Source organism: Verrucosispora sp. WMMD573, from assembly GCF_027497175.1.
Classification (GTDB): domain Bacteria; phylum Actinomycetota; class Actinomycetes; order Mycobacteriales; family Micromonosporaceae; genus Micromonospora.
The window spans coordinates 5,112,218-5,169,888 of record NZ_CP114901.1 but is presented as its reverse complement, the minus strand read 5'-3'; the positions used below and the strand labels follow the sequence as shown (position 1 = coordinate 5,169,888).

General features: G+C 71.3%; 47 protein-coding genes and 1 pseudogene (2 of these 48 running past the window's edge). 27 read left to right on the top strand and 21 right to left on the bottom strand.

Annotated elements, in window-relative coordinates; genetic code table 11:
- From O7601_RS23525 to O7601_RS23500, 6 genes are all read left to right on the top strand, one after another.
- Positions 1-335 carry the end of a cellulose binding domain-containing protein gene (locus O7601_RS23525; protein WP_281563260.1) on the top strand. Its footprint begins 451 nt before the window's first position, so the window shows 335 of its 786 coding nt (coding positions 452-786); its start codon lies off the left edge, out of view; the stop codon is at positions 333-335.
- Between the two features lie 114 nt (positions 336-449).
- Positions 450-1,088, top strand: a complete 639-nt coding sequence (locus O7601_RS23520) for a transporter (RefSeq protein WP_281563259.1) — start codon at positions 450-452, stop codon at positions 1,086-1,088.
- Positions 1,085-1,396 carry a transcriptional regulator gene (locus O7601_RS23515; RefSeq protein ID WP_281563258.1) on the top strand — a complete coding sequence of 104 codons (312 nt, stop codon included), beginning with the start codon at positions 1,085-1,087 and terminating at the stop codon, positions 1,394-1,396. Before O7601_RS23520 ends, O7601_RS23515 begins: the two co-directional genes overlap by 4 nt.
- Positions 1,393-2,292 carry an ABC transporter ATP-binding protein gene (locus tag O7601_RS23510; RefSeq protein WP_281563257.1) on the top strand — a complete coding sequence of 300 codons (900 nt, stop codon included), beginning with the start codon at positions 1,393-1,395 and terminating at the stop codon, positions 2,290-2,292. The genes O7601_RS23515 and O7601_RS23510 overlap by 4 nt, the downstream gene beginning before the upstream one ends.
- Before the next feature lie 9 nt (positions 2,293-2,301).
- Entirely contained in the window at positions 2,302-3,039 is a 738-nt protein-coding gene (locus O7601_RS23505) for an ABC transporter permease (RefSeq protein ID WP_281563256.1), read from the top strand.
- Positions 3,040-3,070: 31 nt separating this feature from the next.
- On the top strand, positions 3,071-3,562 hold the full coding sequence (locus O7601_RS23500) for a molybdenum cofactor biosysynthesis protein (protein WP_281563255.1): 492 nt from the start codon (positions 3,071-3,073) through the stop codon (positions 3,560-3,562).
- Between the two features lie 47 nt (positions 3,563-3,609).
- Here O7601_RS23500 and O7601_RS23495 read toward each other — a convergent pair whose 3' ends face one another.
- On the bottom strand, positions 3,610-6,939 hold the full coding sequence (locus O7601_RS23495) for a BTAD domain-containing putative transcriptional regulator (protein WP_281563254.1): 3,330 nt from the start codon (positions 6,937-6,939) through the stop codon (positions 3,610-3,612).
- Between the two features lie 146 nt (positions 6,940-7,085).
- On the opposite strand from O7601_RS23495, the gene O7601_RS23490 reads away from it, so the two are divergent.
- Positions 7,086-7,982 (top strand): alpha/beta hydrolase, encoded by an 897-nt coding sequence (locus O7601_RS23490; protein WP_281563253.1) that lies wholly within the window; start codon positions 7,086-7,088, stop codon positions 7,980-7,982.
- A gap of 42 nt (positions 7,983-8,024) precedes the next feature.
- Here the strand turns inward: O7601_RS23490 and O7601_RS23485 are convergent, their stop codons facing one another.
- Positions 8,025-10,250 carry a discoidin domain-containing protein gene (locus O7601_RS23485; protein ID WP_281563252.1) on the bottom strand — a complete coding sequence of 742 codons (2,226 nt, stop codon included), beginning with the start codon at positions 10,248-10,250 and terminating at the stop codon, positions 8,025-8,027.
- A gap of 432 nt (positions 10,251-10,682) precedes the next feature.
- Positions 10,683-11,882 (bottom strand): ROK family transcriptional regulator, encoded by a 1,200-nt coding sequence (locus tag O7601_RS23480; RefSeq protein WP_281563251.1) that lies wholly within the window; start codon positions 11,880-11,882, stop codon positions 10,683-10,685.
- Between the two features lie 151 nt (positions 11,883-12,033).
- On the opposite strand from O7601_RS23480, the gene O7601_RS23475 reads away from it, so the two are divergent.
- The 6 genes from O7601_RS23475 to O7601_RS23450 all read left to right on the top strand — a co-directional run bounded on the left by O7601_RS23475 (position 12,034) and on the right by O7601_RS23450 (position 18,372).
- Positions 12,034-13,329, top strand: a complete 1,296-nt coding sequence (locus tag O7601_RS23475; protein ID WP_281563250.1) for a sugar ABC transporter substrate-binding protein — start codon at positions 12,034-12,036, stop codon at positions 13,327-13,329.
- Between the two features lie 65 nt (positions 13,330-13,394).
- Positions 13,395-14,372, top strand: a complete 978-nt coding sequence (locus O7601_RS23470; RefSeq protein ID WP_281563249.1) for a sugar ABC transporter permease — start codon at positions 13,395-13,397, stop codon at positions 14,370-14,372.
- Positions 14,365-15,204, top strand: coding sequence for a carbohydrate ABC transporter permease (locus tag O7601_RS23465; protein WP_281563248.1), 840 nt, complete (start codon positions 14,365-14,367; stop codon positions 15,202-15,204). Before O7601_RS23470 ends, O7601_RS23465 begins: the two co-directional genes overlap by 8 nt.
- Positions 15,201-16,616, top strand: coding sequence for a GH1 family beta-glucosidase (locus O7601_RS23460; protein WP_281563247.1), 1,416 nt, complete (start codon positions 15,201-15,203; stop codon positions 16,614-16,616). Before O7601_RS23465 ends, O7601_RS23460 begins: the two co-directional genes overlap by 4 nt.
- A 261-nt stretch (positions 16,617-16,877) precedes the next feature.
- Positions 16,878-17,504, top strand: a complete 627-nt coding sequence (locus O7601_RS23455) for a TetR/AcrR family transcriptional regulator (protein ID WP_281563246.1) — start codon at positions 16,878-16,880, stop codon at positions 17,502-17,504.
- 103 nt (positions 17,505-17,607) lie between these two features.
- Entirely contained in the window at positions 17,608-18,372 is a 765-nt protein-coding gene (locus tag O7601_RS23450; protein ID WP_281563245.1) for an SDR family oxidoreductase, read from the top strand.
- A 128-nt stretch (positions 18,373-18,500) separates the two neighbouring features.
- Here the strand turns inward: O7601_RS23450 and rph are convergent.
- Positions 18,501-21,207 (bottom strand): annotated as a pseudogene (rph, locus tag O7601_RS23445) (rifamycin-inactivating phosphotransferase).
- Between the two features lie 126 nt (positions 21,208-21,333).
- Here rph and O7601_RS23440 point away from each other — a divergent pair.
- A complete protein-coding gene (locus O7601_RS23440; RefSeq protein WP_281563244.1) occupies positions 21,334-21,999 on the top strand; it encodes a TOPRIM nucleotidyl transferase/hydrolase domain-containing protein in 666 nt (221 codons plus the stop codon).
- Positions 22,000-22,064: 65 nt separating this feature from the next.
- Here O7601_RS23440 and O7601_RS23435 read toward each other — a convergent pair whose 3' ends face one another.
- Together O7601_RS23435 and O7601_RS23430 are read right to left on the bottom strand one after the other, a co-directional pair.
- Positions 22,065-23,144 (bottom strand): tartrate dehydrogenase, encoded by a 1,080-nt coding sequence (locus tag O7601_RS23435; RefSeq protein WP_281563243.1) that lies wholly within the window; start codon positions 23,142-23,144, stop codon positions 22,065-22,067.
- Positions 23,141-23,830: a GntR family transcriptional regulator gene (locus tag O7601_RS23430; protein ID WP_281563242.1), complete on the bottom strand. Its 690-nt coding sequence runs from the start codon at positions 23,828-23,830 to the stop codon at positions 23,141-23,143. The genes O7601_RS23435 and O7601_RS23430 overlap by 4 nt, the downstream gene beginning before the upstream one ends.
- A 101-nt stretch (positions 23,831-23,931) precedes the next feature.
- On the opposite strand from O7601_RS23430, the gene O7601_RS23425 reads away from it, so the two are divergent.
- From O7601_RS23425 to O7601_RS23400, 6 genes are all read left to right on the top strand, one after another.
- Positions 23,932-25,206, top strand: coding sequence for an MFS transporter (locus O7601_RS23425; RefSeq protein WP_281563241.1), 1,275 nt, complete (start codon positions 23,932-23,934; stop codon positions 25,204-25,206).
- 10 nt (positions 25,207-25,216) lie between these two features.
- Positions 25,217-26,149: an NAD(P)-dependent oxidoreductase gene (locus tag O7601_RS23420; protein ID WP_281563240.1), complete on the top strand. Its 933-nt coding sequence runs from the start codon at positions 25,217-25,219 to the stop codon at positions 26,147-26,149.
- Entirely contained in the window at positions 26,146-27,756 is a 1,611-nt protein-coding gene (locus O7601_RS23415; protein WP_281563239.1) for an FAD-binding dehydrogenase, read from the top strand. The genes O7601_RS23420 and O7601_RS23415 overlap by 4 nt, the downstream gene beginning before the upstream one ends.
- Before the next feature lie 6 nt (positions 27,757-27,762).
- Positions 27,763-29,124, top strand: coding sequence for an acyclic terpene utilization AtuA family protein (locus tag O7601_RS23410; protein ID WP_281563238.1), 1,362 nt, complete (start codon positions 27,763-27,765; stop codon positions 29,122-29,124).
- Positions 29,121-29,438, top strand: coding sequence for a DUF4387 domain-containing protein (locus tag O7601_RS23405; RefSeq protein ID WP_281563237.1), 318 nt, complete (start codon positions 29,121-29,123; stop codon positions 29,436-29,438). The genes O7601_RS23410 and O7601_RS23405 overlap by 4 nt, the downstream gene beginning before the upstream one ends.
- A gap of 130 nt (positions 29,439-29,568) precedes the next feature.
- The gene (locus O7601_RS23400) at positions 29,569-30,096 is read left to right on the top strand and encodes a hypothetical protein (protein ID WP_281563236.1); all 528 of its coding nucleotides are present in this window, start codon (positions 29,569-29,571) and stop codon (positions 30,094-30,096) included.
- A gap of 133 nt (positions 30,097-30,229) precedes the next feature.
- Here O7601_RS23400 and O7601_RS23395 read toward each other — a convergent pair whose 3' ends face one another.
- Together O7601_RS23395 and O7601_RS23390 are read right to left on the bottom strand one after the other, a co-directional pair.
- Positions 30,230-30,964: a hypothetical protein gene (locus O7601_RS23395; RefSeq protein ID WP_281563235.1), complete on the bottom strand. Its 735-nt coding sequence runs from the start codon at positions 30,962-30,964 to the stop codon at positions 30,230-30,232.
- The gene (locus tag O7601_RS23390; RefSeq protein WP_281567013.1) at positions 30,957-31,529 is read right to left on the bottom strand and encodes an RNA polymerase sigma factor; all 573 of its coding nucleotides are present in this window, start codon (positions 31,527-31,529) and stop codon (positions 30,957-30,959) included. Before O7601_RS23390 ends, O7601_RS23395 begins: the two co-directional genes overlap by 8 nt.
- Before the next feature lie 83 nt (positions 31,530-31,612).
- Between O7601_RS23390 and O7601_RS23385 the strand changes: the two genes are divergently transcribed.
- A complete protein-coding gene (locus O7601_RS23385; RefSeq protein ID WP_281563234.1) occupies positions 31,613-32,860 on the top strand; it encodes a hypothetical protein in 1,248 nt (415 codons plus the stop codon).
- A gap of 64 nt (positions 32,861-32,924) precedes the next feature.
- On the opposite strand, the gene O7601_RS23380 is transcribed toward O7601_RS23385, so the two are convergent.
- The 3 genes from O7601_RS23380 to O7601_RS23370 all read right to left on the bottom strand — a co-directional run bounded on the left by O7601_RS23380 (position 32,925) and on the right by O7601_RS23370 (position 37,216).
- Complete coding sequence (locus O7601_RS23380; protein WP_281563233.1) at positions 32,925-34,382, bottom strand: hypothetical protein; 1,458 nt, start codon at positions 34,380-34,382, stop codon at positions 32,925-32,927.
- Positions 34,379-36,226, bottom strand: a complete 1,848-nt coding sequence (locus tag O7601_RS23375; protein ID WP_281563232.1) for a dynamin family protein — start codon at positions 36,224-36,226, stop codon at positions 34,379-34,381. Before O7601_RS23375 ends, O7601_RS23380 begins: the two co-directional genes overlap by 4 nt.
- A 96-nt stretch (positions 36,227-36,322) precedes the next feature.
- Positions 36,323-37,216, bottom strand: coding sequence for an IniB N-terminal domain-containing protein (locus O7601_RS23370; protein ID WP_281563231.1), 894 nt, complete (start codon positions 37,214-37,216; stop codon positions 36,323-36,325).
- 296 nt (positions 37,217-37,512) lie between these two features.
- On the opposite strand from O7601_RS23370, the gene O7601_RS23365 reads away from it, so the two are divergent.
- From O7601_RS23365 to O7601_RS23355, 3 genes are read left to right on the top strand one after another with little or no spacing between them, the layout of a single operon-like run.
- Complete coding sequence (locus tag O7601_RS23365) at positions 37,513-38,805, top strand: Hsp70 family protein (RefSeq protein ID WP_281563230.1); 1,293 nt, start codon at positions 37,513-37,515, stop codon at positions 38,803-38,805.
- 5 nt (positions 38,806-38,810) lie between these two features.
- Entirely contained in the window at positions 38,811-41,330 is a 2,520-nt protein-coding gene (locus tag O7601_RS23360) for a LuxR C-terminal-related transcriptional regulator (protein ID WP_281563229.1), read from the top strand.
- 49 nt (positions 41,331-41,379) lie between these two features.
- Positions 41,380-41,802, top strand: a complete 423-nt coding sequence (locus tag O7601_RS23355; RefSeq protein WP_281563228.1) for a roadblock/LC7 domain-containing protein — start codon at positions 41,380-41,382, stop codon at positions 41,800-41,802.
- Between the two features lie 15 nt (positions 41,803-41,817).
- Here the strand turns inward: O7601_RS23355 and O7601_RS23350 are convergent, their stop codons facing one another.
- Positions 41,818-42,222 (bottom strand): DUF2267 domain-containing protein, encoded by a 405-nt coding sequence (locus tag O7601_RS23350; protein WP_281563227.1) that lies wholly within the window; start codon positions 42,220-42,222, stop codon positions 41,818-41,820.
- 165 nt (positions 42,223-42,387) lie between these two features.
- On the opposite strand from O7601_RS23350, the gene O7601_RS23345 reads away from it, so the two are divergent.
- From O7601_RS23345 to O7601_RS23335, 3 genes are all read left to right on the top strand, one after another.
- Entirely contained in the window at positions 42,388-43,257 is an 870-nt protein-coding gene (locus tag O7601_RS23345; protein ID WP_281563226.1) for an AraC family transcriptional regulator, read from the top strand.
- 120 nt (positions 43,258-43,377) lie between these two features.
- Complete coding sequence (locus O7601_RS23340) at positions 43,378-45,435, top strand: alpha-glucuronidase (protein ID WP_281563225.1); 2,058 nt, start codon at positions 43,378-43,380, stop codon at positions 45,433-45,435.
- 117 nt (positions 45,436-45,552) lie between these two features.
- Positions 45,553-46,143: a TIGR03086 family metal-binding protein gene (locus O7601_RS23335; RefSeq protein ID WP_281563224.1), complete on the top strand. Its 591-nt coding sequence runs from the start codon at positions 45,553-45,555 to the stop codon at positions 46,141-46,143.
- A 44-nt stretch (positions 46,144-46,187) separates the two neighbouring features.
- On the opposite strand, the gene O7601_RS23330 is transcribed toward O7601_RS23335, so the two are convergent.
- From O7601_RS23330 to O7601_RS23290, 9 genes are all read right to left on the bottom strand, one after another.
- The gene (locus O7601_RS23330; RefSeq protein ID WP_281563223.1) at positions 46,188-46,646 is read right to left on the bottom strand and encodes an N-acetyltransferase; all 459 of its coding nucleotides are present in this window, start codon (positions 46,644-46,646) and stop codon (positions 46,188-46,190) included.
- Positions 46,647-46,736: 90 nt separating this feature from the next.
- A complete protein-coding gene (locus O7601_RS23325) occupies positions 46,737-48,074 on the bottom strand; it encodes a phytase (RefSeq protein WP_281563222.1) in 1,338 nt (445 codons plus the stop codon).
- A gap of 299 nt (positions 48,075-48,373) precedes the next feature.
- Positions 48,374-50,422, bottom strand: a complete 2,049-nt coding sequence (locus O7601_RS23320; RefSeq protein ID WP_281563221.1) for a beta-galactosidase — start codon at positions 50,420-50,422, stop codon at positions 48,374-48,376.
- Positions 50,419-51,102 carry a DUF624 domain-containing protein gene (locus O7601_RS23315; RefSeq protein WP_281563220.1) on the bottom strand — a complete coding sequence of 228 codons (684 nt, stop codon included), beginning with the start codon at positions 51,100-51,102 and terminating at the stop codon, positions 50,419-50,421. The genes O7601_RS23320 and O7601_RS23315 overlap by 4 nt, the downstream gene beginning before the upstream one ends.
- Positions 51,099-52,619: a xylan 1,4-beta-xylosidase gene (locus tag O7601_RS23310; protein WP_281563219.1), complete on the bottom strand. Its 1,521-nt coding sequence runs from the start codon at positions 52,617-52,619 to the stop codon at positions 51,099-51,101. The genes O7601_RS23315 and O7601_RS23310 overlap by 4 nt, the downstream gene beginning before the upstream one ends.
- A gap of 70 nt (positions 52,620-52,689) precedes the next feature.
- Positions 52,690-54,327, bottom strand: coding sequence for an extracellular solute-binding protein (locus O7601_RS23305; RefSeq protein ID WP_281563218.1), 1,638 nt, complete (start codon positions 54,325-54,327; stop codon positions 52,690-52,692).
- Positions 54,328-54,371: 44 nt separating this feature from the next.
- Positions 54,372-55,307 carry a carbohydrate ABC transporter permease gene (locus O7601_RS23300; RefSeq protein ID WP_281563217.1) on the bottom strand — a complete coding sequence of 312 codons (936 nt, stop codon included), beginning with the start codon at positions 55,305-55,307 and terminating at the stop codon, positions 54,372-54,374.
- Positions 55,304-56,284 (bottom strand): ABC transporter permease subunit, encoded by a 981-nt coding sequence (locus tag O7601_RS23295; protein WP_281563216.1) that lies wholly within the window; start codon positions 56,282-56,284, stop codon positions 55,304-55,306. The genes O7601_RS23300 and O7601_RS23295 overlap by 4 nt, the downstream gene beginning before the upstream one ends.
- On the bottom strand, positions 56,281-57,671 hold the 3' portion of the coding sequence (locus O7601_RS23290; RefSeq protein WP_281563215.1) for a glycoside hydrolase family 3 N-terminal domain-containing protein. The gene runs 997 nt beyond the window's last position; only the last 1,391 of its 2,388 coding nucleotides appear in the window; its start codon lies beyond the right edge, outside the window; it ends in the stop codon at positions 56,281-56,283. The genes O7601_RS23295 and O7601_RS23290 overlap by 4 nt, the downstream gene beginning before the upstream one ends.

Below are 57,671 nucleotides of genomic sequence, written 5' to 3'. Positions count from 1 at the left end.
ATGTGATCGGTGGACCGGCGCGAACGGAGCCGTTGTCCCCCTGCGGCGCGACGGCCACTATCGACGCCCGGTGGGGCAGTGGTTTCGTCGCCACGGTCACCGTACGCAACACCGGCAGCGAACCGCTGGACGGTTGGCTCGTCCGGTGGCGGTGGTCCGGTGACGAGCGGATCCAATCGGTCTGGGGTGGGGTGCCCGACAGTTCGGCCGCCGACGTCACGGTCCGCAACGCCTCGTACAACGGCACCGTCGCGCCGGGCGGTACCACCACGTTCGGGCTGCTCGCCTCGGCCAGCACGGTGCCGCAGGGGATCACGTTGACCTGCGCAAGCTGACCGGCGATCACGTTGGTCTGCGGACCGCCGGCTCGGTCCGCAGGCCAACGGGTGCGCCGCCTGCCGGACGGGCCGCCGTCGGCACGCTTGACTTTGCGTCTTAAAGTAGTTTGCGTGATTGCGAACGATGACCTGCCGCCCGAGGACCCGGCTGCCGCCCTGCGACTGATCGACGAGCAGCGGGCGACCGCCGCCCGTCAGTTCGAGCCGGATCCGCGCGCCTACTACTGGCCCTGGGGGCTGGCCTGGCTGATCGGGTTCGGGCTGCACTTTCTCCACTACTCGCCGGGTGACGCGTCCCTGGTCGAGATGCCCTCCTGGCTGCCGCTGACCACGCTGTTCGTCCTGCTGGCCGCCGCCGGCGCCGTGACCGCGATGGCCGGCGCGCGGGCGTACGGGCAGGTGACCGGGGAATCCGCCCGACGCGGCGGCTGGTACGGCTGGTCCTGGGGGCTTGGCTTCCTGACCCTCTTCGTGCTCGCCGGCCGGCTGTCCGACAGCCTGCCGTCGGACCTCGTCGGCCTGCTCTGGTCGGCCCTCGCGGTGGGCCTGACCGGCATCCTGCACATGGCCGGCGGCGCTATCTGGTTGGACCGCCCGTTGTTCCTGCTCGGTGTCTGGATCACCGTGGTCAATCTGCTCGGCACCATCGCCGGCCCCGGCTGGCACGCCCTGACCGTCGCGGTCGCCGGTGGCGGCGGGATGCTGCTCGCCGGACTGCTCGGCTGGCTGCGTCGTCGAGGCCGGCAATGATCGAACTCGATCCGGTCATCCACGCCCAGGCCCGGCTGCGGGTGGTCGCCTCCCTGTCCGCCCTGCCCGACTGTGATCAGGTGGCCTTTCCGCGCCTGCAGGAGATCCTCGGGATGACCGCCGGGAACCTCTCGGTGCACCTGCGGCGGCTGGAGGAAGCCGGGTACGTCGCCGTCACCAAGACCCACCGGGGTCGTACCCCGGTCACCCTGATCGCTCTCACCCGTCGCGGTCGCCTGGCCTTCGAGGAGTACACGGAGGCCATCCGGGCACTGCTCGCATCCGCCGATGCCAAGGAGACATCATGATCCTCGCCCGGGCCGAGCAGGCCACCCGACGCTACGGCGACGTCCTGGCCCTGGACCGGGTCGACCTGGACGTGCCGGCCGGCGAACTGGTCGGCCTCCTCGGGCCGAACGGCGCCGGCAAGAGCACCCTGCTCAACCTGCTCGTCGGGCTGCGTCGCCCCACCGGTGGCCGGGTCCTGCTCTTCGGCGGCGATCCCCGCGACCCCGGGTGCCGCCGCTGGGTCGGGGTCACTCCGCAGGAGACCGGGCTGCCCGGTTCGCTACGCGTCGGCGAGGTGGTCGACTTCGTCGGTGCGCACTTTCCCGACCCGGTGCCACGGGCCGAGCTGCTCGGCCGGTTCGGTCTGGCCGACCTGACTCGGCGGCAGACCGGTGGGCTGTCCGGGGGACAGCGGCGGCGGCTGGCGGTGGCGCTGGCCTTCGTCGGTCGGCCCCGGCTGGTCCTGCTCGACGAGCCGACCACCGGCCTCGACGTCGAGGCCCGGCACGCGCTGTGGGACGCCATCCGCGCCTTCCACGCCGACGGCGGTACGGTCCTGCTCACCAGCCACTACCTGGAGGAGATCGAGGCACTGGCCCAGCGGGTGGTGGTCATCGGGCAGGGGCGGGTGCTCGCCGACGACAGCGTCGCCGCGATCCGCGGCGTGGTCGGCCTGCGCCGGGTCAGCCTGACCACCGACGAGCTGCCGACCCTGCCGGACGTGGTCCGGGTGGAACGGGACCGGGAGCGGATCCACCTGCTCACCGGCGACGCCGACCAACTGGTCCGCGATCTGGTCAACGCCGGTGTTGCCTTTCGCGATCTGGAGGTCCGACCCACCTCGCTGGAGGAGGCGTTCCTCACCATCACCGCCGAGAGCCGGCCGGCGGACGCCGACGTACCGACCACCGCCTGAGGAGAAGCCGTGCAGTACGCCCTGGCCCATGCCCGCTACCAACTGCTGGAACTCGTCCGGACCCCGGTCGCGGTGTTCGGCAGCGCCTTCTTTCCCGCCGTCGCGATGCTCTTCTTCGTGGTGCCCGCCGTCGGCGACAACGCCGTGGGTGCCACCTATGCCACCGCCGCCATGGTCACCTTCGCGGTGCTCAGCGCGAACGTCTTCCAGTACGGCGTCGGCGTCGCCGAGGACCGGGCCCAGCCCTGGGATCCGTACCTGCGGACCCTGCCGGTCGGGCCGGCCCCGCGGTTCGCCGGCCGGGTGCTGGCCGGCCTGACCCTGACCTACCTGTCGCTGCTGCCGGTGGTGCTCATCGCGGCCCTGCTCACCGAGGCGCGAACCACCGCAACGGGGTTCCTGCTCGCCGCCGCCACCGTCGCGCTGGTGTCGGTGCCGTTCACGCTGATGGGGCTGGCCATCGGGTACGCCCTGCCGAGCAAGGCGGCGATCGTGGTCGCCCAGCTGGTGTTCTTCCCGCTGGCCGTGGGCGGTGGCCTGCTCACCGCACCCGGGCAGGCGCCCGCGTTCATCGAGGCGATCGCGCCGTTCCTGCCGACGCGGGGCGCGGTCGAGTTGATGTGGACGGCAGTGGGCGACTTCCGGCCCGCGCCGCTCTCGATGATCATGCTGGGGGTGTGGATCGTCGGGCTGGCCGCCCTCGCCGGCTGGGCGTACCGGCGCGACGAGGGACGCCGCTTCTCCTGACCGGTAACCGTGCCCGGCATAGGGTCGGGGCATGCCGGAGATCGTCCAGCTGCTGGCCTCGCCCGTGCACCGGTTCGTCGGTCGGCCTGCGGACGGGCCGGGGCCGGTGGCTGCCGGCGAGCTGGTGGACGAGATCCAAATCCGGGCCGAGCTGGGCATCGTGGGGGACCGGTACTTCGGCAAGGCCGCTCATCGGCAGGCGAGCGTCACCGTCATCGCCGCCGAGTCGCTGCCGGCCGGGACCGGCCTGGCTCAGGTCCGGCGCAACATCCTGACCCGGGGCATCACCGTGGACGACCTGGTCGGCTCGGTGCTGGTGCTCGACTCGGGCCAGGGTCAGGTGCGGCTGCGCGCGAACCGGGCGGCGCACCCCTGCGCCTGGATGGACGTGACCATCGGCCCCGGCGCGTGGCGTGGCCTGCGCGGCAGGGGCGGCGTCCGCTGCACCCCGTTGACCGACGGCATCCTGCGGATCGGGCCGGTCGACGTGACCGTCGAGGACGATTCGGCGCGGCCAAGTTGAGCCCTCAGCCGCGAGACGACGCGTGGTGGACCCGAGCGCGGTCAGGGTCACCGAGCGCGGTCAGGGTCGCCGAGCGCGGCGGCGAGGTCGCCGAGGTGACGGGCGACCGGGCCGAGGGTGAGCACACCACTGCCGGCGCCGGCCAGTTCGCCGTCGGCGGGCAGCAGGTCGGCGTACGCGGCACGGACGCGGGACCGGTCGCCGAGCGCGAGGGCGGCACGGGCGACCAGGCAGCTGCGGGCCTCGCGCAGCAGGTCGTGCGGCGAGTCCGGCACGGCCTTCAGGGCCTCGGCGGCCCCGGTGCGGTCACCGGCGGCGAGCAACAGCAGCGGGCGGACCCAGGGTTCGTACGGACCAAAATCCTCGCCCCGCCAGCGGACCGTCTCGCCCGCTGTCAGGTCGCCGCCGGTGGTCAGCCGTAGGCAGAACAGCGCCAGCGGGGCCAGGCCCTGCGCCATGCCGGGCAGCTCGTCGGCGGGCAGGGCGTGATCTGCCGCCCGGTAGGCGTCCTCCGCCTCGGCGGGGCGTCCCTCGATGGCCAGCCGCAGGGCCGCGTACCACCGGGTGAAGAGACCGACCAGGGGGAGCTCGTAGCGCCGGGCGAGGTGGTCGGCGGCCGTGGCGCGGGCGTCGGCCGTGGCCAGGTCGCCGACCGCGCAGTACGCCTGCATGGCGATGAGGTGACCGAGCACCTCGAATGTCACCAGGTTCCGTGAACGGGCCACCTGCACCAGCTCCACGCCGAGCCGTGCCCGCTCCGGCGCCAGGCCACCCCGGTGAAAGGTGTGCAGATAGCGGGCGTTGAGCGCCAACGCGAGCAGCGGTACGTCACCGGTCCGCCGGGCGATGTCCTCCGCCTCGCGGGCGGCCCGGTCGCCGCGGTCGCCGGTGCTGCCGCGCAGCTCCAGCGCCAGGGTGGCCAGCAGGTGACCTCGACGCGCGTGATCGTCCGGAGGCAGGGCCGCCAGCGCGGTCTCGACGGCCAGCGCGACCTGCCGGGACAGAAGCTCGTCGTCGTTGCGGGTCCAGATCGCCGGTACGTCGAAGGCGGTGAGCACGTCCGCCAGTAGTTCGGGGTCGTCGAGTCGCTGGGCGCTGCTGATCGCGGCGGCCCGGTGCCGGCGGGCCTGCGCCAGCCGACCGGTGACCGCGAGGGCCCGTCCCAGACCCATCTGCGCTGCCAACTGGCCGTGCACGTCGCCGTCGGCGGCCCGGTCGTACGCCGTGACCGCCTGCTCCCAGAGCCGGACCGCGTCGTGCGGGGCGGCCCGCGTCTCGGCCTGCTCGGCGGCCGAGCGCGCGTAGCGGGCCGCACGGCCGGCGGTGGCCCGGGTGCCGGCGGCGGTGAAGTGGTGGGCGAGGGCGGCGGCCTGGTGCGGGTGCAACCGTTCCAGGGCCTCGCCGGCGGCGGCGTGCCACCCGGCGCGGCGGGCGACCGGCAGGTCGTCGTAGAGGGTGTCGCGAACCAGAATGTGGGTGAAGCGCAGCTGCCCGGCCATACCGTGCGCGCTGAGGAAGCCGGCCTGTTCGGCCCGGTCGAGGGCGTCGAGGACGACCGCTTCCCGCTCGCCGGTCAACGCCGACAGCACTTCCGGGTCGACGTCGCGGCCGACGACCGCCGCTTGCCGAAGCAGTGTTCGGGTGGCTTCCGGCAGTTGGGTGAGACGGTGCCGGATGACGTCGCGCACCCCGGCCGGCACCCGGGCGAGCGCCTGCGGACCCTCGGCGACGAGCAACCGGGCCAGCTCGCGGACGAAGAAGGGATTTCCGCCGCTGCGACGGTGAATCGACCGGAGGGTGACGGCGTCGACGTCGAGCCCGACGACCGCCCTGGTCAGCTCGGCGGTCGCCGCCTCGGGTAGGCCCGTGAGGTAGACCCGGGCTGGTTCGCGGGGTGCGAGCCGGGCCAGCGTCGCCGTCAGCCCGGCGTTGACCTGCGACGTGCGGTACGCGGCGACGATCATGACGGGGCCGCTGGCCAGCGCCGGCTCGGCGAACAGGCCGGTGAGCAGGTCCAGGGTGCCCTCGTCGGCGCGGTGCAGGTCGTCGAGGACCAGTAGCACCGGGGCTTGCCGGGCCGCGTTGTCGACAAGCGTGATCGCCTCGCGCCGCAGCCGGAACCGCAGCGTCTCGAGGCTCCGTTCGCCGCCGTTGCCGGGTGCCGGTCCGGCGTCGGCCGGCGGTGGTGGCGCAGCCTGCTGTGTCGGCCGGATCCTCGCCGTCAGCGTCTGGTTGATCTGCGTCCAGGGCCAGGCGGTCGGTGCACCGTCGTACTCGGGGACACGACCCCAGGCGGTCACCCAGCCGTCGACCGCCAGGCGGCGGGTGAGTGCGTCGAGCAGGGCGGTCTTGCCGGCGCCCGGGTCGCCGGAGATCAGGGCGACGGCCGGCACGCTGTCGCGGGCCGTGCCGGCGGCGACTCGGACGAGGCGGTCCAGTTCCGGTTCGCGGCCGACGAAGGGACGCCGCCCCGGCGGCAGGTCGGCAAGTTCCGGGGCCGTGCGGTCGGCCTGGGCCGGCACGTCGGGAGAGGCCGACGGCACGGCGGCTGGGGTGACGGGCGCCGGTGCCGGCGGGGTGGGCGTGGTCGGGGCGAGGTGCGGCGCCTGCTGGAGGACGTCGGCTTCGAGCTGACGCAGCCGGGGCCCGGGGTCGATGCCGAGTTCGTCGACCAGGGTGTCGCGGACCCGGCGCAGCGCGGCGAGGGCTTCTCCCTGCCGGCCACAGCGGTACAGCGCGACGATCCACAGCCGCCAGATGTCCTCGCGCAGCGGGTGGGCCTCGGCGTCCCCCCGCAGGACGGTGGCGGCCTCGACATCGCGCCCGAGCGCCATCAGCGCTTCGGCCCGCCGCTGGCTACCGAGCAGCCGCAGGTCGTCGAGGCGGTTGATTTCCCCACGGGCCCAGCCCTCGCCGTCGTACCCGGCGTAGGCAGGCCCCCGCCACAGGGCGAACGCGCCGTCCAGGCCGGTCAGCGCTGCCTCCGGACGGCCCTGGTCGAGTAGCCGTCCGGACTCCATCACCGCCGCCTCGAACCGCCAGGCGTCGACCGCGTCGGCGGGGGCACGCAGCGCGTACCCGGGGGGTGTGGTGAGCAGCAACCGGGCCGGTCGGCGGGCCGGCCGTTCCGGCTCCAGGGCCCGTCGCAGATCGGCCACGAAGGTGCGGATCGCCGCGATCGATCCTTCCGACGACGGCTGCCAGAGGTCGGCGAGGAGTTGGTCGACGGGGACCACCCGGCCTCGGGCGATCAGCAAGCGGGCGAGCACGGCGCGGTGCCGGGGGCCCTTCAGCCCGACCGGTACGCCACCGGCCCACGCGGTTACCGCACCGAGCACCCCGAAGGACACCGCCGGAACCGTGTCCTGCCTGGTCATGTGACCACTCTAGGGCGAGTGCCGATCATGGCGGCGGTCCACCGGCACTCATCGGGCACTCATCCGATGCTGATCCGGCCCGGCGAACCTCGGTGTCGACGACCGGCGACCGCCGATCGACACCCATGTGATTCGGAGGACCTGGAATGACCCCGCGTATCAGCGGCTTCGACCAGCAGCGCGTTCCCGTCGCCGACGGGGTGGAACTGCACGCCGCCGTCGGCGGTTCCGGCAGTCCGATCGTGCTGTTGCACGGCTTCCCGCAGACCCACCTGATGTGGCGGCACGTCGCCGCCGACCTGGCCGCCGACCACACGGTGATCGTGCCGGACCTGCGTGGCTACGGCGCCAGCGACAAACCCGCCGACCCGGACGGCACCGCGTACGCCAAACGAACCATGGCCGCCGACGTCGTCGCGCTCGCCGAAGCGCTCGGTCACGACCGGTTCGCGTTGGCCGGCCATGACCGGGGTGCCCTCGTGGCGATCCGCGCCGGCCTCGACCACCCGGAACGGATCACCCGTCTCGCCATCCTCGACGTGCTGCCCACCCTCGACATGTGGGACGTGCTGCACGGTGTCGACGCGGCGGTCGGCTTCCACCTCTACCTGATGGCGCAGCCGCCCGGGCTGCCCGAACAGATGATCGCGGCGAGCGCCGACGCATTCTTCGGCCATTTCCTGGACGTTTGGATCCGGGACCCCGGCGCGATTCCCGCGGACGTCCGGGCGGCGTACCTCGCGGCGTCCCGCGCATCGGTGGACTCCATCGTCGCCGACTACCGGGCCACCGCCGGCATCGACGTCGTCCACGACCGCGCCGACCGGGCGGCGGGTAACCGGCTGCGGATGCCGGTGACCGTCCTTCAGCAGGACTGGGGTGCCGCTCTGGGGTACGACGCCGCCGGGTTGTGGCGCGGATGGGCACCGGACCTGGTGCACGAGACGGTCACCTGCGGCCACTTCATGGCCGAGGAGTCCCCGGCCGACGTGGTCCGGGCGCTGCGGGCGCTGCTGTCCCGGGAACCGGTCAGCCCGGCGTGACGGCGTGGCCCGGCCGGGGTCACCGGCCGGGCCACCACCGGCCTACGGATACGCGGTCAGGTACGACACCTGGTTGCCGGCGTTGACCGTGTTACCGACATTGTTGATCATCCGGTTGATCGTGCCGACGCCGCCGAGGGACACGGTCACCATGTTGGTGAATCGCACGTTCGGATTGTTCGGCACCTCGAACGACCGCTCGGCCACCACCGACGGGTCGACGTTGAAGTAGGCGTAACTGCCCAGCCCCCACGCCTGGTGACTGGTCACCGAGTCGGCCACCTTGTACGCGGCGTAGCCCCGGGTCGAACCGTTCATCCAGGCCGCCTGGTTGGGCGGGTCGTACGGCAGTTCGTTCTGGTAGAAGTACGTCCGCCCGCCGTTGCCGTTCCAGATGGTCTGGTACTTCTGGTAGTGCTCGACGAAGAGGCCGTACATGGTGACGTTGTCGCCGTTGACGATCAGCCCGGTGTCGGCGGTGTTCACCGTCCAGCCGACGCCGTCGCCGTGGTCGGCCCGCCACAGCCACAGGTGGTCGCCGATGACGTTGTCGCTGTTGACGACCAGGCTGGTGGCGGCACGGCCGACGCCCGGCCCGCCGATGCGGAAGAAGACGTCGTGCAGCGAGGTGGGATTGGCGGCGTGGCTGGCCGAGGAGCCGCCTGGGCCCACCTCCATCAGCACCGGGGAGCTGACGGCGCCGGCCTCGAACATGATGCCGGCGACCTTGACCCCGTCGACGTCGGCGACCCGCATCGCGACGGTGCCGTTGTCGGCCTGGATGGTGGCCAGTCCGAGGCCGAGGACGACGGTGTTGGCCCGGTTGACCTGGATGGGCTCGGTGACCCGGTGCACGCCCGGGGTGAACAGCAGGTGCCGACCCTGGGCCAGGGCGTTGTTGATGGTCGCCGCCGAGGCGCCCGGCCGGACGACGAAGAAGTCGGCCAGCGAGATGGACGAGCCGGCCGGGGTCTTGTTGTACCAGCTGGTGCCGGAGGAGTTGGCGCGCAGCGCCGGCACGAAGACGCGGTACTCGCCGGTGCCGTCGACGTACAGGAACGGCTTCTCCCGGACCAGCGGCGTGGTCGGGATGACGGTGTGCGACGGGTTCGGGAAGTTCGGTGTCGGCGCGCCGGCCACCCCCTGGAAGACCATGTTCCACACCGAGCCGGTCCAGCCGTTGCCGAACTCGCTGTTGCGCGAGTACCACTGCTGCTGGGAGCCGGAGACCACCAGCCCGTCGATGCGGGTGTCGGCCATCAGCCCACCGCTGGCCCAGCCGGTGTAGCCGTCCCAGAGCTGGATCTGGTTCTGGCCGCCGCGCAGGTGCATCCGCCGGTACGGCGCGGCCTGCGACACCGCCCACCGTTCGACGGCCACGCCGGCGGGCAGGGTCACGGACAGGTTCTCCGCAGCCCGCCAGAAGTTCTGTGTGGCGTTGCCGCCGAACCAGGCCGCCTCGGCGCGGACGTGCCCGTTGAGGTTGACGTCGTCGGGGGACATGCCGAGCCCGGCGACCTGGGTGAAGAAGCCGAGGTTGACGTCGGCGGTGTAGTTGCCCGGCTTGAACAGCACGGCGTACCGCTGCGGGCCGAACTGGTTGGTCTCCTGCTGGCTGAAGATCGTGTTCAGCCGGTTCTGGATGGTGGCGGTGGGGGTGGCGGGATCGAAGACGTACGTGTTCGGGCCGAAGTTCGGGTTCCGTGGATCGGTCGGTTCGACCGGGTCACCAGGTCCGCCGCCGCCGAACTCGCCGAAGACCTGGAGCTCCCACAGCGAGTAGCCGTATCCGGTGGCGCGCTGGGTACCGTACATCCGGACGTAACGGCCGCTGCCGGTGACGGCCAGCGTCTGGGTTCCGCCGCCGCCGTTGCTGGTGCTGTGGATGGTGGTCCAGGTGGTGCCGTCGTCGGAGGTCTGGATCTGGAAGGCGCGCGCGTACGCGGCCTCCCAGCTCAGGGTGACGCCGGTGATGGTGGCTCGGCTGCCAAGGTCGACGCGGAGCCACTGGGGATCGCTGAAGGCGCTGGACCAGCGGGTGCCGGTGTTGCCGTCGACGGCCGCCGAGGCGGGGAAGGCGCCGCCTTCGGTGGAGGAGGCGGCGGCTGGCCGGCCCTGGGAGAGCAGGACCGGCGCGGCCTGGGCGGGGGCCGCGCCGACGTGCGGGACCAGCGTGGCCACCAGCGCCACCGCCAGGCCGGCGAGCAGGCTGCGGGTGCGTGGTCTGCGGCCGGGCGTGGATGGTACGAGGGAAACGGGTGGTGTCATGACGTCGCCTGTCGGTCGAGGGCTGCTGACGACGGGCGCGACGGGGATTCGGGACGGCTGACGCTGCCGCACCATGATGCCGCCGGGTTGGCACCGTTGTGCGGTAGCGCGCTTGCCGAAGAGTGTTGCGGCGACGTTGCGTCGCCGTCAAGACATCGATCCGCATTCACCCCGTTGGTGACCATGAGTAAACCTCACTCAGCGTGTCACTCCCGGCCGTCCTCCTGGAATGCACTCGCCACGCTTTGCTCTGCTTCAACCCGCGCAATAGCCGTTGACCAGCGCCCTCGCATCGCAGGTGATGCGCCGCTCGGCCGATTGGTGACACGGAGCGTGACCGTTGCGTCGGTTGAAGCAGAGCAAAGCGTGCGGTGGGGAGGGTGCCGGTCGGACGTGATGTCGCCGAGGGTGATGTTCGGCGGGTGTGTGCCGTCAGCGGCGGGTGCCGCCGTTGGCCAGCAGCCGGGCGATCGGGAGGGTGGCGGCGCCGAGCGCGACCGCGTCGACGCCGAGCCGGCCCAGCTCGATGGTGGCCTGCGCGTACGGCGCGCGGAGGGCCTGGCGGCCGGCGGCCGCGCGGATGGCGGGTAGCAGGCCGCCCAGCGCCATCGCGGCCCAGCCGCCCAGCACCACCCGCTCCGGGTTGAACAGGTTGATCAGGTTGGCCACACCGGCGCCCAGGTAGTCGGCGGTCTCGTCGAGTACCCGCCGCGCGGTCTCCGACGTCTCCGCCGCCGCTACCAGCGCGCCGAGCTGGGACTCCTCGTCCGAGCCGGGCACCGGCCGGCCGCGCCGGGCCTCCCGGTAGCGGTCGATGACCGCCTCGGCCCCGACGTACGCCTCCAGGCAGCCCCGTGCGCCGCAGCGGCAGGGCCGGCCGCCGTACACCAGGGTGGTGTGACCCCACTCGCCGGCGCTGCTGGACGCGCCGCGGTAGGTGACGCCGTTGGTCACCACGGCCGCGCCGACGCCGGAGCCGACCAGGGCGAACACGGCGTGGCGTGCGCCCCGCCCGGCGCCGAACCACATCTCGGCCTGGCCGAGGGTCTTCGCGCCGTTGTCGAGGTGCAGGGGCAGGTCGGTGCCCTCGGCGATCAGCCGTTCCAGCGGCACCCGGTGCCAGCCCAGGGTCTGCGCGTCCACGATCGCCTGGGTGCCCTGCTCGACCACCCCGGAGACACCGATGCCGACGCCCAGCACCTCGGACCGGCTGATCCCGGAGTCGGCCAGCACCCGGTCGATGCCGGCCAGCACGTGCCCGGCCACCGTCGCCGGTTCGGTGCCGTTGTGCTCCAGCGGATATTCGACGCTGCCCAGCACGGTCATCGTGAGGTCGAACAGTTCGACGCGTACCCGGGTCTCGCCCACGTCGACGCCGACCACGACGGCGTGGCGCGGCGCCATCCGCAGCATCATGCTCGGCCGGCCGCCGTCGGACTCGGCGGCACCGGCCTCCATCACCAGGCCCTCGTCGATCAGGTCGCCGACCACGTTGCTGACCGCCGGCTGGCTGAGCCCGGTGCCCCGGACGAGATCCTGCCGGGTCAGCGGTCCGTCGAGGAAGATCCGGGACAGCAGGGCCGACCGGTTGCGCAACCGGACGCTGCGGTTCGTCGCCCGCGCCAGCTCCACGTGTCACCTCATCCCGTCGGCCGCCCCGGGGGCGACTGTACGACCCCATGCTTGACGACCCTCCGCCGAACCATTTTAATGACGACATTAATTAAGCCGTGATGTAACTCCCTCCTCCACCACCACGACCCTGAGACCGAAGGGGCAGACCGTGTCGAGACGACACCTCGCGATGCTCACCGCGACCGTCCTGGCCGCCGCGTCGCTGACCGCCTGCGGCTCCGGCGACGAGCCGGGCGACGGCGGCAAGACCCTCACGTACTGGGCCAGTAACCAGGGCGCCAGTCTGGAGGCCGACAAGGAGATCCTCCAGCCCGAGCTGGACAAGTTCGAACAGCAGACCGGCATCAAGGTCAACGTCGAGGTCGTGCCCTGGTCCGACCTGCTCAATCGACTGCTGGCCGCCGCCACCACCGGGCAGGGCCCGGACGTGGTGAACATCGGCAACACCTGGTCGGCCTCGCTGCAGGCCACCGGCGCGCTCGTCGAGTTCGACGACGCCACCCTCGACAAGGTCGGCGGTAAGGACCGCTTCGTCCCGGCCGCGCTGGCCGCCGCCGGAGCCCCCGACAAGCCGCCGGCCGCCGTGCCGCTCTACAGCCTCGCCTACGCGCTGTACTACAACAAGCAGTCCTTTGCCGACGCCGGCATCACCGCGCCGCCGACCACCTGGGAGGAGGTGGCCGAGGTCGGCCGGAAGCTCACCGGCGACGGCAAGTGGGGCCTCGCCGTAGAGGGGGCCAACCCGTCGGAGAACGCCCACCACGCCTTCACGTTCGCTCAGCAGTACGGCGGGGAGTGGTTCGACGCCGCCGGCAAGCCGACCTTCGACACCCCGCAGAATGTCGCCGCCGTCAAGCGTTACGTCGACCTGATGGCCGTCGACAAGATCGTCAACCCGAGCAACGCCGAGTACGCGCAGAACCAGTCCGTCTCCGACTTCGCCAACGGCAAGGCGGCGATGCTGCTCTGGCAGGCCGCCGGCGCGAACCTCAAGTCACAGAACATGGCGGCCGACGCGTACGGGGTGGCCCCGGTGCCGTTCCTGGCCACTCCGCCGGCCGGAGGCAAGCAGGTGAACAGCATGGTCGCCGGCATCAACATCGCGGTGTTCAAGCACACCAAGAACCTCGACGGGGCGTTGGAGTTCGTCAAGTTCATGACCAGCGACACCGAGCAGGTCACGTTGAACAAGACGTACGGCTCACTGCCGGCGGTCGGCACCGTCGCCGCCGACCCCGCCTTCGCCGCCGACGAGCAGAAGGTCCTCGCGCAGACCCTGGCCACCACGGCGGCGCCGCTGCCGCAGGTGCCCGAGGAGAGCACCTTCGAGACGCTTGTCGGCACCGCCATCAAGGAACTCTTCGCCGACGCGGCCAGCGGCAGGCCGGTCACCGAGGACAGCGTCCGGGAGAAGCTGACCCGGGCTCAGCAGCAGATGCGCTGACCACGGACCGCTGGCCGTGGGAGGTGCCGCCGACCCTCCCACGGCCAGCCCGCGAAGGGACCTCGATGACCACGACCACCTCGCCGCCCGCCACCGACCGCGCTGCCGGCGCCGGCCGGCCGGCCCGACCCGCAGCCCGCCGGCCCCGCCGGTCACTGCTGCCATATCTGCTGCTCGCCCCGGCCGTCGTGCTGGAGCTGGCGATCCACGTCATCCCGATGCTCGTCGGTGCGTGGATGAGCCTGCTGGAGCTGACCCAGTTCCACATCCGCGACTGGTCCGGGGCACCCTTCGTCGGGCTGGACAACTACCGGGTGGTGTTCGACTTCAACTCCGCCGCCGGAGCCGAGCTGCTCCGTTCGTTCCGGGTCACCGTGCTCTACACGGTGCTGTCGGTGGGCCTGTCCTGGGTGCTCGGCACCACCGGCGCGGTACTGCTGCAACGACCGTTCCGGGGCCGGGCCGTGCTGCGGGCGCTCTTCCTCACCCCGTACGCCCTGCCGGTCTACACCGCCGTGATCACCTGGACCTTCCTCTTCCAGCGCGACACCGGCCTGGTCAACCACGTCCTGGTCGACCAGCTGGGCCTGCTCGACGAGCCGCCGTTCTGGCTGATCGGCGACAACAGCTTCGTGGCTCTGTTGATCGTCTCGATCTGGCGAACCTGGCCGTTCGCCTTCCTCTGCGTGATGGCCGGTTTGCAGAACATTCCGGACGAGCTCTACGAGGCCGCCGCGATGGACGGCGCGGGATTCTGGCGGCGGCTTCGCTCGGTGACCCTGCCGATGCTGCGTCCGGTGAACCTGGTCCTGCTGCTGGTGCTCTTCCTCTGGACCTTCAACGACTTCAACACCCCGTACGTCCTCTTCGGCGGCTCCGCACCCGCCGAGGCCGACCTCATCTCGCTGCACATCTACCGCAGCTCGTTCCAGACCTGGGACTTCGGCACCGGCTCGGCCATGTCGGTGGTGCTGCTGCTGTTCCTGCTCCTGGTCACCGCCGGATACCTGCTGCTGACCAACCGACGGAGGAACGATGCGTGAGACCACCGCGGAGCGCTGGTCGCGCCGGATCGTGCTGACCCTGCTCGCCGCCTTCGTCCTCGTTCCGCTCTACGTGATGGTCAGCTCGGCGCTCAAACCGTTGCAGGATGTGCAGGGCGCCTTCACCTGGTGGCCCCGACGCCCCACAGTGCAGGCGTTCGTGGACATGTGGTCGACGGTCCCGCTCGGCCGTTACCTGCTCAACAGCCTGCTGGTGGCCAGCGTCGCCGCCATCTTCTCGGTCAGCGTGGCGATCTTCGCCGCGTACGCGGTCAGCCGCTACCGGTTCCGGGGCCGGCAAATCTTCTCGGTGACCGTACTGTCGACCCAGATGTTCCCCGGCATCCTGTTCCTGTTGCCGCTGTTCCTGATCTACGTCAACCTCGGCAACGCCACCGGCATCGCGCTCTACGCCAGCCGCACCGGCCTGATCATCACTTACCTCACCTTCTCGCTGCCGTTCTCGATCTGGATGCTGGTCGGCTACTTCGACTCGATCCCACGCGGGCTGGACGAGGCCGCCCAGGTCGACGGCGCCGGCCCGCTGCGCACCCTGTTCCAGGTGGTGCTGCCGGCGGCGGTGCCCGGCGTGGTCGCGGTGACCGTGTACGCCTTCATGACCGCCTGGGGCGAGGTGCTTTTCGCCTCGGTGCTGACCAACGAGGACAGCCGCACCCTCGCCGTGGGGCTGCAGGGCTACTCCACCCAGTTCAACGTCTACTGGAACCAGGTGATGGCCGCCTCGCTGGTGGTGAGTGTGCCGGTGGTCGCGGGGTTCCTGGCGTTGCAGCGGTACTTCGTCGCCGGCCTGACCGCCGGGGCGGTCAAGTGAGCCCGTCCATCACCAGAACCGAGGAGAACCCACCCGTGCCGGACCTGTCCACGCTGCCGCCCGACTTTCGCTGGGGTGTCGCCACCTCGGCCTACCAGATCGAGGGTGCCGTCACCGCCGACGGCCGTGCACCCTCCATCTGGGACACCTTCTGCACCCGGCCCGGCGCGATCGACAACGGCGACACCGGAGAATCGGCCTGCGAGCACTACCACCGGTGGCCGCAGGACGTGGCGCTGATGCGCGGCCTCGGCGTCGGTGCGTACCGATTCTCGGTGGCCTGGCCCCGGGTGCGACCCGACGGGATCGGCCGGGTCAACGCCGCCGGCCTGGACTTCTACGACCGCCTGACCGACGGGCTGCTGGCCGCCGGCATCCGGCCGTACGTCACCCTCTACCACTGGGATCTGCCGCAGGCGTTGCAGGACCGGGGCGGCTGGCCGCGCCGGGAGACCGCCGAGGCGTTCGCCGACTACGCCGCGGTGGTCGCGGCCCGCCTCGGCGACCGGGTGAGCGACTGGTGCACCGTCAACGAGCCGCTCTGTATCGCCTGGATCGGGCACCTGGAAGGGCGGATGGCTCCCGGCGAGCGGGATCTGGGTCGGGCCGTGTCCGCCGCCCACCACGTGCTGCTCGGCCACGGCCTGGCCACTGCCGCGATCCGGGCCCACGCGGGCCGGCCGGCGTCGATCGGCCCGGTGCTGAACCTGAGCCCGATCGACGCGGCCAGCGACCATCCCGCTGACGTGGCCGCCGCCCACCGGATGGACGGGCACGTCAACCGCTGGTGGCTGGACCCGCTGCACGGTCGCGGCTACCCGGCCGACATGGTCGACACCTACGGCGTCGAGCCGCCGGTACGCGGCGACGACCTCGCGGTGATCGCCGCGCCGGCCGACTTCCTCGGCGTCAACTACTACTTCCGGCAGGTGGTGGCCGACGATCCGGACGGCCCGGCGCCGTACGCCCGGCAGGTTCCGGTGCCCGGCGCGGCGCACACCGCGATGGACTGGGAGGTGCACCCCGAGGGCCTGGAACGGCTCCTGGTCGAGGTGAGTCAGGAGTACGCCCCGGCCCGGATCCTGGTCACCGAGAGCGGCTCGGCCTGGCCGGACGTGGTCACCGCCGATGGCACCGTCGATGACGCCGAGCGCACCGACCATCTGGAACGACACCTGGCCGCCTGCGCCGCGGCGGTCGGCCGGGGTGTGCCGCTGGCCGGCTACTTCGCCTGGTCGCTGCTGGACAACTTCGAATGGGCGTACGGCTACGACAAGCGGTTCGGTCTGGTGCACGTCGACTACGCCACCCAACGGCGGACGGTCAAGGCCAGCGGGCACCGCTACGCGGAGCTGATCCGCTCCCACCAGTTGCGTACCGCGACGGCCGACACCGTCGCCGTGCGCGGATAAGCGGGCCGACGGGGCCCGGGACGCCCCGGGTGCCGCGCCGGGCGGCACCCGGGGCACCCGTGCGCTGGCCGGATGGTCAGGAGTCGGGCTCGTCGTGGCCCTTCGGCAGGGTGTCGATCTCCCGGCGAGTAGCCAGCGTCACGTGTCCGCTGCCCTCGCCAAGCGGACGGTTCTCGTCCGCTTGGGATACGCTTCGGTCAAGCGGACGATGGTCGTCCGTTTGACGATCGCCCCCAGGCCGGGCGCGGATGGAGGTGCATCATGAGCGATCTTGGCCCGTCGGGGACCCGCGCCGACGCACAGCAGAACCGACGCCAGTTGATCGTCGCCACTCGTGAAGCGATCGCCGCCCGTGGGCTCGATGTCTCGGCCCTGGACATCGCAACCGCGGCGGGCGTGGGGGTGGGCACCCTGTACCGGCGCTTCGGCACCAAGGAGGCGCTGCTCGACTACGTGGTGCTCGGGCTGTACGACGAACTGTGCGAGGCAGCAGAAGTTTGCCTGGAGCGCGTTGATCCATGGGACGGTCTGGTGGAGTTCGTGATGGAGTTGGCCGGGGCGCACCGGGACAGTCGCGGACTGGCCGAGGTGACCGCGGCGTGCGAACGGCCGCCATCGCCCGAACTCGCGCAGCGGACCGCCGCGCTACAGGACGCCCTGGTACGCCTGACCGAGCGGGCGCGCGTGGCGGGCTACCTACGCGCGGACGTGACCTGGCAGGACATCATGATCTGCTCCCGCTCCGCCCTGGACACCGACCACTGCCTCGGGGTCGACGCCGGACCCGATGGGTGGCGTCGGGTCATCACCATCCTGCTGGACGGAATGCGCGCCCCGGGACATACCACGCTCGACGGGCCGGGGCCGCAGGTGCGCCCGGCCGGTTGACCGAACTGCACCTGGAGATTCCCGCGCGGCGCGGCTGACCGCGCGGCGCTTTGTCACTGCTCCCTACGTGAGCAGATCAACCAACGAGAGATGAGGATCAACCATGTCCATGCGTTTTGCGGACAAGGTCATTCTGGTCACCGGTGCCACCTCGGGCATGGGGCGTGCCGTCGTGGAGCGCGTCGCCGCAGAAGGCGCCAAGGTCGTCCTGGCGGCACGTGGAGAGGGCGCGGGTAACGCGTTTGTCGCCGAACTGCACGCGGCCGGAAGAGATGTCATGTTCGTGCCGACCGATGTGACAGTCGACGCCGAGGTGCGGCGACTGGTCCAGCGGACGGTCGACCACTACGGTCGGCTCGACGGCGCATTCAACAACGTGGGCGCCGCGACCGCGATCGGTCCGGTCACCGCGATCGACCACGACGCGTGGGATGCCGAGCTGGCACTCAACCTCAACAGCGTCTTCTTCGGGCTGAAGTACCAGATTCCGGCGCTGCAGGCCGCCGGTGGCGGAGCGATCGTGAACAACGCCTCCAACGTGGGTGTCACCGGTGCCGCTGGCATGTCCGCCTACAGCGCCGCCAAACACGGCGTCGTCGGGCTCACCCGGTCTGCGGCACTCGACACTGCCGCGGCTGGAGTGCGGATCAACGCCCTGGTCACCGGCGGTGTCGACACACCGTTGCTGCGTGGCGCGATGGGCCCGAACGCGGCGGAGGCCATCCGTGCCGCCGGTGCGATGCACCCGGTTGGACGCGTCGGGCAATCAGCGGAGATTGCCGCATTCGTGGCCTTCCTGCTCAGCGACGAGGCCGCGTTCATCACCGGGGCGGCACTCGCGATCGACGGTGGCCTGACTGCCGCCTGAGGACAGCGGGACGGCTCCGTTCAGGCGGTGGTCAACCATCGCCCACCATGACGCGCACGATGTCCAGGCCGATCCCGGCCCGGCGGCTGACGAGATGTACTGAGCCCGCGACCCATCGGGGAGGGCGTCTATCGGGGCAGGATCTCCACGTACCCGTCGGTGGCGTGCACGCGGATCAGTTGCCGGTCGGGGATCAGCCGGGTGGCGTCCGCCACCCCGACCACGGCTGGCAGGCCGTACTCCCGGGCGATCACCGCGCCGTGGGTCATCTGTCCGCCGACCTCCGTCACCAGGCCGGCGACCGCGACGAACAGGGGCGTCCAACTGGGATCGGTGTGGGTGGTGACGAGGATGTCGCCCGGTTCGAGATCGGCTCGGCCCAGGTCCAGGATGACCCGGGCGCGTCCTTCCACGGTGCCGCTGGAGACCGACAGACCGACCAGGGCACCGGCCGGCACGTCGTCGCGTCGGTACGACCCGGTGACGGCCTCACCCTCCGAGGTGAGCACCCGGGGTGGCCGGAGCGCCTGGTGCGACCGGAACTCCTCCCGGCGCTGCCGGATGAGCCGATCGTCGACGTGGTTGGTGCGTACGGCGTCGTGGAACTCACCGAAGGTGAGGAAGAAGACGTCCTCCTTCTCGCGGATCACCCGTGCCTCGACGAGACGTTCGGCCTCGGCCAGTAGGGCCTGCTTGTAAAGGAAGTAGCGGCTGATGATGTCGTACTTCGGGTACTCCCGATAGCCGGCGAAGGTTCGGACCCGGTCGATCATCCGCCTGGTCTCGGTCGCCTTTCGCTCCCCGTCCGGCAGGGCCCGCAGCCGGGACAGCACCTCACGTGTCTTCTGCTCCGCAGCCTGCCGGCCATGCTCGAAACGACGCTCCGCGGCACCCGGCTCGGCGTGCCGGACGTGTTCCAGCAGCACCGGCAGCAGCGTGGTGGGACGTTCGCGCCACCGTGGCCTGGTGATGTCGATCTCGCCGACGCAGCGCATGCCGTACCGGTCGAGGTACGCCTCGATGGCCTGGCGCGCCTCGGTGCCGCCGGGCAGCCTGGGCAACTCGTCGAGGAAGCTCTCACTCTCGACGTCATGCAGGAACGCCACCACCTCGGGGTAGGGGCGGATCACATCGGCGACGTCGAGCAGCGCCAGCCCCATCTCCGACGTCACATTGCCGGGGGCGGAGAGGGTCAGCGTGTCGGCTGCGTTCTTCTCGCCCAGCCACGTGCAGAGGTGGTCGTTGAGCCACCAGGTGGCATCCATCCCCGCCATGATCGCCTGCATGCTCAGCGGGTCACTGAGGACTCGTTTGTGCTCCTGGAACGCGGTTGCCAGGAAGTCGAACAACGCCGTGCCGGTCTGCGTCCGGATGTCGCGCCGCAGGACGGTGATGGAGGCTTGGCTGCGCTCGACCAGTCCGGCGACGATGGCCGGGTCCGTGTCGATCGCAGTGACCGCCGGGCCGGCGGCCGGTGCGCCACCGGTCCGCGCGTCGGGCCGTGTCGGGGCGGCTGGGTCCGGCCGCGTCGGAATGAAGTCGGGGCGGGCGAGGATGGTCTCCAGCGCATCCCTGACCAGCGGGTCGCCCTTACCCATGATCTCCAGCAGGGGAGCGCGGGTCGCGGGGGAGGCCAGCCGCTGGGTGACGTCGACGAAGAGCCTGCCGCCGGCCGCCTGCATGGGCGCCATGGCCGTCAACTGCCACATCGACAGTCCCAGCGGCTTCATGGCATCGGTCATCATCTGCTGATGGCCGACCGAGACGTAGACGTGGTTGTCCTGGTCGCCGGTTGCCGGGACAGGGAACAGCGTCGTGATGGGCCGGCTCTGCACGATCTGGAAGGCGTCGCCGACCAGGCACCACTCGATGTCCTGCGGGCAGCCGAAATGTGCCTCGATCCGCCGCCCGAGCTGCGCGAGCCGCACGACCTGGGTGTCCGTCAGAGTCGGTTGCTCCCGCCGCTGCGGGTCGATCGCCTGTTCCCGCGTACCGCCGTCGGGGAGGGCGTGGAGGGCCCGCTGTTTGGTGGCGACCGCCCGGCCGACGATCTCGCCGTCGCGCACCGTGAACACGTCCGGGTTCACCAGGCCGGAGACCAGAGCCTCGCCGAGGCCGTAGCTGGCATCCACGGAGGAGACATTCCGGTTGCCGGTGACCGGGTCGGCGGTGAACAGGACGCCGGCCGCGTCCGGGAAGACCATGCGCTGCACGACAACAGCCATTCCGACCGTACGGTGGTCGACGCCGTTGCGCTGGCGGTAGGCCACCGCACGCTCGCTGAACAGCGACGCCCAGCACCGGCGGACGTGCTGGACGACCGCGGCCGCGCCCAGCACGTTCAGGTACGTGTCGTGCTGACCGGCGAAGGAGGCCGTCGGCAGGTCCTCGGCGGTCGCGCTGGACCGGACGGCGTACGCGGCCTGCCCGTCGAGTTCGTCGACGGCGCCGGAGATCGCCGCCGCCACCTCGACCGGCACGGGGACGGCCTCGATGGCGTGCCGGATCTCGGCGCTGCACGCCCGGATCGCGTCCCGGTCGTCTGGGTCCAGCCGCGCCAGCTGGTCGAGTCGCTTGTCCATTGATGGCACTTCGGCCATGACCCGTCGGAACGCTGCCGTGGTCACGCAGCAGCCGGCCGGCACCCCCAGGCCGTTGATCCGCGTCAGCACGCCCAGGTGGGCCCCCTTACCGCCCACGACTCCGAGCTGTGTCTCGTCGATGTCGTGCAGGCCCAACACGTACTGCCCGGTCGTCTCGTACGTCGACAGCTCCCGCACGATGTGCTCCCCGTTTCTTCGTCGGTACCGTGTCCGGCCGACGATTCTGCGGCAGAACCCGGGTCTTGCCACAAGCCCCCCGGTGCGCTATACGTTAGGAGTGGCAGGGAGGTGACTCTCTGCCTTTGTCTTTGTTGCCCGTCGCGGGGCTCCACCGCCGACCGGACGGGGGAGGCCCACCATGGATGTCACCTCGCGTCGCGAGCCGGCCCCGATCGGTCTGGACGGACCGTTGGGCGGCAATGCCGCATCGATGCAGGCCACCGCCCGGGCCCTGGCGCAGGCCGAGTCGGCCGCGGCCGCGGTGCTCGTGGAGGGCATCAGCGACCAGATCGCCCTGGAGACGCTGGCGGCCGGTCGTGGCCGCGATCTCGCCGCCGAACGGATCGTCATCGTTCCGATCGGCGGGGCCCACGCGATCGGTCGCTTCCTGACCAGGCTGGGACCACCCGGGACCGGTTTGCGCCTCGCCGGCCTCTGCGACCTGCGGGAGGAGGAGATCTTCCGGCGTGGGCTGACCGAGGCGGGTGTCGGTACGCCTCGCAGTCGAGCTGAAATGGCGCAACTCGGGTTCCAGGTCTGCGTCGACGACCTGGAGGACGAGCTGATCCGTGCCGTCGGCAGCGCGGATGTCGAAGCCCTCTTCGAGGCCCAGGGCGAGCTGCGGCTGTTCCGTGGGTTCCAGAGCCAGCCCGCCTGGCGCGGTCGGGATCCCGACGCGCAGCTGTGGCGGTTCCTGCGCAGCAGTTCACGCCGCAACCTGCGCTACGCCCGCCTGCTCGTCGAGGCCGCCATCGCCCGCGACACCGTGCCCCGACCCCTCGACGCGCTGCTCGCCGACGTGTGACCCGCATGGGACGATGCGGGACCGCACGGGAAGCGCCGCTGATCTCCGGCAAGCGCGGACCGCATTCAGCGTTCGCGGACGCGTTCGGCGATCGCGTGGCCCAGTTCGGCGGTGGTGCCGGTGCCGTGCAGGTCGGGGGTGAGGGGCGCCTCCTTCGGCCCGAGCGCCAGGACGTCCTCGATGGCACCGAGGAGATGGGCGGCGGCCTCGGGATGGCCGAGGTGGTCCAGCATCATCGAGCCGCACCAGATCTGGCCGATCGGGTTGGCGATGCCCTGGCCGGCGATGTCCGGTGCGGAGCCGTGCACCGGTTCGAAGAGGCTCGGGTGGTGGCGGTCAGGGTTGATGTTGGCGCTCGGCGCGATGCCGAGCGTGCCGGTGCAGGCCGGGCCGAGGTCGGAGAGGATGTCACCGAAGAGGTTGCTGGCGACGACCACGTCAAACCATTCGGGGTGCAGTACGAACTGGGCGGCGAGGGCGTCGATGTGGAACTTGTCGACCCGTACGCGGGGAAACTGCTCGCCCATCGCCGCCACCCGCTCGTCCCAGTACGGCATCGAGATGGCGATGCCGTTGCTCTTGGTGGCTGAGGTCAGGTGTTGTCGCGGGCGGTTCAGTGCCTGCTCGAAGGCGAAGCGCAGCACCCGGTCGACGCCGATCCGGGTCATCACCGTCTCCTGGAGCACGGTTTCCCGGTCGGTGCCCTCGAAGATGCGCCCGCCGACGCTGGAGTATTCGCCCTCGGTGTTCTCGCGGACCACCAGGAAGTCGATGTCGCCGGGCGCGCGGTCGGCGAGTGGGCTGCGGACGCCGGGCATGAGGCGGCAGGGGCGCAGGTTCACGAACTGGTCGAAGGTGCGCCGGAACTGGAGCAGGCTGCCCCAGAGCGAGATGTGGTCGGGCACCACGGCGGGCCAGCCGACCGCGCCGAAGTAGATGGCGTCGAAGGCGCGCAGCGTCTCCTCCCAGTCGGCCGGGAGCATCCGCTGGTGCCGCTGCCAGTAGTCGGCGCTGGCGAAGCCGAAGTCGGTGAACTCCAGCCGCAGGCCGAAGCGTCCGGCGGTCGCCTCCAGGGCCTCGATCCCGGCCGGTACGACCTCCTTGCCGATCCCGTCGCCGGGGATGACGGCGATCCGGTGGTTCATCGGGCCCTCCGCAGCGCGTCGAGGCCGCCCTGGGCGTCGGCGATAGCGATGCGTTCGGCGGCGGCGGAGTCGCCGGTCCGCAGTGCCCGGACCAGGGCGCGGTGGCTGGTGTAACGCTCCATGCCGAAGGTGTCGTCCTCGGCCACCCGCTGCAACAGCAGTTCCCGCCGCTGCGGGCGGGTGAACACCCGGCTCTGGTCGAGCATCCGGACGAGGACCGGGTTGTGGGCGCAGGCGTTCACCGTCTCGTTGAACTCCACCATGGTGTCGAGCAGGGCGGTGAGGTGCCGCTCGGTCGGCAGGCGCTGGGCGCGGCGCTCCTTGAGCAGGATCAGCAGGTCGTCGGCCCGGTCGAGGATCTCGTCGAGGGCGTCGAGCTGGTCGGCCGTGGCGTGCCGGGCGGCGAACCGGGCGACCAGCCCGCGTAGGCCGACCTCCACCTCGGCGAGGTCGTCGATGGCGGCGTCACGGATCTCGGCGACCAGCACGGTACGCGGCCCGATCCGTTCGATCAGCCCGTCGGATTCCAGCCGTCGCAGCGCCTCGCGGACCGGGGTGGGGCTGATCGCCAGGCGTTCTGCCAGGCCGCGCTCGGTCACCTTCGCTCCCGCTGCGAGGTGACCGGCGGCGATGGCGGCGCGGACCTGACGGTACGCCTGATCGGCGAGCGTCTCCGTGACTGTCATGGCCACACCCTAACGCATGCCATTGCACAAGTTGCATGCAACTGTTGACGACTTTGCTATAGCAAACTAGCGTGACGCGGCACACGTTACGTGGAGGTGACATGGCCGACATGAAGACTCGCGACGAGGTGTCATACCGGAAGATCACGTTCTTCATCGCTCTCGCGCTGTTCGCGCAGGAGTCGACCTGGAACTTCTACGACAACCAGGTGCCCGTCCTGCTGCGCGAGCACGTCACGAGCGCCGCGCTCGTCGGCGTGCTGATGGGCATGGACAACCTCTTGGGGATCTTCATCCAGCCCTGGATCGGCAACCGGTCGGACAACACCCGGACCCGGTGGGGTCGGCGCATCCCGTACCTGGCCGTGGGCATGCCCCTCGGCGCCCTGTTCTTCCTGTTGCTGCCGTGGACCACCTCGCTGGTCACGCTGGTCGCGGTGATGGTCTGCTACGCGCTTGTCGCGAACACCATGCGGCCCCTCGCCGAGGCCCTCACCCCGGACTTCGTCCCGCCGCAGCGGCGCGGCCGGACCAACGCCATCGTCAAGATCGCCACGTCGCTGACCATCATCGTGGCGTCACTGATCAGCCTCCTGGTGGTGGACGACCACCCCCGGGCGGCCTTCGTCATCCCGGCGGTGATCATGCTGGTCGTCACCGCCGTGATGATCGCCAGGGTTCGCGACAGTCGATCCCCGGCCTATCGGGCCGCGGTGGCCGAGGACGCGGCTGTCGGACCCGACCGGACGAAATCACCACTGTGGCGGGTCGTCACCGAGCTGGTCACCAGTCGGGACCGGCGGCGGGTACTGCTGCTGCTCACCGTCTTTCTCTTCGGCGGCGCCTGGTTCGCGTCCCGGTCCCTGATGACCCCGTACGGCATGGAGGTGCTGGGCCTGACCCGCGGTGAAGCCGGCGGGCTCACCCTGCCCAGCGGCGTCGCGTACCTGATCGCGGCGTACCCGGCCGCGCTGGCGGCCGAGCGCTTCGGCCGGCTACGGGTGATCCTGATCGGCATCACCGTCTTCGCCGCGGCGCTTGCGGCCGGTGCCGTCGTGCGGACCCCCACCGGCACGGTCGTGCTGTTCTGTGTCGCAGCCATGGGCGCCGCCGGATTCCTGATCAACGCGGCGGTCGCGTTGTGGAACCTGGCCCCGTCCAGCCGGATGCTCGGCGCCTACACCGGGCTCTACGCGGTCACCTGGTACCTGGGCGGCTTCGCCGGCCCGGCGCTTGTCGGCGCGGCGGTCGACCTCGTCGGTTGGAACTGGATGCTGCTCGACATCGCCGTGCTGGCCACCCTCGCCTGCGTGGTGGTGATCCGGCTGGCCCGCCTGGAACGGGTCCGCGAGACGACCCCCGCCCTGTCACGTTGAGAGAGAGCCGATGCCGACCATCCTGATCACCACCGACTACCTGCGCCCCGGGGACGAGGTGGACACCTACCTCACCGGCCAGGGCTTCACCACCCGGCACGACCCGATGCGCGGGCCGCGCCGGCCGGCGGACCTGATCGCCGCGCTGACCGGCGCCGACGGCGCGCTGATCGCCAACGAACCGATGACCGAGCAGGTGCTGGCGGCCGCGCCCACGCTGCGGGCGATCGTGCGCACCGGCGTCGGGTACGACTCGGTGGACGTACCGGCCGCCACCCGTCTCGGCATCAGCGTCAGCAACCTGCCCGGAATCAACGCCAACGCGGTCGCCGAATACACCATCGCGTTGCTGCTTGCCCAGGCGCGGCGCCTGGTGCCGATGGCGGTCGGGGTCGCGGCCGGCGACTGGCCGCGCCAGGACGGGCACGAACTGCGCGGCAAGACCCTCGGCCTGATCGGTCGTGGCGCGGTGGCCCAGCGGGTACGGCCACTGGCCGAGGCGTTCGGCATGACGGTACTGGGCCACGAGGTCCCGCTGGAACTCCTGCTCCGCGACGCCGACTACGTGTCGATCCACACCGCGCTGACCCCGCGTACCCGGCACCTGATCGATGCTGCGGTGCTGGCCCGGATGAAGCCGACCGCCCATCTGATCAACACGGCACGCGGGCCGATCGTCGACGTCGTCGCGTTGGCCGAGGCGGTCCGGTCCGGGCGGATCGCCGGAGCGGCCCTCGACGTGGTGGACGTCGAGCCGTTGCCCGCCGACAGCGTCCTGCGTGGTGTCGACGGCATCACCGTCTACTCGCACATGGCCGGCCAGACCACCGAGGCCCGCCGCGACTCGGGCCTGTGCGGGGCGCGCGAACTGGTCGCCGCCCTGGCCGGTGACCCACATACCTCCGTCAACGCCCACCTGATCGACCCGGAGCAGAGAAGATGACAGCTGATGTGATCGTTGTCGGGGCCGGCCTGGCCGGACTCGTCGCCACCGCCGAACTCGTGGACGCCGGGCACCGTGTCATCCTGCTCGACCAGGAGCCCGAGCAGAGCCTCGGCGGCCAGGCGTTCTGGTCGTTCGGTGGGCTGTTTCTGGTCGACTCGCCCGAGCAGCGCCGGATGGGCATCCGCGACTCGCGTGAGCTTGCCTGGCAGGACTGGTTGGGCAACGCCGGGTTCGACCGGCCCGAGGACCAGTGGCCGCGGCGCTGGGCCGAGGCGTACGTCGACTTCGCCACCGGCGAGAAGCGCGCCTGGCTGCGCCAGCTCGGCGTCAAACTGTTCCCGATCGTCGGGTGGGCGGAGCGGGCCAACAACTCGGTGCCCCGCTTCCACATCACCTGGGGCACCGGCCCGGGGCTGCTGGAGCCGTTCGTCGCCAAGGTGCGCGCCGGGAAGGTCACGGTCAGGTTCCGGCACCGGGTCGACGAGATCGTGCGTACCAACGGCATCGTGTCCGGCGTACGCGGAAAGGTTCTCGAACCGAGCGGCGCGGAACGCGGCGTCGCCACCAGCCGGACGGCCGTCGCGGACTTCGAGCTGTCCGCGCCGGTGGTGGTCGTGACCTCCGGCGGCATCGGCGGCAACCACGACCTGGTCCGACGTAACTGGCCGGCGCGGCTCGGCACGCCGCCCGCGAGCATGATCTCCGGGGTGCCGGCCCACGTGGACGGCCGGATGATCGACATCGCTGCGGATGCCGGCGGCGCAGTGATCAACCCAGATCGGATGTGGCACTACGTGGAGGGGGTGCAGAACTGGAGCCCGATCTGGGGTGCGCACGGCATCCGCATCCTGCCCGGACCCTCCTCGATCTGGCTGGATGCCCTCGGGCACCGGCTGCCAGCGGAGCTCTCGCCCGGGTTCGACACCCTCGGCACCCTGGCTCATCTGCGGTCCACCGGGTACGACCACAGCTGGTTCGTGCTGACCCAGAAGATCATCGAGAAGGAGTTCGCGCTCTCCGGCTCGGAGCAGAATCCGGACCTGACCGCCCGCAGCGTCCGGCAGGTGCTCGGCCGGATTCGGGCCGGCGCGCCGGCGCCGGTCGAGGCGTTCAAGAACCAGGGCGAGGACTTCGTGGTCGCGTCCGACCTGGACGATCTGGTGAAGGGGATGAACGCGCTGACGGAGACGCCGTTGTTGGACGCGGCCCAGGTGCGCAGGGTGGTCGAGGCGCGCGACCGGCAGCTGGACAACCCGTTCACCAAGGACCTGCAACTCGCCGCGATCCGGAACTTCCGGAACTACCGGGGGGACCGGCTGATGCGGACCGCCCCGCCGCACCGGATCCTCGACCCGAAGGCCGGACCGCTGATCGCCGTGCGTCTGCATGTGCTTACCCGCAAGACCCTCGGCGGCCTGCACACCGACCTCGACGGGCGGGTCCTGGACGCCACCGGGCAGCCGGTGCCCGGCCTCTACGCCGCCGGTGAGGCCAGCGGCTTCGGTGGCGGTGGCATGCACGGCTACCGCGCCCTGGAGGGCACTTTCCTGGGCGGCTGCCTCTTCTCCGGCCGGCAGGCCGGCCGAGCGATCGCCAAGAATTGAGGAACGATGGCCACCAACCCTGACTCCGTACGCATTCTCGTGCCGGTCGGCATGCTCGGCGCCGGCTTCCCACCCGAGACCGTCGAACGCGGACTGGCGCTCGGTGCCGACGTGATCGCCGTGGACGGCGGCTCGACCGACTCGGGGCCCTACTACCTGGGCGCCGGCACCGCCAAGACCGCCCGCGCCGCGGTCGCCCGCGACCTGCGCCTGCTGCTGCGGGCGGCGGCCACGGCCGGCATCCCGCTGATCATCGGCTCGTGCGGCACCAGCGGCACCGATGCCGGTGTCGACTGGGTCGCCGGCATCGCCCGGGAGATCCTCGCCGCCGAGGGCCTGCAACTGCGGCTGGCCACGATCTACAGCTCACAGCGGGCCGCCGACCTCGACCTGGACCGGATCCGACCGCTGCCGCCAGCCGGCGACCTCGACCGAGCAACTCTGGAGGGCTGCACCAACATCGTCGGGATGATGGGCCACGAACCGATCGCCGCGGCCCTGACCGCCGGCGCCGACGTGGTTCTCGCCGGGCGGGCAACCGACACCGCCGTGGCCGCCGCCTATCCGTTGCTCAAGGGCATGCCGGCCGGACCCGTCTGGCACGCCGCGAAGATCGTCGAGTGCGGCGGACAGTGCACCACGAACCCGCGTGCCGGCGGTGTGCTGGCCACGGTGGACGCCACCGGATTCACCATCGAGCCGCTCGATTCGAGCAATGCCTGCACGCCCACGTCGGTCGCGGCGCACATGCTCTACGAGACGGTAGACCCGTTCACCATGCGCGAGCCGGCCGGCACCATCGAGGTCGGCGACGCGGTCTACCGGGCCCTGGACGAGCGGCGGGTGCGCGTCGAGGGCTCCCGGTTCGAGCCCGCCGCGCAGCACACCATCAAGCTGGAGGGCGCCCGGATCACCGGGTACGAGACGATGTCGTTCACCGCCATTCGCGACCCGCACATCCTCGGCCAGATCGACACCTGGACCGCCCTGCTCCGCAAGATGATCATCGAGTGGGTGTCCGGGACCATCGGGCTGGCCGAGGGCGACTACAGCTTCGACATCCGCCGCTACGGGTACGACGCGATCCTCGGTGACCTCGACCCGGCCACCGGGCCGCCCCGCGAGGTGGGCGTGATGCTCCTGGTCCGCGCGGCGGACCAGGCGACCGCGACCGCGGTCGCGAAGGTCGCCAACCCGCTGATGCTGCACCTGCCCACGCCGGACATGGATTACCTGCCCAGCCTCGCCTTCGCCACCTCACCGGCCGAGACAGAACGCGGAGCGGTGTACGAGTTCGTGCTCAGCCACGTCGTCGAGGTGTCGTCGCCGACCAGCCTGTTCCGCGTCTGCCTGGAGGACAACCGATGACCGTGGTCGCCGATCTCGCGCTGGAGGTCCGGTCCAAGAACGCCGGTCCGTTCTGGGTGACGATGGAGGTGTTCGCCCGCGACACCGACGCCTACGCGGTGGTCGCGGATCCAGGGTTCCTGGACGCCTCGGTGATCGCCCGCCTTTACCGCGTCGCGGCGCAGGACGTCCAGTTCTACCGGATTCCCTCGCTGAACGTCGTGAAGGTTTCGTTCCCGCGACCGGTGGTGCAGGGCAGCCTGCGCGACCGCGACATCCACGCGGGCCAGCACCATGTGCCGCTGGCGATGCTGGCTGTCCCACCCGCCGCCTGACCGTACCGGCAGCCGTCCGACTCGCACCCACAACCGGCAAAGCCGGGGGAATCTACCGATTCAAGTTTCGGCTGGTCGTGCTGAAGTTGGTCATCGGCGGCAAGCGGTGCCGCGGCGGAGGTGATGACCTATGGAGATCCGCAGCAGGCTGGCTCAGACTGCGGTCGTCGGTGGGGTGCTCGCCATGCTCGTGGCGTGCGGTAGCGATGCCGGCTCAGGTTCTTCGACGCCGCCGCAGGCTCCGGGCGCGGTGGAGAGCGCGGACGGTGCGGCGCCGGACGACGCCGCCGGATCGCTGACCGAGCCGAAGGGCGAGGAGTGTGAACGCCTCACCACCGACGAGGTCGCGGACGCGATCGGGGCGCACGACGGTGGGCAGCACGACTACCAGCTCGGCGGTTGCGTGTGGACGGCGACCTCCGGTGGGGAGGCGATCCACGCGTCGGTGCTGTCCAAGGATGAGTACGAGGCGGTGGCCGAGATCGGGGAACCGGTGAGCGGATCCGCCGACGGTGCCGTCTACGACGACACCCACGGCGAACTGTGGTTCCCGTGCCGCAGCGGCGAGTTCTGCGGCATCAAGGCCGACGTCGGTGACTCGGACCGGCGCGAGGAGGTCGCGTTGCGGATGGGCACGATCCTGCAAGGCCGGGTGTAGCACCCGCCGTCAGTGCCGGCGCAGCCGATGCCCGTGCGTCGGCGGCGTGCTCGGCAGGAATCGTTGTGTGCCCGTCACGAAGGTGATGCCGGACCACAGCGAACGGAGGCGCCGGGCAAACTCGCCTGCGGCGTCACGACAGGGTGGTGGCGATGGCGACCGCCTCGGCCATGGTCAGTTCGCCTTCCAACCGATACGTCACCCCGGAGTCCGTCCAGATCAGGGTCGCGGCGGCGAGGCGGGCGCTCGACTGGCGGACGACCCCGTCGCGGTCCAGGTAGGAGACCGGGTGCGGGCTGCCGAGCCAGATCGCCTCGGCCGTGCCCACCTGCGTCCACTCGGCGTCCGACCCGCCGGTCTGCTTGAAGAACACCGGATCGAGGCGGCCGTCGAAGGTGTCCAGGCGTAGCGTGCCGGCCCGGTAGAGCAGGCTCGCCACCCGGTAACGGCCGGCGGCGTCCGGATCGGCCAGCAGCGCCTGCTCGGGCGGGCCCAGCACGCTCGGCGTCCGGATCGGAAAGCGCACCAGGCGGCGCGCCTCGTCGAGGGTGGCGGCGCGCTGCCCCGGCGGTGGCGACGGGACGCCGGTCGGGGGCGCAAGCTCGGGCGAGGTGCTGATGGTGATGCCGGCGAAGCGCAGCAGGCCCGCCACCGCGTCGGCGAGCGCGGCCCGTCCCGACGGCAGCGTCGCCACCAGCAGCGCGGCGAGCACTCCCACCAGCGCGTACCGCCAGCGGCGTCGGCGTGCGACGCGGCGAGAAGGTGGTGCGGCGGTCAGCCGGGCCCGGACCCGGGCGGTGACGTCCGGTGGCTCCGGGGTCGCCAACCAACCGGACAGGTCGCGCAGCTCCCGCTCCAGGTTATCCACGGCTGACCTCCTCGACGGCGAGCAGGCCGCGCAGTTTGACAAGCGCCCGCGAGGTACGCGACTTCACCGTGCCCCGCGGCCAGCCCAGCATGGTGACCGTCTCGTCCTCGCTCAGGTCCAGCAGAAAGCGGCAGACGATCACCTCCCGGTCCCGCGACGGCAGCGCCCGCAGCGCCCGCAGGAGGGCGGCCCGACGCTCCCCGGCGAGGACCGCGCCGACGGCGTCGTCCTCGACGATCTCCGAGCCCGCCGTCACCCGCGCCGCACGCAGCAGCAGGCCGTTGCGTCGTTCCCGGGTGCGGTGCAGGTTGCGCGTCTCGTTCGCCACGATCGCCAGCAGCCAGGAACGAAACGACGACTCGCCGCGGTAACGGTCGAGCTTGCGGTACCCCTTTACGAACGCCTCCTGGATGACGTCCTCGGCGTCGGAGCCCGCGCCGAGCAGCACCGCGGTCCGGTACGCGGTCGCGGTGTGCCGAGCGACCAGGGACTCGTACGCCGCCAGGTCACCTGCCTGCGCGCGGGTGACGAACTGCTCGTCGTCCAGGGCTACCTCCGGTGGGATCACCCCTACTGACACCGCCCGCGCCGACGGGGTTCCATCGTGCCGAGTGGGAACCCGGGACGGCCCGCCGGTGTCACCGGGTCATGATGGCGAACACGACGTTCTCGCGGCGTACCCTGCTGACCGCCCTGGCCGGGGCCGGCGCCGCCACCCTGGTCGGCTGCGAGCCGGCCCCGGCCGCCGCCGACCCGCTGCCGGACCCCCTGCTCGTCACCCTCGACGGGGGCCTGACCGTGCTGCGTGGCACCGACCGGCAGACGATCGGCGCGGGAGTGGCCACCCCCGACGGGCGGTGGGTGTGGACGGCCGCCGCCAACGGTGCCGACACCGACCTGTGGCGCGTCGACGTCGGCCGGGGCGACGTCTCGCCGCGGGTACGGCTGCCGGGCCGGTGGGTGCCGCAGACGGTCTCCACCGACGGCACCCGGCTGGCACTGACCACCGAACGCCTCAGCGCCACCGGAGACCGCCCCGCCGGACGCGCCGAGACGCCGGTGTTGATCGCCGACCTCGCTGGGGTGCGGCAGCGGCTGCGGCTGCGGGGCAACGTCGTGCCCGAGGCGTTCACCCACGACCTGGCCGGGCTGTTCGTGCTGGAGTGGCTGCCGCCGGCCGCGCCGGACCGCTACCGGGTACGCCTGGTCGACCTCGCCACCGGGGCCACCGGACCGCTGCTGACCCGGGCCAAGACAGCTGTGCCGGAGGGCGCGGAGGAGGAGATGCGCGGCGACGGACGGCAGGCGGTGCTGGCACCGAACCGCGCCGTGCTCTACACGCTCTACACCCACCAACCCGACCACCAGCACACCAGGGACCGGATCAGCGGCCAGCCGGGCAGCGACGTGCACGCCTTCGTACACACGCTGCATCTGGAACAGCGATGGGCGTACTGCGTGGACCTGCCGCACCCGTTCGGGGAGGGTGCCGCCGACGGTCACACCATGGCCATCACCCCGGACGGCGGCCGGCTCTACGTCGCCGACGTCGGCTCCGGCGCCGTCGCGGAGATCTCCACCGAGGAACTGACCGTACGCCGCATCGCCGCCCTCGGCACCGCCGTTGGTCCGGCTTACACGGTGGCCTCCGCTGAGCGGCTGTTCCTCGGCGCCGGCACCGCCGTGCGGGCCGTGGAGCTGGCCGGGCTCGCCGTCACCGCCGAACGGGCAACCGCCGATCCGGTCACCGGTGTCGCGCTCAGCCCGGACGACGCGCGCCTCTACCTGGGCCAGCGGGCAGCGGTGTGCTGGCAGGATCCGATCACCGGCGCGCAACTCGGCCGCGCCGCCGTGCCCGGCCTGGTGGGTCTGCACACTCCCGCCCGGCCCGCCTGACCAGGCTCCGATCCCCGACGTGGCCGTGCCCGAGACCCGCGCGGGCCGGCCAGGGACTGAAGCCCTAGCGGGCGTGGGCGGCGGCCAGGTCGGCGAGCAGACCCTCGCAGCTGCGGGCCACCACCTGCGCGCCCCGCCGCTGCGACAAGGCGAGTCCGGGATCCTCGGCATGTTCCCGCCACCGCCACCGCGCCTCGGCGGCGGTCTCCCACAGCCACGCCAGTGTCGCGTCGGGCGCGATGCCCAGCCGGGCGGCCGGTTCGTCACCGTCCCCACCGACCAGCCGCCGCGCCTCGGCGGCCAGCTCGGCGTCGAACCCGAGGCGGCCGTCGCGCAGCGCGGCCAGCAGCCGCGACTCGGCGAACTCGTGCGCGCCGGCGAGCAGCTGCTCCAGCGCGGCGAGCAGGTCGCCGGTGGCCGGACCCGGTTCGTCCCGCAGCACCGCCTCCAACGCCGTCAGCGCCGACCGTGCCTTGAGCACGTGCCGGCGGTCGACGAAGAGGCGGTTGAGGGACTCGCGTAGCTCAGCGAGACCGCTGCGGCGGACCAGTTCGGCGGCCAGAGCCACCCGATTGTCGCAGCCGGTGCGCACGAGAGTGGTCGCCAGGCGGATCCCGACCACGCCGAGCCGCTCCAGCAACGCACCACGGGTGGTCGCCTCCAACCCGGCCGGTGGCTCGCCGCGGGCGAACCGCTCGGCGGAGAGGAGGTACGGCTCAAGCTCGGCGCGCGGCACCCGGGCCAGGGCCGCCAGCGCGGCGAACTCGGTCTCGCCGAGCACCCGGCCGGCCAGACCGAGCAGCCCGCTGCACGGCACCACCGTCACGCACAGCGCGTCCACGTGCGGGTCCCGGAGCGCCCGTCGGGCGAGCTGACGAGCGCTGAGCAGCGCGTCGACCCGACCGCCGCCGGATTCGTCCACCCGCGCCAGCACCATGATCGTGTGGACCGGCGCGGCCTGCCCGACGACGTCTCCCCGGGTCGCCCCCAGGATCCGCAGGTCGGCCCCCCGGGCGTCGCGGGTCAGGTACAGCAGCGCGTCGGCCTCCCGCAGCACCCGCGCCAGCACCGGATCCGCCGCCTGCTCCTCGGCCGCGCCGAGCGCCGGGGTGTCGAGCAACGTCACCTGTCGCAGCGAGCGTGCCGGCCACCGCACCACGATGTCGCGCAGTTCCCCGGCGCGCCAGCCGGTGAGGTCGACCCGCATCCCGGTGCCGGAGCGCAGCACCGCCAGCCGCTGCGGCGGGTGACTCGTGGAGTATCCGGTGGCATCCGGCTGCGGCCCGTCCTGGTACCAGGTGAAGGCGCTTCCGTCGACCGGGGCCACCTCCTCGCCCATCAGGGCGTTGAGCAGCGTCGACTTGCCGCTGCGCCACCCGCCGACGACGGCGACCCGCAGCGGCTGGTCGTAGCGGGCCAACTGGTGCCGCAGCAGCTCGGTGGCCCGGGGGTTGTCACGGTAACCGTGCAGCGCCCGGTGCAGCAGGTCCCGGACTTCCGCGTCGAGCCGCCCGCCGGTCATGCCAGCGGTGCCAGTGGCGCCGGGCGGGCGGCGGTCACCTGCTGCGCCTGCTCGTACAGCTCGGCCAGCCGGATCATCCGCTGCTGGATCTCGCGCTGGCGTCGCTCCCGCGCCGCCGCGTCGGTGTCGGCGGCCTCCTTGGCGCTGCGCAACGACTCGATGATGGCGGTCTGCAACTCGTCGGTAAGGGCGGCGAAATGATCCCGCAGCACCCGCTGTGCCCGTCGGGCCGCGTCCCGGCTGTCCTTGCTGACCTGGATGAAGAAGTCGTCGACGTGCCGTTGCACCGCAGCCTTGACCGTGGCCTGCCGGCGGCGCAGCAACTGTTTGCCCTCGTCGCGGATGCTCTTGCCGCCGAACAGGGCACCGGCGCCGATCGAGATCGGGTTGATCATCGGCATGCCGGCCAGGGTGAGCGCCAGCCCGAACATCAGCAGCCCACCGTAGGAGCCCTTCATACCGGTGAACATCTTCTGGCCGACGGTGAACCGGTCGACGTTGGGACGTTCCAGCTCCGGCACCGGTGCGCCGTACTCCGCCGAGGCGGTCAGCGGCCACGGTGGCAGCGACCCGTGGCCGTAGCGGGCGAACGACTCGGCGACCCGCCGGGCGATCCAGTCGCACCGCTGCACCAGCCATCGCCGGTTCGCCGCCGCCGCCTCGACGAGGCTCTCCTCCAGCCACTGCGCGACGGCGTCCCACGCCACCAGCGGGTCGGCGGTCTCGAACGCCTCGTCGACCATCCGCAGAATCTGCCGGGTGCGGTCGCGCAGGTCGTGCTCGATGTCGGAGATCAGATCGGCCATCTCGTCGGTCAACATGTTCTGCCATCGGGTGGCGCACCGCCGCAGCTCGTCGACCTCCCGTTGGGCCGCGTGCAGCCGGGCCATCGGCGCCGACTCCTCGGCCGAGCGCTGGTCGGTCAGTTCCGCCCGCAGTGGCGCGGCGAGCTGCTCCACCACGGTGCGCGCGGTCAGCACGACGGCTGCCCGGGCCAGAGTGTCGGGCTTGGCCGCCAGGTGTCGCCGGAGCAGGGCGATCAGCGCCGGGAAGCCGGACTCCGCGTTGAGCGCGTGGTCGTCGGTGGCGGCGGCGTGCAGGCGCAGCGCGGCGGACACCGGGATCAAGGGGGCCGGCACCCCGGCGTCGGTCAGGTGCCGCCGGTTCCGGTCGGCCACGGCCCGCCAGTCCGGCACCAGATCCGTCTTGGTCTGCACCACGGCCACATTGGAGTGTGACCGGGTGAGGTGCAGCAGCATGTTCAGCTCGTTGACCGACAGGTCCCGGGTGGAATCGGTGACCAGCAGCACGGTGTCCGCGCGGGCCAGGGCGGCGACCGGGGTGCCGGCGCCGACGGCGGCGGCATCACCGCCGCCCGGCATGTCGACAAGCACCACGCCTGCCCCGAGCAGCGCTCGGGGCAGACCGATCTCGATGTACGCGGGGCCGCCGCCGGGCAGCCGGCCGGTGCTGCCGCCGACCCCGGCGGCGATCTTGTCGGTCGGCACCGGTGTCCGTTGCACGGCCGGCGGATCGGCGGCCGGGGGCGTTCCCGGCCTCGTCAGTGGTGTCTGCACCACCGTCGCCGAGGCGACCTCGGCGTGCCGCAGCACCGTCGGCAGGACGGTCGTGGTCCCGTCACCGACCGGGCAGACCGGTGCGTTGACGATCGCGTTGACCAGCTGACTCTTGCCCTGGTTCGGCTCGCCGACCACCAGCACGGTCAACGTCGGATCGAGCAGGTGGGCGCGCTTGAGACGGACCGCCTGAAGCAGGTCCCCCCGACCGTGTTCCTGGCACGTGCGAGCGATGTCGTCGAGCGCGTCGAGCCAGATTCCCGCCATCACCGCACCAAGTGTGCTGAATTCGGCTCAATTATCAAGTGCGAAGAACGGGCGGGGTCGGCGCCGGATGGTGCCGACCCCGCCCGATGACGGGTGTCAGAGCAGACCGTCGGTGAGGCCCAGCACCCCGCCGGTCGAGGTGGAGGCCTCGCCGTGGGTTGCCGTGTCCCCGCTCACCGAACCACTGACCCCGCCGTCCAACAACCCCTTCGTGCCGCCGGTGACGGTCCCGGTGACGCCGCCCAACAGGCCATCTACCTGCCCCGTCACACCACCCACAGTGGAATCGAGATCCAACGACGGCACCACGCCGCCCGCGTCGCCGGTCAGGCCGAGCCCGCCCAGGGTGTCGCCGACACCGAGCGAACCGACCAGATCGCCGACCTGACTGGTGGTGCCGGGAAGCAGACCGGACGTGGTGTCCAGCAGCCCGGAGGTGGTGCCGTTCACCGCGGACATGGGGTCACCCACCGCGCCGGTGACGTCACCGAGCGCCGGCTCCGTGGTGCGATCGATCGGTGACGTCACGTCCGCGTCGAGGGTGTTGGCCACATCGTGTACGCCGGACAGGTCCACGCCCACCCCGGTGGGGGTCACGCCGACGCCGACTCCCGGGAAGACGCTCGCCCCCGCGGTCACCGTCGACGGGTCGACGGCGATGGTGCCGAGCACCCCGGCCTTGACGTCCACTCCGGAGTGGGAGCTGCCGACGCTGATCTGCTGCGCCACGCTCTGCAACTGGCTGATCGCGTCGGTGGCGTCACCGACCAGCGGGTCGAGGCCGAGCTGCCCGGTCACCGGGGCGACCGGGGTGAGTCCCTGCACCGGCGCGTAGTCCACCACCAGCGGCACCACGTCCTGGACGTCGGCGGCCGTGATGTCACCGAGGCCGGCGGCCCGCAGCGCGCCCTCCGGGTCGAGGTCGAACGCCGACCGGGCGTCCGCGTCGGTCAGCAGGTTGAGCACGAAGTCGTGCAGGGTCTGGTCCATGTTGGGGGTTCTCTCCTCGGCGAAACGTCAACGACCGGTGATCGCCGATGACGCTACGGGCGGTGTCCGGGGCCGGGCATCGGGGACGATCCCGCAATCCGACCCGTTCGATTAGGGGCATCCGGGCTCTCGTACGTTAGGGGGAGTGGGGGACCGACGCCCGCCGAAGTTGGGGCTCCTGATGCCGGAGTGATCTCTGGTACGAACGTAGGAGCCCACGGGGTCCCCCGGGGCGGCCCGCAACGGCGGGCCTGTCCGGCCCACCCCATGGCCGACGCGGTCAAGGAAGAAAGCAGATGGCCTACGTGCTCGGGATCGACATCGGCAACACCAGCACCGTCGCCGCGGTCGCCCGGCACCGGGACGGGCACTGGGGTCACCCGGAGCCGGTCGCCCTGCACTCCGGGCCGGGGCCGCTGCCGTCGACGCTGCTGCTGTCCACCGACGGCACGTTCGCGCTCGGTGAGGGTGACGAATCAGAGCGTACCGCCCGGGGGGTGCTGAACCGGGTCGGCGACGACGTGCCGCTGCTGCTCGCCGGTGAGCGCTACCGGCCGGAGACCCTTGTCGCGTTGCTCGCCGCGCACGTGGTCGATCAGGTCCACGGCGCCCGCGGCGCGCCGGCCGAGCTGGTTGTGCTCAGCCACCCCGCCTCCTGGGGGCGGTACCGCTGCGACCTGCTGCACAACGCGTTGTGGGACTACGGCCTGGGTGCGGTGACGCTGTTGCCCCGCACGGTCACCGTGGCGGAGGGGCACGCCGCCCGGGGCTTCGCCGGTGGAGTCGCCGCCGTGTATGCGCTGGGCGGCGGCACCTTCGAGACCGCACTGGTCCGGCGTAACGCCCGGGACCGGTACGAGACCGTCGGCGTCCCCGCGACGCTCACCCGGCTCGGCGGCGTCGACTTCGACGAGGCGCTGGCCGTGCACGTTCGCTCCGTGCTCGCCCGGGAGTTGGCCGACGCCGGCCCCGGTGCCCGTGGTGCCCTGCGTCAGCTGCCCGTCGAGTGTGAACGGGCCAAACGGGAGCTGACCGTCGGGTCGCAGACCGACGTGGCGGTGTCGCTGCCGACCGGCTCCGTCCGGGTGCCGGTGACCAGGCTGGAGTTCGAGGAACTGATCCGACCGACGGTTCAGGCCACAGTGGAGCTGCTGGCGCAGGCCGTCCACGCCGCCGACCTGGCACCCGCGCAGCTCGACGGCGTGCTGCTGGCCGGCGGCGCCAGCCGGGTGCCGCTGGTCGCCGAGCTGCTCGCCACGGCCGGTTTTCCGGTCGAGACCCCACCCGATCCACAGAACACGGCGGCGGCCGGTGCCGCCGCAGCCGGCACCCGGATCCTGTCCCCACGCCCGCTGCCGTCCGGCCCGATGCCACCGGTTGGTCCACCCGCGACCGTCGGAGCCCCCGGGACCGTCGCCACCGCGTCCGTCGCGTCGATGGCGCGCACCGCCGGCCCACCCGTGGACCCGGCCGACGACCGGGTCCCCCGCGACGAGCCACCGCCCCGCCCGCCGATCCGCTATTCACCCCTCGACCTGCCGAAGCGATCTCGCCGGAAGCTGGCCCGCAGCCGGGAACACGAAGGATGACCGCCATGATGACGAGCGCCGTGGCGGACAGCCCGCTGGTCCTCGACGCCGAACCGACCGACCTGCTCGGCACGATCACCGCCGACCCGGCCGCGCCGCTCATTCTCGGGGTGACCGGACCGGGTGGCCACGGCCGCACCACCTACCTCCAGGAACTGGCCGCCCGGTACACCCGGTCCGGCGTCACCGTCCACACCGAGGTTCCGGCCACCGAGGACGCGTACGTCCCCGAGACCGTGCTGCTGATCGACGACGCGCACCTGCTCGACGAGGCCCGGCTGCGTACGCTGCGGCGGCTGGTCTCCGACCGTCGGCACCGTGTCGCGATCAGCTACCGGCCGTGGCCCCGACCGGGGGCCCTGATCGAGCTGACCGACACGCTGCGCCGGGAGGGACGCCAGCTACTGCTCACCCCGTTCACCCGGGCGCGCACCGCCGCGTACCTCGCCGCCGTGCCCCGCCTCGGCCGCCGCCCGGACCTGGTCGACTTCGTGCACAGCCAGACCGGCGGGGTGCCTCGGCACGTGGGATGGCTGGTCGACGGGCTACGCGAGCAGGAGGCGGCGACCGGCGTACCGACCGAACCGCCCCGCCAGGTGGTGCTGCACCTCGGTCCCGACCTGGACCACCTGTCCGCCGACGTACGCCGGCTGCTGATCGCGTTGGCCGCTGGCGTTCCGCTGCCGGCCGAGGCGCTACGCCCACTGCTTGACCGCGAACCGGCGGAGATCGACGACCTCGTCGCCGAAGCCCGCGCCGCCGGGCTGCTGGGCGCCGACGGCCGACCCTCCCCGCTGGTCCGGCGGGCGGTGACCGCGCTCAGCCCGGCCGCCGACCGCACCGCCGTCTGGCACCTGCTCAGCGACCTCGCGCTCAGCCGCGGCGCACCGGTGCTGCCGCTGGTGCGCTCGCTGCTTGCGGCCGGTGTCGCCGGTGACTGCCCGGCCGCCACCCTGGAGGCGGCTGCGGAAGAGGCCCTCGGTGGCGAACCGGCGTTGGCGGCGCGACTGTTCGCCGCTGCGGGCACCGTCGGCCGACCCACCGGAGTCCGGCAAGCGGTCGCCGCCGCCCTCGCCGGGGACCTCGATCTCGCGCTGCGACTGGCCGACCGGCTGCTCACCACCGCGCCGCCGGAGGCCCGTGCGGAGGCCGCCCTCGTCGCCGCCACTGCACTGGCCCACCGTGGACAGACCGATCGCAGCGTGGAGCTGTACCACTGGTCCGGCGGAGTCAGCGCGCACGCCTTCGCGGCGGTCGGCGCGCTCGCCACCGCCCGTCCCAGTGAGCATCCCGAACCCGTCGCGGACAGCCCGCCGACCCTGCAGGCCAGTGCCGCCCGGCTGATGGCCGACGGGGTACGCGAAAGCGTCCACGGCACCCCGTCGGCGGCCCTGTCCACCCTGGTGCAGGCGGCGGCTCTGCTGGAACCCGACGGGCGGGCGGTGCTGCTGCCGGACAGCCCCGCCGCGCTGGCGGCGCTGACCGCCGTGCACTGTGGTGAGCTGGACATCGCCGAGCGGGTCCTCGACCGGGCTCTGGCCAGCGGCATCGGCGGGCCGCTGCTGACCGGCCGGCACCGGCTGCTGCGTGCCTGGATCCTGATGGCGCGGGGGCGGATCGCCGCCGCCGGTGAGCAACTCACCGAGGCGACCGCCGACGCCGAGCTGGAATCCCGCGACCTGCTCTTCGCCGCCGGGTTGACCATGGGCATCGCCCGGCGTGCCAGCGACCTCGGCGCGTTGCAGCGCGGCTGGGTGCCCGCGCTGGAGGCGGTGGTCCGCCACCCGGTCGACCTGTTCACCCTGCTGCCGCTGGGCGAGCTGGCCATCGCCGGTGCCCGCCTGGGTGACCTGGGGCGCCTCCAGCCCTACCTGCGGGCCGCCCACGAACTGCTCGGCCGTCTGGGCGATCCGCCGTTGTGGCGTACGCCGCTGCACTGGAGCGGACTGCATGCGGCGATCCTCACCGACGACCCGGTCGCCGCCGACGAACACGTCAGCGCCCTGCTCGCCGCCGCCGGTCACAGCCGGTACGCCGCCGTGGTGGCCGCCGCGGCCGAGTGCTGGCTGGAGGTGTTGCGCGGCACCGTCGATCCGGTCCGGGTCGAGGCCGCCGCCCGGGGCCTGCACGACACCGGCCTGTGCTGGGACGGTGCCCGGCTGGCCGGGCAGGCCGCCATCCGCACCGCCGACCGGCGGGCGATGACGGCGTTGCTGGACTGCGCACGGGCGCTTCAGGGCCGGTCCGCCGCCGAGGACCGCAAGCCGGCGGCCGGCACCGTCTCACACCGGCTCAGTGACCGGGAGCGGGAAGTGGCCGAACTTGTCGTCGCCGGTCTCACCTATCGGGAGATCGGGGATCGGTTGTTCATCTCCGCCAAGACTGTGGAGCACCACGTGGCACGGATGCGCTCGCGGCTCAACTGCGCCAACCGCACCGACCTGTTGGCCCTGCTTCGAACCATTCTGGCTGACCCGTCGTACACCACGAACGGACAGCCGTGGCCCCGACGGGCCGCGAACTGAGCCTCGGACCGGCCCTCATCCGCCGGTTCCGCCAACGAGAGGATCTGCCATGACTACTGCGGTGGCCACCGCCGACAACCTCGGCCGCGCGCTCGACAACATCGTCGACCGTGTGCCGGGTGCCCAGTTCGCGGTGGTGCTCTCCCCGGACGGCCTCCTGCTGGGCGCCTCACGGGGCATCGACGACGAGCTCGCCGGTCAACTGTCCAGCATGGTCTGCGGTCTTCAGGCGCTGGGCCTGGCCGCCGCCAGGGTCTGCGGGGACGGTGAACTGCACCAGGTGGTGGTGCAGATGTCCCGGGCGTTCCTGTTCCACGCCACCACCGGCAACGGCGCCGTCCTCGCCGTCGGTGTCGACGGCAACGCGGAGGTCGGCGACATGGCGTACGAGGTGGCCATGTTCGTCGCCCAGGCCGGCGACCACCTTCCGGTGTACCTGGAGCCGGTGGCCGAACGCGTCGCGCTCCGGTGACGTCCGGCGCTGCGGTCAGCCCCGGTCGAGGTCTGCGTCGTACTGCGGTGCCGGGTTCGCCACCTGCCAGAACTCGGCGGGCAGGAACGCGATGACATCGTCGTACTGACCGGCTTCGACGGCCTCGCGAATGGTGTCGAGTACCGCCCGGATGCCGGCCGCCGCCAGATCGGGGTCGACGTCCGCCCGCCCACCGACCCGCTGCACGAACACGTCCAGGCCGAAGCGCTCGGCATCCTCATGTGGGCCGAATGCGTATGCCCGCAGCCCTTCCGGCAGGTGACCGGCGAGGTCGCGTGCCTCGCCGCCGTCGATCCGCTCCGCCAGGGTGGTCAGCGTGGCTCGGGCGATGGCTGTCGCCTGCTCGGCCGAGGCCCCGGTGCGGTTCGCCACGGAGTCGATGAACTGCTCGTCGTCCACCTCGCCGTACCCCTTTCGCCGCGGGTCCGGCGTCTACCCGCCCACCGCCCTCCCAAACGAACCCGTCCCGTGCCGCCACCTGCTCGCCGCATGATCGGATCGGGCCAGGACGATCGGGCGCCACGAGGGGCGCGCGGGTCAACCTTGACGGCGAAAGGGGGCCTCATGATCTCGGCACTCAACCGGCTCGTCGACCTCGTCGAGGAGCGCCTCACCGAGGAACTCGACGTCACCTGGGCGGCCCGGGCGCTCGGCACGACCGAGTATCACCTGCGCCGGATGTTCTCCTCGCTGGCCGGCATGCCGCTGTCGGAGTACGTGCGTCGGCGGCGGATGACCGTCGCCGCCGCCGACGTCGTCCGGGGCGAGGACGACCTGCTCAACATCGCGGTGCGGTACGGGTACGGCTCCACGGAGGCGTTCGGACGTGCGTTCCGGGCCGTGCACGGCGTCGGCCCCGGTGAGGTACGCCGCGACGGCGGCCCCCTGCGTAGCCAACCACAACTCAGGTTCCGCCTGACCGTCGAAGGGAGCGTCCCCGTGGACACCCGCATCGTCGACCGACCCGCGTTCCGGCTCATCGGACACGCCACCCGGGTTCCGCTCATCCACCACGGTGTCAACCCGCACATCCAGCGGCACGTCACCGCGCTGCCGGCCGAGGAGCACCAGCGGTTGAAGGAGCTCAGCGACACCGAGCCGGGCGGTCTGCTCCAGGTCACCGACGGCGTCGACCCGGACGCCGTCGAGGGTACCGAGCTGACCTACCTGCACGGGGTCGCCGTGGCCCGGGACACCCGGGTCTCCGGCGACCTCGACAGCATCGAGGCGCCGGCCGGTACGTGGGCGGTCTTCCGCGCCGCCGGACCGTACCCGCAGACGCTGCAACAGACCTGGGCCGCGACCGCGTCGGAATGGTTCCCGTCGAATCCGTGGCGGCTGCGGCCGGGGCCGTCGATCGTCGCGGTCCTCGACCGCGCGGCCGATTTCAGCACCGCCACCTGTGAGCTGTGGCTGCCCGTCGAACCAAGCTGACGAAGGTACGGCTCGACATCCTGGTGACCGGCGGGCGCACCCCCGTGCGGCGGGCCCGCCGGTGACCGGGACTTCCGGAAGTATCTTGACGTATTTGGTGAGATCGTTACGATCTGCGCAATGACCGGCCCTGCCCCGACCGATGTCCACCCCGCCTGGTTGCCGGCTGAGGCGTTCCGCGCGATCGGCTCCCGGCACTGCCTCGTACTCGGCGCCGGAAGGCTCGTCGAGACGGTGTTCGCCGAGGTCGAGCGGGCCTGCGCCGAACACGGCGGCAGTGTCCGACGTACGGCCGAGGGGCCGCCGCCGAGCCTGGTGCTCGCCCTGGTCACGGCCGCTGGCGACGGCGGCCCCGCCGAGCTCGACGCCGCTCTGGCCGACCTGAGGGCGGCCGACGGTGGGCCACTCGGCGGGGAAGGCTACGCCCTGGCCCGGCACGGCGAGGTCACGGTGCTGCTCGCCGACCAGCCGGCCGGGCTGCTCTACGGGCTGTTCCATTTGATCCGCCTCGGCGAATCGGCCTTCGGCCCACCGTGCGCGGCACAACCGCACCGTCCCGCGATGCGCCGTCGCATGCTCGATCACTGGGACAACGTCGACGTGCACCCGGTGATGGGTCAGGTCGAGCGCGGCTACGCCGGCGGATCGATCTTCTGGCAGGCCGGCCGCCCCCGGCGGGACCGCGGCCGGGTCCGGGGGTATGCGCGACTGCTGGCCGCCTGTGGGATCAACGCGGTGGCGGTGAACAACGTGAACGTCCACGCCACCGAGGCACGGCTGCTCACCGAGCGGCTCGACGACGTCGCCGAGATCGCCGACGAGTTCCGTCCGTACGGCATCCGAGTGCATCTGTCGGTCACCTTCGCCGCGCCAGTCGTCCTCGCCGGCCTGCCCACCGCGGATCCTTTCGACGACGCGGTGCGGGCCTGGTGGGCCGAGACCACGGCAGCGGTGTACGCCCGCATCCCCGACTTCGGCGGCTACGTGGTCAAGGCGGACTCGGAGGGACAACCGGGCCCGTTCAGCTACGGCCGTGACCACGCCGACGGAGCGAACCTGCTCGCCGAGGCGTTGGCCCCGCACGGCGGCGTGGTGCACTGGCGGGCCTTCGTCTACAACCACCGGCAGGACTGGCGGGACCGCTCCACCGACCGGGCCCGGGCCGCCTTCGACCACTTCGCCCCGCTCGACGGCCGCTTCCGCGACAACGTCATCGTCCAGGTCAAGCACGGCCCGATGGATTTCCAGACCCGCGAACCCGTCTCCCCGGTGATCACGGCGATGCCCGGCACCCGGTTGGCGGTGGAGTTCCAGGTGACGCAGGAGTACACCGGCCAGCAGCGGCACGTGTGCTACCTGGCTCCCTGGTGGAGCGAGGTCTTGCGGTTCGGCTGGGGCGACGACGGACGCACCGTCGCCGCGGTGGCCGCCGACGGAGGCGGTCTGGTCGCCGTCTCCAACGTGGGTGACGATCCGTTCTGGACCGGGCACCCGCTGGCCCAGGCCAACCTGTACGCCTTTGGCCGGCTGGCCTGGGATCCGCGGCTGCGACCGGCGGAGGTGCTCGACGAATGGATCGAGCTGACCTTCCACCCGGACACCAGCGCCGATCCGGACCTGCTCCGCCGCACCCTGCACGAGATCATGGACGACTCGTGGCGCAGCTACGAGCGCTACACCGCACCGCTGGGCGTGGGATTCATGGTGCGGCCGGGCCTGCACTACGGCCCGGACGTCGACGGATACGAGTACAGCCGGTGGGGCACCTACCATTTCGCCGACCGTGACGGCGTGGGCGTGGACCGTACCCGGGCCACCGGCACCGGCTTCACCGGCCAGTACCCCCGACCCTGGTCCCGGGTGTACGAATCCCCGGAGACCTGCCCCGACGAGCTGCTGCTCTTCTTTCACCACGTGCCGTACGAGCACGTGCTGCACAGCGGTCGCACCGTCATCCAGCACATCTACGACACCCACTTCGCCGGGGTGGTCGAGGTGGAGGCGGCCTGCCTGCGGTGGAAGTCACTCGCCGGGTTGGTGGACGCCGCGGTGCACGCCCGGGTGACCGAGCGGCTCGACGAGCAGTTGCGCTGCGCGCGGGAGTGGCGCGACCAGGTGAACGCCTACTTCCACCGCAAGTCCGGCGTACCCGACGCGCACGACCGGCCCCTGCACTGAGCCGGCTTGCGGTGCCGGCCGGACCACGCCGCGCCGGGCACCTCCTGACCGGCCGTCGGCCTGTTCTGTCAGTCCCGCCGCGTAGCGTGCGGCGAAGTTCGCGACGAAGGAGCAGAGATGATCGACAGTGACGGCAGTCCGGATCTCGAGCCAGCAGCCCGCGCGCTGAAGGCGCTGCTGCCCGGGGTCACCGACGTCCAGCTCTCCGACCCCACGCCATGTGCCGGCTGGACGGTCGGCGACCTGCTCGACCATCTCATGGGACTGACGCTCGCGTTCCGGACGGCTGCCGAGAAGGGACCGGATCCCGCACCGAACGGGCCGGGCGAGCCCTCAGCCGACAAGCTCGACCCGCGGTGGCGCACGTTACTGCCGGGGCGGCTCGACGAGTTGGTCGCCGCCTGGCGCGAGCCGGCGGCCTGGGCGGGCGAGACCGCGGTCGGGGGAGCCGCGCTGCCAGCCGAGATCATGGGCATCGTCGCGCTTGACGAGCTGGTAGTGCACGGATGGGATCTCGCTCGCGCGACCGGTCAGCCGTACGACATCGACGACCGGACCCTCGCTACGGTCCACCGTCTGGTGTCCGAACAGGCCAGCAGCGACGGCACCCCCGGCCTGTTCGGACCGATGATCGCCCAGCCCGCCGACGCTCCGCTGCTCGACCGGGTCCTCGGGCTCACCGGCCGTAACCGCGACTGGAGGCCGTAGGACGCTCCCGAATCTTCGCCGGCCTGCGACGGGAAGCCACGTCGTCAGCGGCCGCACCGGTCCAGGCGTTCCCAGGGCCAGTCGGTGGCGATCCAGTCCGCGACGGCGCTGGCGAGCGGCACGTCCAGGTCTGCCCGGTCGGCCCGCACCCAGGACTGGACGGTCACGTCGTACTCCGTGGAGGCCGACGGGTAGAGGTAGACGCAGCCGATGACGTCGTCGGCACCCGGGTCGAGGACGGTGAAGGTGAACCCGGTGCCTCTGGTGAAGTCGTCGGCGTGACGGCGTAGATCGGAGAGGTTCTTCTCCACCGACATACCGCTGGGCGGTGGCCAGTCGCCGTCCGGGTATCCAGGCGTGGCACGGATGTGTTCGATGCTCGACATCCAGGCGGCGTGATCCGCCACGTTGTGCTGCGGGCCCAGCGGTTCGAGGCGGAACCGTTCGGCGACCAGCGATGTCGGCGGGGTGAAGCCGGCTGGTACGAAAGCGTCCGAGGTCATGGGTCGGGACGCTACTGCTCTCGCCGGTCGGCACGCACCCGGTTCCTGCCGGTGTGCTGCTGCGAGGGGGCCGGGCCGGCTCAGGGAGTGTCAACGTAGGCGAGGGTCGTTTCCGGCCCGGGTGTCCACGGCCAGCGACAGTGCCCGCGCGACATCGCCCCAGGAGACGTACGAGAAGTTGGTGGCGTCGCGCTCGTCGTCCACGTCGGGTCCGGTCTCGGGCTCGTCGTGGGTGACGAGCAGACCCTGCCGGTACGTGCCGACGGGGCGGTTGGTCACGGCCAGGCCGTCGGAGCCGTTGATGTCGTCGACGCCACCGACGCCGGTGACCCGGAAGCTCCCCACCGCCCGGTTCGTGCCTCGGCGTTGGTAGACCGCGAACGAGTCGTCGCCCTGGCTGGACACGATGAGATACCCGGTGGAGCCACGCCCGTAGTAGATGTCGACACCTTCGGCATCCGCCGCGAGTAGATTTCCGCCATAGCCCTTCGCATTCGGGTCGATCGGCCGGCACTCCTCGGTCTCGCTGTCGTAGACATCGTGGATGCCGAAGTCGGTGACCCGGTCGATGAGCGTGGGTCGGCTCCGTGGCCCGAGCGGCAGTTGCAGCCGCCACAGGCCGACGTCCTCCTGCGCGGCGTAGAGCACACCCGATGCCTGGTCCACCACGACACCTTCGAGCTGTGGCAGTACGCCTGGCTCCTCGCAGGGCACCCAGGTCGTGGCGTCCGGCAGCCGGAAGTGGCTCGGCATCGCACGTCGCCGGATGTCCGTGTAGCCGAGCTTGCCACCGATGGCCGCGATGCGGACGGTGGCGATGGTCGTCGTGCCCTCCTGGGTGACGACGGCGTACGTCTCGCCGGAGCGTGGCTGCCAGACGGCGAGGCCGTAGGCGGTCTGCTCCTGCTCGACCGCCGCCCGGTCGGGGTTGAACAGGAAGCTCTGGTCCGCTGCGGTGACCTCCGTCAGCGGGGTACGTGCTGCCGCGCCCGCCGGGTCGATGGCGAAGAACCGGAGTTGGTCGTTGTAGCGGTCCGAGACGACGGCGACGTCGACCCGGCGACCGGCCAGGCGCAGGCCGTAGGCGATATCGACGTTGTTGTAGCGGCCCGCGACAGCGTCGCTTCGTGGTGCCTTCGTGGCGGGCAACGACTGAAGCTCACGAGAGCCCATGTCGTAGACGCGGAGGCCGCCCTCCTTGGCGGTCACGATCACCACGGATTTCCGGGAGTCCGCCGGATGGACCCAGATCGCGGGATCGTCACCGGAGGCGTTCCCACCCGCCTCATCGTCGTACAACACGGGGGTTTCGTTGTTGGTGGTCACTACCGGCGGCTGGACGCTGGCGGCAGCGGTCACCTGCACCGGGGCGAGCAGCGCAGCGGCGACGACGCCTACCGTCACCGCGGCGCTCAATGTCTGCGTCATGTGCCGGACCCTGCGGCACGGAGATTGCCGCTGATCCGGCCGGCGGGTTGCGGGAAGTCGAAATTATCGACACGTTCGGACATCGGTGGTTGGCGCCGGCGTCACCCGGGGACGAGTTCCCGACCACCGGCCAGCTCGAAAAGGTGCGCGGAAACCTCCGCACCCTCACCACCGAGACCGAGTGAGCGCGTCGGCGGCTGATGTGCACCATGGATCGCACGCTGAGGATGGCTCGGAGGCCGGCAGGGGAGGTTGTCGATCGACGCCGGGCCGCTGCGCCCGGATCGGCCGGAGCGCGGTCAGGAAGAGGTACCGGACCTGTCGGCTTCGCGGAGCACGAGAACGTCGGCCGGGTCGAGCCGCAGCGGATCACCCACCTCGACCCGAGCGCCGGTGAGCAGGTCCACGCCGGACACGGTGGCGGGCACCTCTACGGCATCGGTGCCGTGGTTGAGCAGGAACAGCAACCGGGTGCCGTCGCCGGTGACGCGTGCCGCCGTCTCCAGGCCCGGCACGCCCGGGTAGCGACCGGCCAGGCCGTGCCGGTCCAGCACCTGCCGCACCACCCACGAGACGCCGCGCTGGTCCAGCGCGGTGCCGACGTACCATCCGTGCCCTGCGCCGTAGGTGTTGCGGGTGACCGCCGGGGTGCCGGCGTACCAGTCGGCGCGATAGCTGCCCACCACGTCGGCGCCCTGGGGGATGATCAGCTCGAACACCAGCCGGGAGTCGACCTCCAGCTCCCCGGCCCCGGTGCCGAGCCGGACCGGGTTGACCACCTCCGCGCCCCGGGCGTCCCACTCGTCGACCCGTACCCCCGTCAGTGGTGCCAGCGGACCCGGCACGTCCGCCAGGAACGCGTTGCCGTCGACGTCCACCCGGCCGGACAGGAACGTGGTCAGCACCGAACCGCCCCCTTGTGCCACCTGCGCCAACCGCTCAGCCAGGTCATCGGAGACCTGGTGCAGCGCCGGGGCGACGACCACGGCGTAGCTGGACAGGTCGGCGGTGACCGCGAGCACGTCGACGTCCACTCCGGCGTCCCACAACGCCTGGTAGTAGGCGAGCACCACCTGCTGGTAGCGGACCAGTCGGGACGGTCCGTCGGACATCTCCAGCGCCCACCAGCTGTCCCAGTCGAACAGCAGCGCCACCCGCGCCGGGGTACGCGCGCCCAGCGTGGCGTCGCCGAGCCGACGCAACTCGGCACCCAGCTTGGCTACCTCCCGGAAGACCCGGGTGTCGGCGCGGCCGGCATGGCCGATGACTGCGCCGTGGTACTTCTCGCACGCTCCACGCGACGCTCGCAGCTGGAAGAAGAGCACCGCGTCCGCGCCGTGCGCCACCGCCTGCCAGCTCCACAGCCGCATCACTCCGGGCGGCTTGAGCGGGTTGACGTCGCGGCAGGCCGTCATGCTGGGCGTCTGCTCCATCAGCCAGAACGCCTGGCCATCCTTGAGGCCGCGGATCAGGTCGTGGCTGAGTGCCATCCAGGCCGGCGAGCTGCCCTCCGGCGGGTAGTTGTCCCAGGAGGCGAAGTCAAGGTCCGCGGCCCAGCGGTGGTAGTCGATCGGTCGGTACATGCCCATGAAGTTGGTGGTCACCGGCAGGTCGCTGGACTCGCGGATGGCGGCCTTCTCGTCGCGGAAGTTGGCCAGCATCGCCTCGGACATGAAGCGCCGGTAGTCCAGGGTGATGCCCTGGAAGGCGGTGTGGTCCGGCCCACGCCAGTGCTCGGTCAGTGCCGACGGCGCCTCGATCTCGTCCCAGTCGGTGAAGGTGTGCGACCAGAACGTGGTGTACCAGGCCGCGTTCAACGCGGCCAGGGTGCCGTAGCGCTCCCGTAGCCACCGGCGGAAGCCGTCGGTGCAGAGGTCGCAGTAGCAGGCGCCGCCGTACTCGTTGCCCACGTGCCAGGCCACCACCGCCGGGTTGTCGGCGTACCGGCGGGCCACCCGGCGCGCCAGTTCCGTCGAGAGTCGACGGAACACCGGCGAGCTGGGGCAGGAGTTGTGCCGCTGGCCGAACCGGTGCCGGCGTCCCTCGAAGTCGACCCGGGTCACCTCCGGATGGGCTCGGGCCAACCATGCCGGATGCGCACCGGTGCCGGTGGCCATGCAGATCATCCGGCCGCCTGCGGCGGCCCGGTCCACGATCCGGTCCAGCAGGCCGAAGTCGTACCTGTCGGGGGTCGGCTGGGTCGACGCCCAGTCGAAGACGCCGAGGGTGACGGTGTCGATCCCGGCCAGGGCGAACAACCGGTCGTCGTCGTCCCACACGGCCTCGGGCCACTGCTCGGGGTTGTAGTCGCCGCCGAACGGCACCTTGGGCGTGGTGGGCAGACTCACCCGACGAACTCCTTCCTGATGACGTCGGTCATCGGTGCGCTGCCATGGACCAGCGCCAGCGCCAGCACCGAGCCGAGAGCGGCGAGCGCCGCCTCCGAGGCGACCATGGTGAGCGCGGTCGCCGCCACCAGCAGCAACACCGTGCCGACCGTGACCACCGGGGTACGCAGCACGAAATACCCGGCCAGCCGGAACACGTCCCGCAGCCGGAACGTGAACAGCGACGTGATCACCAACGCGTTGACCCCGACCACCGACACCCCGGCACCGACCAGCATCAGCGGCACCGCCCACCAGCCGGGCACCCCCGCCGCCGGCAGGTTCACCAGATTGACCGCGATGACGGTAAGCCACACCAGCGCCGGCACCCAGACCAGCAGCGAACCGGTCAGGTTGGCCCGGTATCCGCGCCAGAACAGCCGCCACGGGTGCAGCTCGGTCAGGTCGAGACGCTGCCGGTGCAGGGCGTACAGCGCGGCGGAGAAGGCCGGGCCGAGCGGTACCGCACAGAGCGCGACCAGTGGCAGGTTGCTGATGTGCCGCTCCAGCGCGAAGAGCGCCACCAGGCCGGGTGCTGCGCAGACCAGCAGCAGCAACTCCACCACCAGCAGGGTGTAGATCAGCGCTGCCCCTCGGGACAGCGGACCGGCGCCGAACTCCCGACGGGTGGCGGTGCTCACGACGGCTCACCGCCCAGCAGTCGCCGCTCGTCCCACCAGGGCGGAGTTTCGTCGGTAACCGGGCTCACCTCGGCCAGGGTCACCTCGTGCCGGGTCAGGTGCAGATCCAGTTCGACGCGACCGGCAAGCACCGGCAGCGAGCCGTGCCGCCGGGCCGGCTCGGCGGCCTGTCGCAGGACGTCCAGCTGGCGGGCGGTGGGGGAGGGCGGTCGGCCCAGCTCACCCCAGGCCCGCCAGGCGTTGCCGTGCTCCTCGCTGACCGAGGAGCGTAGCAGGAACGCGCTGCGGGCGGCCGCATCGGCGATGGGCAGCGACAGGCGTACGGTGTGGCCGTCCACCGGTCCGCCGCCGGTGACGTCGACCGGCGCCCAGGCCAGCACCGCGATGCGGCCGGTGTCGTCGCGGGTGACCAGGTGGTCCGCCCCACGGGCGAGGATCTGCGTACCCAGGCGGTTCATGAAGGCGTACAGGTGGAACGTGGGTTTGCGGATCTGCCGGTGGGTGAGCAGCCCGAAGCCGCCGTGGAACAGCGTGGTCGGGATGCCCACCTCCTCGAACACGTCGCTGAAGGTCCAGTACGCGAAGGAGTCGACCAGGTCGCCCCCGCCGGCCAGCACCGGGGCTAGGTAGGCGGCGTGGAAGGCGGTGTCGTGGATGGGGTTGTCCGGCCGGTAGGAGCTGTTGAACTCGGTGATGTGCACCGGCAGGTCGGCCAGCGCGGTGTCGGCGAGCAGTTGACGGGGGCTGGCGAACTGTTCGAGCAGCCGCTGCGCCGGCGTCAGGGTCTGGTGGACGCCGAACGGCACGTGCTGGGCCGGGCCGGAGGTGTAGGCGTGCCGGCTGACGAAGTCGATCGGGACCGAACGGTCGGTGACGAACTCGGCGAACCGGGGCAGCCATCCGTCGTCGGCGCCGGGGGAGAGCGCCGGGCCGCCGACCTGGAGGTCGGCGTCGACGTCCTTCACCGCGTGCGCGGTCACCTCGTAGAGCCGGTGGTAGGCGTCGGCGTCGGCGTCCTGCCAGAACTCCTTCAGGTCGGGCTCATTCCACACCTCGATCGGCCAGCCACGCACCTCGTCCAGGCCGTACCGGTCGACGAGGTGACCGACGGTTGCCCGGACCAGGTCGGCCCATTCGGTGTGCGACCGGGGTGGGGTGACGTTGCCGCGCCACCAGAAGACGGTCTGCTCGCCGCTGGCCAGCCCGGAGGGCATGAAACCCAGCTCCACGAACGGCCGGATGCCCAGTTTGAGGTAGGCGTCGACGACCTGGTCGAGGTAGCCGAAGGCGTGCCGAACCTGACGTCGGCCCCGGTGTTCGTACGGCCGGTGCACCCCGACGCCGTCGCTGAGCAGGCCGTGCCCGCGGATGTACCGGAAGCCGATCTCTCGTTGCACCAGGGCCAACGAGTCCTGGTAGTCGCGCCTCAGGGCCAGGTCGAACCGGCCGGTGCCGACGGCGAGTCGCCACGCGTCGTTCAGCCGGCCGACGGGTTGCTCCGCAACGGTGATCCGCATCGTCGTTCCTGTGCTCGGGGTGGAGGGTGCCCGGTCCGGTCGCGCCGACACGACCGGACCGGACAGGCTGCTAGTTCTTCTCCTGGAAGCGCTTGTGCGCCTCGTTGACCATCGTCAGGTAGGCGTCCATGTTCTTGCTCTTCAGCTCCGCCACGTACGCGTCCCACTCGGCGAAGTCACGCTGCCCGAGCACGAACTGAAGCGTGGCCTGGTAGACGTGGTCCTTGAGCGGGGTCTCCCAGAGCGACACCTGCTCGCGCTCCTCGTCGTTGAGCGGGTACGGCGGCGGTGGCGACTTCGGTGCCCGCGCGTTCATCACCTGCTGGAACTCCTGCTCCTCAGGGGAGAAGAACGCCTGCACCAGCTCGGGCTTGCCGCCGTAGGCGAAGACACCGTTGTAGAAGCCGAAGTCCTTCTGCAGGTGCTTCGGCGCACCAGGGTTCAGACCGACGACGTTGACCTCCGGCGCGAGCGTGGGCTTACCGGAGGCGTCCTTGACGAAGGTGGTGCCCTCGACGCCCCACTTGGCGAACTCCTGGCCCGCGTCCGAATACCACAGCCAGTCGACGAACTGCATCATGGCCACGAAGTTCTTGCTGTCGCGCGCCTTGGAGGAGATCATCATGCCGTTCTCCAGTCGGCTGGCCGGGTTGATCTCGCCGGCGGGGCCGATCGGCAGCGGGATCTTGGTGATCTTCGCCTTCGGGTTGGTGGCGGCCAGGTCGGGGCGGTAGTCGTTCACCACGGCCTGGGCGTTGGCGCTGATCACGAAGGACTTGCTGTTGGCGAGCTTCTGCCGGGCCAGGTCGTCGGTCTGGGTGAAGCTCTCCGGATCGAGCAGCTTCTCCGACACCAGCTTGTTGAGGTACTGCAACATCTGCTTGTACTGGTCGGTGGCGCCGGTGTACTCGAACTGCTGTGCCTGGGCGTTCCAGCTCATGTGCTGGAAGTTCCAACCCGCGCCCTCCAGGCCGTACGACACGGCCAGCAGGTTGAGCAGGTTGCCGGCCGGGTTGGGCTGGCTCCACCGGTCGGAGAACGGGTACACGTCCGGGTACGCCGCCTTCATCGCCTTGAGCATCGTGTAGACCTCGTCCCAGGTCTTCGGGACCTCGAGGTTCAGCTCTTCGAGGATGTCGGTGCGGACCGCCAGCGAGTAGTCGTGCCAGGGCTTCTCGTGCAGGCCCGGCAGCAGGTAGAACTTGCCGTCCTGCTGGCGCAGCGTGTCGATCTCAGGCTTGAGGTTCCACTTCTCGATCTTGTCCTTGAGGTTCGGCATCAGATCGAGGTGGTCGCTGACCGGCAGGATCGCCCCCGAGGAGACGTACGCGTGCACGTCCGGCGGATAGGTCTTCGGGATCAGCAGCGGGGCGTCGCCGGCACCGATGAGCAAACTGCGCTTCTGGTTGTAGTCGCTCAGCGGCACGGCGACCTTCTCGAGGCTGACGTTCGTCCGGGACTTCAACTCCGTCCAGAACAGCCAGTCCTCCTTAAGTGGATAGTTCGGGTGGTTGTTGTAGAGGACGGAGAAGGACAGCGGTTCGGTGGCCTTGAACTGGGTACCGACGGCGTAGTTCTCCATCGCGCCGGCCCGGTTCTCCGACAGGTCCTCGCTGTCGGACGAGTCGTCGCCACAGGCGGTGACGCTGCCGAGGGCTAGCAGCACGGCGGCAGCCGCCGCCGCGTGACGCCACGATCTGCGGAACATGGCGGGATCCTTTCAACTCGGTGGTGAGAGGGTGTTTCTTCTGGTCAGCCCTTGACCGCGCCGAGCATGATGCCCCGGACGAAGTACCGCTGGACGAAGGGGTAGACCAGGAGGATCGGCAAGGTGGTGAGCACGATGGTCACGGCCTTGAGCGTCGCCTCGGCCTGTACCTCGTTGGCCTCGGTGATCGCCCCGACGTTCTCCGCGCCGGTGGCACCGGCGATCAGGTTGCGCAGGTACACGGTGACCGGCCACAGTTCCTGCCGGTCCATGTAGAGGAAGGCCGCGAACCAGGAGTTCCAGAAGGCCACCGCGTAGAAGAGCACCATGGTGGCGACGATGGCCTTCGACAGCGGCAGCACGATCCGCAGCAGGATGCCGTACGTGTTGAGCCCGTCGACCGCGGCGGCCTCCTCCAACTCCGTCGGCAGGCTCTCGAAGAACGCCTTCATCACCAACAGGTTGAACACGTTTATGGCGTTGGGCAGGGCGATCGCCCAGACGCTGTTCTTCAGGCCCAGGCTGGTGACCAGGACGTAGTTGGGGATGAGGCCGCCGGTGAAGAACATGGTGAAGACCGCGATGCCCACCAGCGCCCCGCGCCCCTTGAGCTGCTTCTTCGACAGCACGTACGCGTAGCAGGTGGTCATCACGATCGAGATGACCGTGGCGGTGACCGTGTAGAACACGGTGTTGCGGTAGTTGGTCCAGAACAGCGAGTCGGACATCAGCAGCTGGTACGTCTCCAGGGTGAACCCGCGCGGCACGAGGTTCACCTGGCCGGCGATGATGTACGCCTCGTCGCTCATCGACCGGGCCACGATGTTGACGAACGGGTAGAGCGTCACCACCACCACGAGGGTCAGAATGATTCCGTTGGCCACCTGGAACACCCGATAGCCCCGGGTCTGCTGGATGCCCCGGCGACGGCGGGGGCGGGGCGTGGTCTCGGTGGGCCGCTCGGCGGCGTCGACGGTCACCACAGGCTCGTCCCCACCGTGCGGCGGGCGATCAGGTTCGCCGAGACGACCAGGATCAACCCGATCACCGCCTCGAACAACCCGATCGCGGCGGCGTAGCTGAAGTTGCTGGACTGGAAGCCCATCCGGAACAGGTAGGTGGAGATCACGTCCGCGGTCGGATAGGTCAACGGGTTGTACAGCAGCAGGATCTTCTCGAAGCCGACCGCCATGAAGGCGCCGATGTTGAGGATCAGCAGCGTCACCATGGTCGGCCGGATGCCCGGCAGCGTGACGTGCCAGGTCTGCCGCCAGCGGTTGGCACCGTCGATGCGGGCCGCCTCGTAGAGGTCGTCGTCGATGGTGGTGAGTGCCGCCAGGTAGAGGATCGTGCCCCAGCCGACGGTCTGCCAGACCTCCGAGGAGACGTAGATGGTGCGGAACCACTCCGGCCGTTGCAGGAACGGGATGGCGTCGCCACCACCGGCGCGGACGAGCTGGTTGACCGTGCCGTCCATGGAGAGGAGCTGCATTACGATGGCCGCCACGATCACGATGGACAGGAAGTGCGGCAGGTAGGACACCGACTGCACGAAGCGCTTCAGCTTGCGGGCCCGTACCTCGTTGAGCAGCAGCGCCAGCACGATCGGCAGCGGGAAGCAGAACAGCAGGGTCAGCGCACCCAGCACCAGCGTGTTGGTGAAGACGTTCCAGAACGTCGGGTCGTTCAGGAACATCTTGAAGTACCGCAGCCCGACCCAGTACTCGCCGAAGATGTTGCCGCCGGGCTGGAACCGGCGGAAGGCGATGATGTTGCCCAGCATCGGCAGGTACCGGAAGATCAGGAAGAACAACAGCGGCAGGATCGCCAGCGAGTACAGCTGCCAGTCGCGCCGCAGTGCACGCCGCCAGGTCTGCCGGGTGGCGCGGGGCGGCGGGTTCGGTGTCGTCGTGTCGGGGCTGGACGCCGACGAGGTCAGGGTGGTCACGCTGCTCATGGCCGGTCCTCCGGTGCCGGCTCGACGCGTACCCGGGACAACAGTTCGCGGTGGTGACCGACCTCGCGCTCGTCGCCCTCCAGCCGCAGGGTCAGGCTCGCCGCCGCGTCGCCGCTGGACCGGCTGAGCCGCAGCTGTACCTCGCCGGGCTCGACCACTCGCCGGCCGTGCAGGCCGGTGAACGAGGTGACGTCCGCAGGGACCGTGAAGCTGACCCGAGCCGCCCCGCCGGGCTCCACCGGGACCCGCGCGTAACCGATCAGGCGAACCACCGGCCGGGTGGTCTGCGCCACCGGGTCGTGCAGGTAGAGCTGAACCACCTCGGTGCCGGCGCGGGCACCGGTGTTGCGGACGGTGACGCCGACGGTCACCTCCCCGTCGACCGGCCAGGCCGTCAGCTGCCCGGTGACGCCGCCCGGCGCGTCGCTCACCGCGGCGTCGCTCCACTCGAAGGTGGTGTAGCTGAGACCGTGGCCGAACGGGAACGCCGGCGTCGGGTCCACCGACGACACCTTCGAGCGTCGGCCCAGGATGGGGGTGAGGTAGGTGCCGGGCAGCCCACCGGCGTGCCGGGGCACGCTGACCGGCAGCCTGCCGGACGGATCCACCTCGCCGGTGAGGATCTCGGCCACCGCCTGACCGCCGAGCTGACCGGGAAAGAACGCCTGTACGATGGCGCTCGCGCTGTCCATCGCGTCGCCCAGGGCGTACGGACGGCCGGAGAGCACCACCAGGACGACCGGCGTGCCGGTGGCCAGCACCGCGCGTACCAGTTCGGCCTGCGCTCCGGGCAACTGGAGGTCGACCGCGTCGCAGCCCTCGCCGGAGGTGCCCCGGCCGAACATGCCGGCCCGGTCGCCGACGGCCAGGACGCAGACGTCGGCGTCGGTGGCCGCCTCGACCGCCGCGGCGATGCCCGAGGTGTCGTCGCCGGTGATGTCGGTACCCGGCACGTGGGTGAGCTGCGGATGCCGCTGCTGGAGCGCCTCGCGCAGGGACGGGATCTCGACCCCGGTGCCGTGCTCGGGGTGATGCACGCCGACGTGCAGCGGGAACGTGTAGCAGCCGAGCATCGCCATCGCGTCGTCGGCGACCGGCCCGATCAGGGCGACCCGCTGGTGATCGGCGAGGGGCAGCAGCCCGTCCTGGTTGCGGAGCAGGATGACGGACTGGCGGGCCAGCCGCAGGGCGACGGCCTGACCGGCCTCGTCGTCCAAGCGCAGCGCCTCGACATCCGCCGGCAACTCCTGCCAGCCCTCGTCGAGCAGCCCCAGCTCGATCTTCTGAATCAGCACCCGCCGCAGCGCCCGGTCGACCAGGCCCTCGCTGACCTCGCCGGATCGTACCGCCGCCGCCAGGGGCGCGCCGTAGGCATCCACGGTGGGTA

What these genes read in the sequence shown, in the direction of transcription:
- O7601_RS23455 (WP_281563246.1), top strand. Translation starts at nt 16,878, where the DNA reads ATGAGCGATCTTGGCCCGTCGGGGACCCGCGCCGACGCACAGCAGAAC.
- O7601_RS23500 (WP_281563255.1), top strand. Translation starts at nt 3,071, where the DNA reads ATGCCGGAGATCGTCCAGCTGCTGGCCTCGCCCGTGCACCGGTTCGTC.
- O7601_RS23305 (WP_281563218.1), bottom strand. Translation starts at nt 54,327, where the DNA reads ATGTTCCGCAGATCGTGGCGTCACGCGGCGGCGGCTGCCGCCGTGCTG.
- O7601_RS23495 (WP_281563254.1), bottom strand. Translation starts at nt 6,939, where the DNA reads ATGACCAGGCAGGACACGGTTCCGGCGGTGTCCTTCGGGGTGCTCGGT.
- O7601_RS23435 (WP_281563243.1), bottom strand. Translation starts at nt 23,144, where the DNA reads ATGAACCACCGGATCGCCGTCATCCCCGGCGACGGGATCGGCAAGGAG.
- O7601_RS23400 (WP_281563236.1), top strand. Translation starts at nt 29,569, where the DNA reads ATGGAGATCCGCAGCAGGCTGGCTCAGACTGCGGTCGTCGGTGGGGTG.
- O7601_RS23465 (WP_281563248.1), top strand. Translation starts at nt 14,365, where the DNA reads ATGCGTGAGACCACCGCGGAGCGCTGGTCGCGCCGGATCGTGCTGACC.
- O7601_RS23360 (WP_281563229.1), top strand. Translation starts at nt 38,811, where the DNA reads ATGATGACGAGCGCCGTGGCGGACAGCCCGCTGGTCCTCGACGCCGAA.
- O7601_RS23310 (WP_281563219.1), bottom strand. Translation starts at nt 52,619, where the DNA reads ATGCGGATCACCGTTGCGGAGCAACCCGTCGGCCGGCTGAACGACGCG.
- O7601_RS23370 (WP_281563231.1), bottom strand. Translation starts at nt 37,216, where the DNA reads ATGGACCAGACCCTGCACGACTTCGTGCTCAACCTGCTGACCGACGCG.
- O7601_RS23345 (WP_281563226.1), top strand. Translation starts at nt 42,388, where the DNA reads ATGATCTCGGCACTCAACCGGCTCGTCGACCTCGTCGAGGAGCGCCTC.
- O7601_RS23450 (WP_281563245.1), top strand. Translation starts at nt 17,608, where the DNA reads ATGTCCATGCGTTTTGCGGACAAGGTCATTCTGGTCACCGGTGCCACC.
- O7601_RS23385 (WP_281563234.1), top strand. Translation starts at nt 31,613, where the DNA reads ATGATGGCGAACACGACGTTCTCGCGGCGTACCCTGCTGACCGCCCTG.
- O7601_RS23515 (WP_281563258.1), top strand. Translation starts at nt 1,085, where the DNA reads ATGATCGAACTCGATCCGGTCATCCACGCCCAGGCCCGGCTGCGGGTG.
- O7601_RS23485 (WP_281563252.1), bottom strand. Translation starts at nt 10,250, where the DNA reads ATGACACCACCCGTTTCCCTCGTACCATCCACGCCCGGCCGCAGACCA.
- O7601_RS23410 (WP_281563238.1), top strand. Translation starts at nt 27,763, where the DNA reads ATGGCCACCAACCCTGACTCCGTACGCATTCTCGTGCCGGTCGGCATG.
- O7601_RS23510 (WP_281563257.1), top strand. Translation starts at nt 1,393, where the DNA reads ATGATCCTCGCCCGGGCCGAGCAGGCCACCCGACGCTACGGCGACGTC.
- O7601_RS23405 (WP_281563237.1), top strand. Translation starts at nt 29,121, where the DNA reads ATGACCGTGGTCGCCGATCTCGCGCTGGAGGTCCGGTCCAAGAACGCC.
- O7601_RS23420 (WP_281563240.1), top strand. Translation starts at nt 25,217, where the DNA reads ATGCCGACCATCCTGATCACCACCGACTACCTGCGCCCCGGGGACGAG.
- O7601_RS23490 (WP_281563253.1), top strand. Translation starts at nt 7,086, where the DNA reads ATGACCCCGCGTATCAGCGGCTTCGACCAGCAGCGCGTTCCCGTCGCC.
- O7601_RS23340 (WP_281563225.1), top strand. Translation starts at nt 43,378, where the DNA reads ATGACCGGCCCTGCCCCGACCGATGTCCACCCCGCCTGGTTGCCGGCT.
- O7601_RS23440 (WP_281563244.1), top strand. Translation starts at nt 21,334, where the DNA reads ATGGATGTCACCTCGCGTCGCGAGCCGGCCCCGATCGGTCTGGACGGA.
- O7601_RS23415 (WP_281563239.1), top strand. Translation starts at nt 26,146, where the DNA reads ATGACAGCTGATGTGATCGTTGTCGGGGCCGGCCTGGCCGGACTCGTC.
- O7601_RS23295 (WP_281563216.1), bottom strand. Translation starts at nt 56,284, where the DNA reads ATGAGCAGCGTGACCACCCTGACCTCGTCGGCGTCCAGCCCCGACACG.
- O7601_RS23425 (WP_281563241.1), top strand. Translation starts at nt 23,932, where the DNA reads ATGGCCGACATGAAGACTCGCGACGAGGTGTCATACCGGAAGATCACG.
- O7601_RS23380 (WP_281563233.1), bottom strand. Translation starts at nt 34,382, where the DNA reads ATGACCGGCGGGCGGCTCGACGCGGAAGTCCGGGACCTGCTGCACCGG.
- O7601_RS23330 (WP_281563223.1), bottom strand. Translation starts at nt 46,646, where the DNA reads ATGACCTCGGACGCTTTCGTACCAGCCGGCTTCACCCCGCCGACATCG.
- O7601_RS23325 (WP_281563222.1), bottom strand. Translation starts at nt 48,074, where the DNA reads ATGACGCAGACATTGAGCGCCGCGGTGACGGTAGGCGTCGTCGCCGCT.
- O7601_RS23470 (WP_281563249.1), top strand. Translation starts at nt 13,395, where the DNA reads ATGACCACGACCACCTCGCCGCCCGCCACCGACCGCGCTGCCGGCGCC.
- O7601_RS23335 (WP_281563224.1), top strand. Translation starts at nt 45,553, where the DNA reads ATGATCGACAGTGACGGCAGTCCGGATCTCGAGCCAGCAGCCCGCGCG.
- O7601_RS23375 (WP_281563232.1), bottom strand. Translation starts at nt 36,226, where the DNA reads ATGGCGGGAATCTGGCTCGACGCGCTCGACGACATCGCTCGCACGTGC.
- O7601_RS23430 (WP_281563242.1), bottom strand. Translation starts at nt 23,830, where the DNA reads ATGACAGTCACGGAGACGCTCGCCGATCAGGCGTACCGTCAGGTCCGC.
- O7601_RS23365 (WP_281563230.1), top strand. Translation starts at nt 37,513, where the DNA reads ATGGCCTACGTGCTCGGGATCGACATCGGCAACACCAGCACCGTCGCC.
- O7601_RS23355 (WP_281563228.1), top strand. Translation starts at nt 41,380, where the DNA reads ATGACTACTGCGGTGGCCACCGCCGACAACCTCGGCCGCGCGCTCGAC.